At 66.8% G+C, this 47,655-nt stretch carries 51 protein-coding genes, 1 tRNA gene and 6 pseudogenes; 22 read left to right on the top strand and 36 right to left on the bottom strand.

The window, feature by feature from the left end; all coding sequences use genetic code 11:
- Positions 1-221: 221 nt before the first annotated feature.
- From AC07F3_RS40150 to AC07F3_RS40140, 3 genes and pseudogenes are all read right to left on the bottom strand, one after another.
- Positions 222-436: pseudogene (locus tag AC07F3_RS40150) on the bottom strand (helix-turn-helix domain-containing protein); the annotation flags it as partial.
- 55 nt (positions 437-491) lie between these two features.
- Positions 492-1,214, bottom strand: coding sequence for a hypothetical protein (locus AC07F3_RS40145; protein WP_479119895.1), 723 nt, complete (start codon positions 1,212-1,214; stop codon positions 492-494).
- A 572-nt stretch (positions 1,215-1,786) separates the two neighbouring features.
- Positions 1,787-2,179, bottom strand: a complete 393-nt coding sequence (locus tag AC07F3_RS40140; protein ID WP_479119894.1) for a hypothetical protein — start codon at positions 2,177-2,179, stop codon at positions 1,787-1,789.
- 310 nt (positions 2,180-2,489) lie between these two features.
- Between AC07F3_RS40140 and AC07F3_RS40135 the strand changes: the two genes are divergently transcribed.
- Complete coding sequence (locus AC07F3_RS40135; protein ID WP_479119893.1) at positions 2,490-2,909, top strand: hypothetical protein; 420 nt, start codon at positions 2,490-2,492, stop codon at positions 2,907-2,909.
- An 80-nt stretch (positions 2,910-2,989) separates the two neighbouring features.
- On the opposite strand, the gene AC07F3_RS40130 is transcribed toward AC07F3_RS40135, so the two are convergent.
- The 5 genes from AC07F3_RS40130 to AC07F3_RS40110 all read right to left on the bottom strand — a co-directional run bounded on the left by AC07F3_RS40130 (position 2,990) and on the right by AC07F3_RS40110 (position 6,105).
- On the bottom strand, positions 2,990-3,598 hold the full coding sequence (locus AC07F3_RS40130; protein ID WP_479119892.1) for a Fic family protein: 609 nt from the start codon (positions 3,596-3,598) through the stop codon (positions 2,990-2,992).
- A complete protein-coding gene (locus tag AC07F3_RS40125) occupies positions 3,585-4,307 on the bottom strand; it encodes a hypothetical protein (RefSeq protein ID WP_479119890.1) in 723 nt (240 codons plus the stop codon). Before AC07F3_RS40125 ends, AC07F3_RS40130 begins: the two co-directional genes overlap by 14 nt.
- Before the next feature lie 139 nt (positions 4,308-4,446).
- The gene (locus AC07F3_RS40120; protein WP_479119889.1) at positions 4,447-4,647 is read right to left on the bottom strand and encodes a hypothetical protein; all 201 of its coding nucleotides are present in this window, start codon (positions 4,645-4,647) and stop codon (positions 4,447-4,449) included.
- 111 nt (positions 4,648-4,758) lie between these two features.
- Positions 4,759-5,382, bottom strand: coding sequence for a DUF7691 family protein (locus tag AC07F3_RS40115; protein ID WP_479119888.1), 624 nt, complete (start codon positions 5,380-5,382; stop codon positions 4,759-4,761).
- 258 nt (positions 5,383-5,640) lie between these two features.
- Complete coding sequence (locus AC07F3_RS40110) at positions 5,641-6,105, bottom strand: hypothetical protein (RefSeq protein WP_479119887.1); 465 nt, start codon at positions 6,103-6,105, stop codon at positions 5,641-5,643.
- A gap of 778 nt (positions 6,106-6,883) precedes the next feature.
- On the opposite strand from AC07F3_RS40110, the gene AC07F3_RS40105 reads away from it, so the two are divergent.
- Entirely contained in the window at positions 6,884-7,480 is a 597-nt protein-coding gene (locus tag AC07F3_RS40105) for a YrhB domain-containing protein (protein WP_479119886.1), read from the top strand.
- A 124-nt stretch (positions 7,481-7,604) separates the two neighbouring features.
- Here AC07F3_RS40105 and AC07F3_RS40100 read toward each other — a convergent pair whose 3' ends face one another.
- From AC07F3_RS40100 to AC07F3_RS40070, 7 genes and pseudogenes are all read right to left on the bottom strand, one after another.
- Positions 7,605-7,736 carry a hypothetical protein gene (locus AC07F3_RS40100; RefSeq protein WP_479119885.1) on the bottom strand — a complete coding sequence of 44 codons (132 nt, stop codon included), beginning with the start codon at positions 7,734-7,736 and terminating at the stop codon, positions 7,605-7,607.
- Positions 7,737-7,819: 83 nt separating this feature from the next.
- Entirely contained in the window at positions 7,820-8,269 is a 450-nt protein-coding gene (locus AC07F3_RS40095; RefSeq protein WP_479119884.1) for a hypothetical protein, read from the bottom strand.
- Positions 8,256-8,498, bottom strand: a complete 243-nt coding sequence (locus AC07F3_RS40090; RefSeq protein ID WP_479119882.1) for a hypothetical protein — start codon at positions 8,496-8,498, stop codon at positions 8,256-8,258. The genes AC07F3_RS40095 and AC07F3_RS40090 overlap by 14 nt, the downstream gene beginning before the upstream one ends.
- 308 nt (positions 8,499-8,806) lie before the next feature.
- Positions 8,807-9,337: a hypothetical protein gene (locus AC07F3_RS40085; protein WP_479119881.1), complete on the bottom strand. Its 531-nt coding sequence runs from the start codon at positions 9,335-9,337 to the stop codon at positions 8,807-8,809.
- Between the two features lie 792 nt (positions 9,338-10,129).
- Positions 10,130-10,996 (bottom strand): DNA polymerase Y family protein, encoded by an 867-nt coding sequence (locus AC07F3_RS40080; RefSeq protein WP_479119879.1) that lies wholly within the window; start codon positions 10,994-10,996, stop codon positions 10,130-10,132.
- A gap of 5 nt (positions 10,997-11,001) precedes the next feature.
- A pseudogene (locus AC07F3_RS40075) lies at positions 11,002-12,727 on the bottom strand (helix-hairpin-helix domain-containing protein); the annotation flags it as partial.
- Positions 12,625-13,404 (bottom strand): hypothetical protein, encoded by a 780-nt coding sequence (locus AC07F3_RS40070; RefSeq protein ID WP_479119898.1) that lies wholly within the window; start codon positions 13,402-13,404, stop codon positions 12,625-12,627. The pseudogene AC07F3_RS40075 and the gene AC07F3_RS40070, both read right to left, overlap by 103 nt.
- A 7-nt stretch (positions 13,405-13,411) precedes the next feature.
- Here AC07F3_RS40070 and AC07F3_RS40065 point away from each other — a divergent pair, with 7 nt between their 5' ends.
- On the top strand, positions 13,412-13,762 hold the full coding sequence (locus tag AC07F3_RS40065) for a hypothetical protein (RefSeq protein WP_479119878.1): 351 nt from the start codon (positions 13,412-13,414) through the stop codon (positions 13,760-13,762).
- Between the two features lie 124 nt (positions 13,763-13,886).
- Here AC07F3_RS40065 and AC07F3_RS40060 read toward each other — a convergent pair whose 3' ends face one another.
- Complete coding sequence (locus AC07F3_RS40060) at positions 13,887-14,597, bottom strand: hypothetical protein (RefSeq protein ID WP_479119876.1); 711 nt, start codon at positions 14,595-14,597, stop codon at positions 13,887-13,889.
- Between AC07F3_RS40060 and AC07F3_RS40055 the strand changes: the two are divergent.
- Both AC07F3_RS40055 and AC07F3_RS40050 read left to right on the top strand, forming a co-directional pair.
- Positions 14,596-15,030 (top strand): annotated as a pseudogene (locus AC07F3_RS40055) (GNAT family N-acetyltransferase); the annotation flags it as partial. The gene AC07F3_RS40060 and the pseudogene AC07F3_RS40055 sit on opposite strands and share 2 nt — an antisense overlap.
- A gap of 55 nt (positions 15,031-15,085) precedes the next feature.
- A pseudogene (locus AC07F3_RS40050) lies at positions 15,086-15,160 on the top strand (GNAT family N-acetyltransferase); the annotation flags it as partial.
- A gap of 404 nt (positions 15,161-15,564) precedes the next feature.
- Here the strand turns inward: AC07F3_RS40050 and AC07F3_RS40045 are convergent.
- A complete protein-coding gene (locus AC07F3_RS40045) occupies positions 15,565-16,275 on the bottom strand; it encodes a hypothetical protein (protein ID WP_479119897.1) in 711 nt (236 codons plus the stop codon).
- 31 nt (positions 16,276-16,306) lie between these two features.
- Between AC07F3_RS40045 and AC07F3_RS40040 the strand changes: the two genes are divergently transcribed.
- Positions 16,307-16,477, top strand: coding sequence for a hypothetical protein (locus AC07F3_RS40040; RefSeq protein ID WP_479119875.1), 171 nt, complete (start codon positions 16,307-16,309; stop codon positions 16,475-16,477).
- A 128-nt stretch (positions 16,478-16,605) separates the two neighbouring features.
- Here the strand turns inward: AC07F3_RS40040 and AC07F3_RS40035 are convergent, their stop codons facing one another.
- Positions 16,606-16,881 (bottom strand): hypothetical protein, encoded by a 276-nt coding sequence (locus AC07F3_RS40035; protein ID WP_479119874.1) that lies wholly within the window; start codon positions 16,879-16,881, stop codon positions 16,606-16,608.
- A gap of 273 nt (positions 16,882-17,154) precedes the next feature.
- Between AC07F3_RS40035 and AC07F3_RS40030 the strand changes: the two genes are divergently transcribed.
- A complete protein-coding gene (locus AC07F3_RS40030; protein ID WP_479119873.1) occupies positions 17,155-17,634 on the top strand; it encodes a hypothetical protein in 480 nt (159 codons plus the stop codon).
- Positions 17,635-17,849: 215 nt separating this feature from the next.
- Here the strand turns inward: AC07F3_RS40030 and AC07F3_RS40025 are convergent, their stop codons facing one another.
- Positions 17,850-18,515 carry a hypothetical protein gene (locus AC07F3_RS40025; protein WP_479119872.1) on the bottom strand — a complete coding sequence of 222 codons (666 nt, stop codon included), beginning with the start codon at positions 18,513-18,515 and terminating at the stop codon, positions 17,850-17,852.
- A 101-nt stretch (positions 18,516-18,616) separates the two neighbouring features.
- Here AC07F3_RS40025 and AC07F3_RS40020 point away from each other — a divergent pair, with 101 nt between their 5' ends.
- Positions 18,617-19,057: a hypothetical protein gene (locus AC07F3_RS40020; protein ID WP_479119870.1), complete on the top strand. Its 441-nt coding sequence runs from the start codon at positions 18,617-18,619 to the stop codon at positions 19,055-19,057.
- Between the two features lie 219 nt (positions 19,058-19,276).
- Positions 19,277-20,165: pseudogene (locus tag AC07F3_RS40015) on the top strand (IS982 family transposase).
- Positions 20,166-20,177: 12 nt separating this feature from the next.
- Here AC07F3_RS40015 and AC07F3_RS40010 read toward each other — a convergent pair.
- A complete protein-coding gene (locus tag AC07F3_RS40010) occupies positions 20,178-20,582 on the bottom strand; it encodes an Imm32 family immunity protein (RefSeq protein ID WP_479119869.1) in 405 nt (134 codons plus the stop codon).
- A 367-nt stretch (positions 20,583-20,949) separates the two neighbouring features.
- Between AC07F3_RS40010 and AC07F3_RS40005 the strand changes: the two genes are divergently transcribed.
- Both AC07F3_RS40005 and AC07F3_RS40000 read left to right on the top strand, forming a co-directional pair.
- Positions 20,950-21,023: transfer RNA gene (locus AC07F3_RS40005), tRNA-Met, on the top strand.
- A 456-nt stretch (positions 21,024-21,479) separates the two neighbouring features.
- A complete protein-coding gene (locus AC07F3_RS40000) occupies positions 21,480-22,055 on the top strand; it encodes a DUF6461 domain-containing protein (RefSeq protein WP_479119868.1) in 576 nt (191 codons plus the stop codon).
- A gap of 66 nt (positions 22,056-22,121) precedes the next feature.
- Here the strand turns inward: AC07F3_RS40000 and AC07F3_RS39995 are convergent, their stop codons facing one another.
- On the bottom strand, positions 22,122-26,504 hold the full coding sequence (locus tag AC07F3_RS39995; RefSeq protein ID WP_479119866.1) for a golvesin C-terminal-like domain-containing protein: 4,383 nt from the start codon (positions 26,502-26,504) through the stop codon (positions 22,122-22,124).
- Between the two features lie 793 nt (positions 26,505-27,297).
- On the opposite strand from AC07F3_RS39995, the gene AC07F3_RS39990 reads away from it, so the two are divergent.
- Positions 27,298-27,804, top strand: a complete 507-nt coding sequence (locus AC07F3_RS39990) for a hypothetical protein (RefSeq protein ID WP_479119865.1) — start codon at positions 27,298-27,300, stop codon at positions 27,802-27,804.
- A 246-nt stretch (positions 27,805-28,050) separates the two neighbouring features.
- On the opposite strand, the gene AC07F3_RS39985 is transcribed toward AC07F3_RS39990, so the two are convergent.
- On the bottom strand, positions 28,051-28,365 hold the full coding sequence (locus tag AC07F3_RS39985) for a hypothetical protein (protein ID WP_479119863.1): 315 nt from the start codon (positions 28,363-28,365) through the stop codon (positions 28,051-28,053).
- 35 nt (positions 28,366-28,400) lie between these two features.
- Here AC07F3_RS39985 and AC07F3_RS39980 point away from each other — a divergent pair, with 35 nt between their 5' ends.
- The 6 genes from AC07F3_RS39980 to AC07F3_RS39955 all read left to right on the top strand — a co-directional run bounded on the left by AC07F3_RS39980 (position 28,401) and on the right by AC07F3_RS39955 (position 33,669).
- Positions 28,401-28,643 carry a hypothetical protein gene (locus tag AC07F3_RS39980; protein WP_479119862.1) on the top strand — a complete coding sequence of 81 codons (243 nt, stop codon included), beginning with the start codon at positions 28,401-28,403 and terminating at the stop codon, positions 28,641-28,643.
- Positions 28,644-29,346: 703 nt separating this feature from the next.
- Positions 29,347-29,604 carry a DUF6221 family protein gene (locus tag AC07F3_RS39975; RefSeq protein WP_479119860.1) on the top strand — a complete coding sequence of 86 codons (258 nt, stop codon included), beginning with the start codon at positions 29,347-29,349 and terminating at the stop codon, positions 29,602-29,604.
- 591 nt (positions 29,605-30,195) lie between these two features.
- Positions 30,196-30,696 carry a helix-turn-helix domain-containing protein gene (locus AC07F3_RS39970; protein ID WP_479119896.1) on the top strand — a complete coding sequence of 167 codons (501 nt, stop codon included), beginning with the start codon at positions 30,196-30,198 and terminating at the stop codon, positions 30,694-30,696.
- Positions 30,697-30,944: 248 nt separating this feature from the next.
- Complete coding sequence (locus AC07F3_RS39965; protein ID WP_479119859.1) at positions 30,945-31,781, top strand: alpha/beta hydrolase; 837 nt, start codon at positions 30,945-30,947, stop codon at positions 31,779-31,781.
- Between the two features lie 477 nt (positions 31,782-32,258).
- Entirely contained in the window at positions 32,259-32,654 is a 396-nt protein-coding gene (locus AC07F3_RS39960) for a hypothetical protein (RefSeq protein ID WP_479119857.1), read from the top strand.
- A gap of 400 nt (positions 32,655-33,054) precedes the next feature.
- Positions 33,055-33,669 carry a hypothetical protein gene (locus AC07F3_RS39955; protein WP_479119856.1) on the top strand — a complete coding sequence of 205 codons (615 nt, stop codon included), beginning with the start codon at positions 33,055-33,057 and terminating at the stop codon, positions 33,667-33,669.
- A 700-nt stretch (positions 33,670-34,369) separates the two neighbouring features.
- Here AC07F3_RS39955 and AC07F3_RS39950 read toward each other — a convergent pair.
- The 3 genes from AC07F3_RS39950 to AC07F3_RS39940 form a co-directional block, all read right to left on the bottom strand.
- Positions 34,370-34,819 (bottom strand): hypothetical protein, encoded by a 450-nt coding sequence (locus AC07F3_RS39950; protein ID WP_479119855.1) that lies wholly within the window; start codon positions 34,817-34,819, stop codon positions 34,370-34,372.
- Positions 34,820-35,072: 253 nt separating this feature from the next.
- Positions 35,073-35,438 carry a hypothetical protein gene (locus AC07F3_RS39945; protein ID WP_479119854.1) on the bottom strand — a complete coding sequence of 122 codons (366 nt, stop codon included), beginning with the start codon at positions 35,436-35,438 and terminating at the stop codon, positions 35,073-35,075.
- Positions 35,435-35,698: a hypothetical protein gene (locus AC07F3_RS39940; RefSeq protein ID WP_479119852.1), complete on the bottom strand. Its 264-nt coding sequence runs from the start codon at positions 35,696-35,698 to the stop codon at positions 35,435-35,437. The genes AC07F3_RS39945 and AC07F3_RS39940 overlap by 4 nt, the downstream gene beginning before the upstream one ends.
- A 694-nt stretch (positions 35,699-36,392) precedes the next feature.
- Here AC07F3_RS39940 and AC07F3_RS39935 point away from each other — a divergent pair.
- Complete coding sequence (locus AC07F3_RS39935; protein ID WP_479119850.1) at positions 36,393-36,848, top strand: prealbumin-like fold domain-containing protein; 456 nt, start codon at positions 36,393-36,395, stop codon at positions 36,846-36,848.
- Positions 36,849-37,345: 497 nt separating this feature from the next.
- Entirely contained in the window at positions 37,346-37,645 is a 300-nt protein-coding gene (locus AC07F3_RS39930; RefSeq protein WP_479119848.1) for a hypothetical protein, read from the top strand.
- Positions 37,646-37,647: 2 nt separating this feature from the next.
- On the opposite strand, the pseudogene AC07F3_RS39925 reads toward AC07F3_RS39930, so the two are convergent.
- Positions 37,648-37,791 (bottom strand): annotated as a pseudogene (locus AC07F3_RS39925) (IS701 family transposase); the annotation flags it as partial.
- Positions 37,792-38,021: 230 nt separating this feature from the next.
- Between AC07F3_RS39925 and AC07F3_RS39920 the strand changes: the two are divergent.
- The gene (locus tag AC07F3_RS39920) at positions 38,022-38,339 is read left to right on the top strand and encodes a hypothetical protein (RefSeq protein WP_479119847.1); all 318 of its coding nucleotides are present in this window, start codon (positions 38,022-38,024) and stop codon (positions 38,337-38,339) included.
- Between the two features lie 490 nt (positions 38,340-38,829).
- On the opposite strand, the gene AC07F3_RS39915 is transcribed toward AC07F3_RS39920, so the two are convergent.
- The 8 genes from AC07F3_RS39915 to AC07F3_RS39880 form a co-directional block, all read right to left on the bottom strand.
- Entirely contained in the window at positions 38,830-40,305 is a 1,476-nt protein-coding gene (locus AC07F3_RS39915; protein WP_479119845.1) for an outer membrane protein assembly factor BamB family protein, read from the bottom strand.
- Between the two features lie 227 nt (positions 40,306-40,532).
- Positions 40,533-40,775: a hypothetical protein gene (locus AC07F3_RS39910; RefSeq protein ID WP_479119843.1), complete on the bottom strand. Its 243-nt coding sequence runs from the start codon at positions 40,773-40,775 to the stop codon at positions 40,533-40,535.
- Between the two features lie 815 nt (positions 40,776-41,590).
- Positions 41,591-42,184, bottom strand: a complete 594-nt coding sequence (locus tag AC07F3_RS39905; protein ID WP_479119841.1) for a DUF4291 domain-containing protein — start codon at positions 42,182-42,184, stop codon at positions 41,591-41,593.
- Between the two features lie 108 nt (positions 42,185-42,292).
- Positions 42,293-43,036, bottom strand: a complete 744-nt coding sequence (locus tag AC07F3_RS39900) for a hypothetical protein (RefSeq protein WP_479119840.1) — start codon at positions 43,034-43,036, stop codon at positions 42,293-42,295.
- A gap of 222 nt (positions 43,037-43,258) precedes the next feature.
- A complete protein-coding gene (locus AC07F3_RS39895) occupies positions 43,259-43,507 on the bottom strand; it encodes a hypothetical protein (protein ID WP_479119838.1) in 249 nt (82 codons plus the stop codon).
- A 348-nt stretch (positions 43,508-43,855) separates the two neighbouring features.
- Entirely contained in the window at positions 43,856-43,978 is a 123-nt protein-coding gene (locus AC07F3_RS39890; protein WP_479119837.1) for a hypothetical protein, read from the bottom strand.
- A gap of 77 nt (positions 43,979-44,055) precedes the next feature.
- The gene (locus AC07F3_RS39885) at positions 44,056-44,424 is read right to left on the bottom strand and encodes a hypothetical protein (protein WP_479119835.1); all 369 of its coding nucleotides are present in this window, start codon (positions 44,422-44,424) and stop codon (positions 44,056-44,058) included.
- A gap of 48 nt (positions 44,425-44,472) precedes the next feature.
- Complete coding sequence (locus AC07F3_RS39880; RefSeq protein ID WP_479119834.1) at positions 44,473-44,679, bottom strand: hypothetical protein; 207 nt, start codon at positions 44,677-44,679, stop codon at positions 44,473-44,475.
- Between the two features lie 848 nt (positions 44,680-45,527).
- Here AC07F3_RS39880 and AC07F3_RS39875 point away from each other — a divergent pair.
- Positions 45,528-45,812 (top strand): hypothetical protein, encoded by a 285-nt coding sequence (locus AC07F3_RS39875; RefSeq protein ID WP_479119832.1) that lies wholly within the window; start codon positions 45,528-45,530, stop codon positions 45,810-45,812.
- 87 nt (positions 45,813-45,899) lie between these two features.
- Here the strand turns inward: AC07F3_RS39875 and AC07F3_RS39870 are convergent, their stop codons facing one another.
- Positions 45,900-46,082, bottom strand: a complete 183-nt coding sequence (locus AC07F3_RS39870) for a hypothetical protein (RefSeq protein ID WP_479119831.1) — start codon at positions 46,080-46,082, stop codon at positions 45,900-45,902.
- Between the two features lie 518 nt (positions 46,083-46,600).
- Positions 46,601-46,903 carry a hypothetical protein gene (locus AC07F3_RS39865; RefSeq protein ID WP_479119829.1) on the bottom strand — a complete coding sequence of 101 codons (303 nt, stop codon included), beginning with the start codon at positions 46,901-46,903 and terminating at the stop codon, positions 46,601-46,603.
- Between the last annotated feature and the right edge of the window lie 752 nt (positions 46,904-47,655).

The raw sequence follows: 47,655 nt of genomic DNA, 5'->3' as shown, positions 1-47,655 counted from the left end.
AGACGGCCACCGCCCCCTGGTCCCCGGTTCTCCCGGATCTTGAAGTCCATCGCACCCCTTGAGCTGGGGTGTTGCGACGACCACTAGAACGGAAGATTTTCTTGGGGGGCTTCTGCGTGTCCTGAATACCCGCTTCTCGCTGATGACGGGACCAATGGGCGGGCCAGGGAGTGGATACCTAACGAGCTCGTGCACGGTAGGCGGTGAGGTGTCCGGCTGTTGAGTGGACCGAGCTGTCGCATCGTCAAGTTGGTGCGCCAGTAGGCAACGACAAGCAGGGTTCGGTCCTGCAGGGGCAGGCTCCGGGGGCGTCCCTGCAGCGGCCGTCCGCGCCCTCACACCGCACTGCGACTACCAACTTCTTGAAGCCACGGGGGATCAGGCCGGTGAACGGGGTTATCCACGTCGGCTGCGTAGCCGTGATCACAGCAGTCACGGCTGGACTGTTCCAAACACCACCCCTCGCTGTTGGAGAAGGGTGCGCGCACGGGTCACGGTGCCAAGGCGTTGGCCACCCGGGTTAGGTGACCGGATGACAGCGCGAAGAGGTTGGCAGGGTTTCGGAAGGAATACTCGCCATCGTTGACGGAGAAGTCGGACCCGGCTGTCGTCCAGCGCGCCGGGCCGGGTGCCCCTTGATCATCCAGGAGAACAGCGGCGAGGGAACTGGGGTCTTCCACACCGGTGCTGGCGCGTAGCGCGTTCGCTAGGCGGTCAACGGAATCGCCGGGTACCGCGTCGTCCCCGAACGCCGGGAACAGGAGCAGCAGGCGGGTGTGCGGATCAGTGGTGCTGCCGCCGGGTAGCGCGTTGTCCGCGGCCGCAACGAGCTCGGGCCAGGACAGTCCCGGCCCCATGAAGTGCCCGTCGTCGCGGGCGAGGAGCTCAGCCTGGTCCCAGTCGGGGTGGTGGAGGAGGTAGTCGGTGCCAGCATCGTCCGTGAGCGTGCGGTAGACCACGTGGAGACGGTGCCCATGGGCGAGGGGGACCGTGAAGGTCGGCCACTCGGCCCGTTCCCACAGCCGCCGCTGGAAGTCGCCGGCTGCATCGTAATCCGCGCCGAACAGCAGTTCTTCGGCCTCTTCGCTCTGGGCACACGAGTAGAGGTGTCCCAGCCAGAACAGGGGCTCATCCAGCAGCCCCGTCTGGTGCGTGAGGGGCCCACCGTCGTAACCGGGTATCCGGGCAGGATGGAGATCGGCACTGTTCGTCACGCTGGACATAATGCCGCCCCGGCTCCGTGCCCTTAAAGCCGGGCGGCAGTCGATCTTTGAGGGACAGTCCTTAGGATGGCCCCTGCGGGGTCAACAACCTTCAAAGTCGAAGGACTTCAGCTCCCCCAGCGGGACTGTCCTGAGCGGACGCCGACCAGGGACTTCCGATGGTGTGGTGGTGGCTTTACGCCCGCACCCGTGTGCCCGAACATCGCGGACCCGCGCCGTACGTACTGGCGGCCACCGTGGTGCCCGGCACCAACGCGGCGGCCGCCGGGAGGCGAGGTAGGCGAGCGACTGTGCTGTGCTGAGACGCTCGGGCAGAGGTGGTCAACGACCTTAACCCGCATGGGCGTTAGCGAGTTGTCTGCCCGTGGATGATCTCTCAGTTCCGGCGATGGGTACGTACTCGATGCTCCGCGCGAGCCGTTGATCACGTTGGTGGAGGCGCGGGAGGTGGTGCGGCTGCTGATGCATTTCGCTGAAGTCGCCGACGGGAACTCGGAAGAGGAGCTCAACGCCTTCGCGCCGGCCACCGACATCGCCGAGCCACTGCCCTCGGAGCGAGCGGTTCACAGGTCGTAGAACTCTGTGTCGGCAAGCGCCTCGGGCAGGGACCGAGTCATGATGATGTAGGCAGGGCCGTACGGGGTTGCGGAGCGGAGCGCTTCGAACTGGTCGAGGTCATGGTTGCAGAACCGGCGGAGCAGCGCGTTCATCTGCTCGAACTCGCCATCTGAGAGCCTGCCGCCGTCGTCCGCTTCGTTGGTCACGGCCGTCCAGTACGCGAACCACTCGGCCTCTTGCCGGGCGCGCGCCCCTTTCACCGACCCGTGAAGCTCTGGCAGTTTCAGGCTCGCCGGGGGTGCCAGCCACCGTTCTGCGCGGCCCTGCGCGTCGGAGTCTGCATTCCAGCGGGAGTGGGCCAGCAATCGGGCGCGCAATGGTTCGGGCAGGCCCCGCAACGACCCCGCTTCTGGCGCGGGCGGGTCTTCCAGCCCGCCAGATGCCGCACGGCTTTGGTGTCGTGCCGTTCCTGGGCGCGCGGGTCGGCCCGGTCAGGCCGGCGAGGAGGTCGCCGATCGCCACCTTTCCGAGCAGTTCGCCAGGCACGTCCTCGTGGACGGGGTAGCCCGAGCAGCGCCCGCTGCTCGGAGCCGTACCCGTCGAGCAGGGCCGGCACCCGCTCCGCCGGGTTGGGGAACATCAGCCGCATCTCAGGTGTCCCTAGCCGATGTGTAGCCTGTGGATCCGTTCAAACGGGATGGAGCCGCAGTGGATGTCGGCGGAGGTCATGGTGCGATCCAGCTCCCAGAAGGGTCCTGGTGGGACTGGGACGTCGTCGCCTGGGACGGCGGAGAGCTCAGGCTTGCGGCTGGCCACGACCTGGCCTACCACCATGGCCTGGAACTGGTCTTCGGCGATCCACTTTTCGTCAGCTGCCCGTCCGGGTTTCACGATCCGGCCTTCCGGCCTCCGTCGCCCGACGAGCTCCGGAAAGTCACTCGTCAGCTCGGCGGGAAGCCGCCCATAGTGGTGGCCTTCGAGGCCGACGCTGGCGGGGAGGAGCCGGTCTCGTGCCTCATTGCCGCAGAACGGCTCGACGTCGTCCAGGAAAACGTTCTGCGGTACTGGCGCGAAGACGCAGGCCCCGATCAGCGCTTCGCTCCCTGGGTGCGGCCACCCGGCCAGTAGGCCTCAAGCCACGCTTTCGAACACGGTGAGCTCGTGAATAGCCGTGCCTGGCGGCAGGCCGATGCCCTCGCCCGAACGCTTCAGCGTCGGCGGCGGTTGAGCACCCCGATGAGAGTGGCAAGGTCGGCGGCACCGGCCGGGTCATCCGCGTAGCGGGTGGTCTGTAGGGGGTCGACCTCAGGAAGGACGATGTCCTCCCGCGCCAGGACATAGACCAAGGTCAACAGTGCGGAGCGGGCATTGCCATCGGCGAAGGGGTGGAAGAACGCCACGTCGAGGTAGGCGCGGGCCGCGCGGGCCGCCAGCGGGATGTCCGGATCGGTCGTCTCGTTCAGGCAGGAATCAAAGTCGGCCTGCGTGTGAGGAGTCAGACCGTAGCGCTCACGGCCGGCCTTCGCATAGGCGTCGCTCCTGCGGAACGGTGCCCCTGTTGCAGCGAGGACTTCGTGTTGCCAACGGGCCAGCAGGGCGAAGTTCAGCGGGGTCTGGCGTGCGGCGTCCTCCCGGGCCATGGTGTACGCGGCGAGCAGACGCTCAGCGCGAATCGGGTCGCGCCGACGCACCGGTCCCTCGCACCAGGACCGGAACCCGTCGCGGCCGGCCGGGACCCGTTGCAGAGCCGGTGAATGCCGCCAGTCGACCTCGCGGCGCACGCGCAGCCAGACCGAGAGGCTGTCAGTAGCGGTCATGGAGCTTCTCCAGCGCTTCCCACTCGCGGTGGTCCCGGTATGGGGCGTGGCCAGTGAGGCCGACGGCGAGGTCCTCGCCGACCGACTCGATCAGACTCCGCTCCGGGTGGACCCAGCTCTTGAACCGGCCGCCGATCGCGCGCTCCACCGCTCGCGCGGCTTCGGCCCCGTCCATGCCGGTGCTTTGGAGGAACCAGCCCAGGACGATCGAGGTCTGGCCGCGCCAGGCGTTGTCCGCGCCCGAGTCCATGGTGTGAGTCACGAGCCGGATGCAGGCCCGTTCCAGGTGCCAGCTGCGGTCCTCGGACGAGGCGTCCGGCAGCGGCGCCAGTTCGGCGAAGCGCTGGGCCGTCCGCTCCAGCCACTCCCGCCACTCCAGCAGCGCGGCCACGACCCGGTCCGCGGTCTCGTCGGGGGTCGTCACCGAGCTCGGCCCGCCGGTCCAATTGCCGATGGGCCCGCTGTCGTAGTGGTACCAGTTCCATCCCCAGGCCCAGGTGCCATATCGCTCCCGGATGATCGCGTTCACCTGGCTCTCGCACCAGCGTTCTCCCTGCCACCAACCGGCCATACCGGAGAGCACAGGTGGCACCCACTCGCGGACCAGCGAGCGGAGGTGCTCCTCCTCGTCCTCGTCCCAGGCGAACGAGTGGCGGGCAGGGTCGGACTCATCCCAGTTCCGAATGCCCTCGTAGGTGATGGGGGGCACGCGGTTGTCGGGGAAGGGCAGGGTGTCACGGTTGTACGTCAGGGCTGGTCACTCTTCCTGTCCGATGTGATCGACCGATCAGTCTCGGCTCAATGCCCCTGGGAACGCTAACGGTTTTCGGACCACGTCGGCTTCTCCGTCATGCCGCTGCTGCCTTGTCGTCGTCGCCGAGCACGTTGACGTCGACATCCAGGCGGGCGTCGTAGGCGTCGGGGGTGATGCCGAGTTCGTGGGTGGAGAACTCGCCGAACCGCTTGATGTGCTCGGTCAGGCTGCCGAGGAGTTCGTGCAGTTGACGGGCTCGGAACTTTTGGTCGGGGTGCTGGTTGAAGGCGTTCACGATGGCCTGGTAGGCGGTGTTCGTCTCGGCCGGTTCGGGTTCGCCTCCGGACGGTGCGAAGTAGCGATCAGTACCATGATCGAGCGATCACGAACCGGAGTGCACCGCCTCTCAGGAGCGGAAGCCGATGACGCCGAGGCCTGGTGGTGTGGTTGCTGCGTGGCGCATCCAGGTGAGGCAGTCGGTGACGGCTTCCAGGACGTCGGGATCCAGCGGCAGTGTCTCGCCCGAGGCGTCGATGGCTTGCTTGGCGGCTTCGAACTGGGCCAGGGCCCGGGTGATCTGGCCGGGCGTCCATTCGCCATAGCCCGGGGTCGAGGCGGCGGGCAGAGGAGCGGGCAGACTGCCGTAACTGAAGTCCTCGACGGACACGGCCGTGATGCCGAAGGCGCGCAGGCCCTGGTCGACCGTGGAGAGCCAGTCGCCCCGATGCGGCGGGAAGCTGCTGTTGTCCAGAAACGACCCGGTCAACGAACACAACCGCTTGTACGCGTACCCGTACTGGAAGGCCACCTCCTGGTCACCGCTGAAGGGCCCACCCTGGATGACGGCCCGCAGCGCCTCGGACGCCGTGGGAGCACCGAAATAGATCGCGTCACTGAAGTACTCGTCGTCGTGGGCAAGTTCGTTCCCATAGGTGCTCACGATCGTCTCCAGCAACTGATCGTCACGGCTGCCGATCAGGGCGCGGGTGGCTGCGACATCGAGCAGACAGACACTCAAGGAAGAACTCATAGGAGGAACCTACGGGAAGCCACTGACAATGCGGTGGGCGCCAGCTGGCCGCCTTGCCCGCGCACGCTGTGGGGGCCCGGGATGAGGAACAAGCGGACCCGAAGGCTGCACTGATTGAACGCCCCGGCCTGCGGGTGGTGAACGAACTCCAGAGTCGGCGATCGTCCTCACGCAATGGGTGCCAGAACCTCGTTTTCCCCCATGCAGCCAGCCCCTCGGAGCGCCTCACCGGAAGACGACGGGTAGCGGGTCCTCACGTCATGGCACCGGCCATAGTTGGAGCAGATACTCCTCCGTGCCTTCATACGGGGCACCTTCGGTCGGGGACGCTGCAGATGTGGCTGCTCGGCCTGCTGCCTCGCGGCCCCGGTAGGACAGGCGGGCGTGGTGATCCCCGGTGGGGACGACGGTCTCCCATGCACCCCTCGTACGCTCGGATATGACCAGGTGCCCCGTCGGCAAGGCCATCCGTAGGTCGACTTGGCCCTCCCAGGCCTGAGGGAGGGGAGGCTGCGCTGTCCAGGTTTCGATACGCAGCTTGACCTTTGTCCGGGACTGGGCGCAGGCGACCAGGATTTCGTAGCCGTTGCCCGCGGCGACCTGTGCGCGTGCGCGCGGGATGAGGGTGTCATCATCGTGGGCGTCGCAGTCGGCGTCGTAGAGATCGAATCCGCCGTAGTCGGGCATCACGAGGATTTCGTATGCGGTCCGTCGCTGCGCCATCTCTCTCCTCTGATGCCCGCAATAGTGCGTAGTACGGGGAAGTGCTCGGGCCGGGAACCCCCATGGAGCCTGCGGCCCGGTTCTACCGTGAGCGCGGCTGATGCCGAGGCGCATCAGGATGGACGACTGTGGTTGGGGGGAGGCGTCGGGTGCGATCTCAGCGTGCTGGTCGAGGAATTCGTCGAGCAGTACGGCTCCCGACCCGTCCAGTACCGCGATCTGTACGCGACTGGGCCCCGGCCGCTGTCTGTTCACGGCCGGGGCGCAGGTGGTGCTCGGGTGGTCAGCCCCAGATCGAGTCCGCACGGGCAGTCTGGGCGAAGTCCCACCGGGTGTCGCTGTCGTTCTTCATACGCATCCCCTCCCTCATCGTTCGGCCTTGACCATGGCCGACGCCGGTTCAGCACGGCAACATATTTTGCGGGCGCCAGGTGTCGGCCGCTCAGCTGTTGGCGCGGACTGCGAGACGTGCATGAGCAGCCACACCGTTCCCCGTGGACAGCCGTCTCCGGCGTGCCAGAGCTGATGAGTTCGTCGATCTGGACGAGTTCCTGGCGCAGGAGTCTTGTGTTCGCCCGGCTCAATGGCCCCGGCACGAGCACGCCGACGTAGGCGGCCTGGCTTTGTCCACGAGAAGGGGTTCTCGCTCAGGTTCTGTGATGAGGTCACGTGAGTGCTCGTCGGGTACCCCATCGCTCGGAGAATCAGCAGCGCCTTTTGACGCCGTTCACCTGCGTCCACTTCGGTCTACCAAGACGTGAAGCCAGCAGGAATCTTGATGGAAGCCACCCGGGCCGTACGAGATGCTGACAAAGTGATTGAACGAGATTTAGCGGTTCAGATCGTTGAGGAAGAGCTGGAACGCGACTACCAGCGAGAACTGTCGCTTGGGCTTGTCCCGATACGCATGGCTGTGTCGCATGTTGAGCAGCATGAGCTGGTATGGATCATTTTTTGGACATCTGAGGAGTACCTGCGCACCCGAAACCCACACTTCGCGCTGGCTGGGAATGGGCCGTACCTTGTTGACCGCGTCGACGGAAGCCTGCATCAGATCTGTGTCGTCTCCGCCGTGACGGACGCGTGGGAGGCGGACTACCGAGTCCGCATTCGAAGGCAGGTCACGCGGACCGCATTGGACGACCTGCACGATGAGGTCCGGGGGGTGGCAGGCGCTCGTGGGAGGGTCCATGCCATGCACACCCTGCGCCAACGAGTGCCAGTGCTCTCCCACGCTCAAATCATCGAATACGTGACCGCCTTGCAACACGGCGACGCTCCGGCGCACCTTGTAGACGTCGCCTACAGGGAGCTGGTACCGCCTCCCGACCCGTTCTTGTCCGTGGTGACCATCCGCGGAGCCGCGAATCGTTGAGGTGCTGACAGCAGCAGCTGTCCTCACGAAGCGAGGAGAACTCGCCTACGCATTCTCTGAACTAGCGATCTTGGTCTGTGGAGGGGGTCCGCTGGGAGGGGATCCCGAGTTCGACAGTGCGGCGTTACCTTCGGCCGATCTGGGTGAGCTTGTCGTTGGCACCTGCGAGGCTGATCTGGAGGCCTTCGACCTCGCTGAGCCAGCCCTCGCGTCGTGCCTCGTCGATGCAGGCGAGGATGTAGTCGCGGATCTCCACGACTCGGGGACGTTGCGCGGGGTCGGGCCAGTGCACCGGGCAGCGCAGGCAAGCTTCTCTGAACTATCGGTGGCGGGTGCGGATTACGTCTCGTCGGGGCCGATTACGGCGTTCAGCGCGCGCAGGGCGTCATCGTATTGGCCACGGCCAAACTGGAACGGACCGAATGCCGCGTAGTCGCGGGCCTTGCGGTGCGGTTGCTCAAAGGCGTCCCAGGTCACGAAGTCGGCTGTCGCGGTGATGCGGGACATGAGCGGCCAGCAGTCCCACACACCGCATGCACAACCGAGAACGGGTGTCTTCGGCCCCATCGCGTGGGTGGACCGTCCGAGGAAGTGATCTTGCATCGGGTCGAGCCGGAAGGACTCTGGAATCAGACCGCCGTAGGCGTCACCTGCGGGCTGCATCCCGGCCGCGATCTCGAACCCGTCGATCAGCTCGGTGAGTAGTGCTCCGTCGATGCAGGGGACGATCACGAGCGGGCCGCCGTCGCCACGGTGCCGGCACTCGAACCGGATGTCATTGTTGGTCATCCAGTGATTGTGTCAGCGAAGCCGTTCCCTCCACCTGGGTGGGTTGAGCTGGGGCTATGCGTGGCATGCCGAGGTCGATCGCCGTACCGCCGGAAGTTTGTCGGTTCATGTGAACGAGCTTGTCTTCGGCGCCAGCCGGGCTGACCCGGAGCCCTTCGACTTCTCCGAGCCAGCCCTCGCGCTCGGCCTCGGCGATGCGGGCGACGAGGTTGTCGCGGACCTCCTCCAACCGGCCGCGCTGGGCCGGGTCCGGCCGGAGAAGCGAGCAACGAACGCAAGCGTGTTCATGAACACAAGGGGTTGAAGAGGCGCGACCGCAGGTGCCGATGGAGACCTTGCGCTTCTCGAAGTGTGCGAGGAAAGAGTCCCATTCCTCCTCGGTCGGCGTCCGATACTCTTCGCTGGGTCGGCTGGCCCGGCGGCGGGCGATGAAGGCGCGGTGGGCCTCGATGGTCTCGGCCGGGTAGATCGCTGATGTGGAGTCGGGTATTGGAACTCTCGGAATGCCTCGTGCGCGGTGCCCATCGGCGGAGTCAGTCAGCTGTGTTGGGTGGCCGCGTGGCGCATGGTGTCGTTCGTGAAGACCGCGGTGGATCGGCGGATCCGTTCGAGGAACTGGGTCAGGGTTGGGGCCGTTGGCTCGAAGTCGTCGAACCATGACGCTGTGCTCGATCGGTGAACCTGCCCGCCCTGATCGAGAGCGAAGAGGATGCCTCCGCCATCGCTGCCAAACACAATGCCGGTGTGGTGGTCGGTCAGGCGGACTGGTCCGTGTTCGGTGAGGTGGTCGAGCACCAGGTCGGGTGAGTGGATGAAGTATCCGTGGTCGATGTCGGGCAGCTGCAGCTTGGCGATCGAGGAGTAGAAGGTGACCAGGTCGGCGGGGACGGCAGCGTCTTCCAGCCGTGCGGCCATGGCTCGGATTTGGTCGTCGGCCACGAGGACGCCGTTGTCGCCCAGTGGGTAGCCGTAGGCGGTCTCGAAGAGGGTGAGTATCTGGTCGAGCATGGTGCTGATCTCGCGTTGCCAGACGGCGAGCCCGTCGGCCGAGAGGTCTGGGGTGGTCATCGAGTGTCCTGCCCTGTGTAGTGTGCGGGTGCGTCGGTCAGCCTGTCGGGACGGCGGCTGATCTCGGCTGCGTAGGCGCCCGGTGCCGATCCCCGAGGTACATTGCAGGTTGCGGTCAGAAGTCGGCTTGGAGGCGGTGGGGATCGCGGCCTCGGGTCTGTCCCGGCCGCGCGGTGTGAGTGAACAGCAGGAACGCCCGGGCCCCGCTGTGGAAGACGACACCGACCCCGGGGTGGGTGGCGGGTGCCGCCGACCGCTGCCGGTAGCCGTACACGGAGGCGATCTCGGGGCTCGCGGTGCGGGTGAGAACGGCGGCCAGATAAGCCTCGGCGCGGGCCGGGGTGGCTTTGCCTTCGATGAACAGGGCGGGCAGGTCGACCGGTTCGGCAAGGGGGCCGGTGGTGGATTCGGCGGAGCCGTCGGGTCTGGCACCGACCGGCCCGGCACCCGTGATTTGGGCCCACAGGCGGCTACCCGTCGCGAATCGATCAGTACACCGGACGGCGGGGCATCGGTGTCCTGCCAGAGCGTGGCCGTGGCCACCTCCGGACCGTGGACGGGCAGCATGTCGAGGCAGAACTGCCGGAAGCGATCGGGTTCCACGGCTTCTCCTAGCGTGTGGTGCGGCGGTGTGCAGGGCGGGATGTGGGCGTGGGGGCCCGGCCAGGGCGGCAGGCTGGATCACGCGGGCACCGAACTTGCGGCGCGCGGCATCGGCGACCTGCTCGATGGTGCGCCGTTTGTCGTCGCCAGAGTCCAGGAGCAGCTGCTGGTGGGCGTGTTCGGCGCCTGTCAGGCCCTCGCCGCGCAGCGACAGTCCGTCACCCGCGCCCGTTCCAGGCCCAGGGATCGCAAGAGATCGCGGGCCGTGCGCGCCAGCGCCGCGCTGTGGGCCGTCGGCTCGCTCAGGGCGCGCGTGCGGGTGGTGGAGGGCTGGTCGGCATAGCGGACGGTGAGAGTAAGCGCCCGGCACACCTCGTGGGTGCTGCGCAGGCGCAGACCCAGCTGCTCGGCCAGGGCGAGCAGCGCACGTTCGGGCTGACCCGGATCCAGTTCGTCGGACGCGAACAGGTGGCTGACGGAGGTGGAGCGGACAAGGGTCTCACGCTGAACGGGCCGTTCGTCGATGCCGCGGGCGCGGGCGTGGAGCTCGCGGGCGGGGCTCGCGCCGAGGATGCGGGCGAGGGTGGCAGGCGGGGTGTCGGCGAGTTCGCCGACGGTATGGATGCCGAACGTTTTCAGTGTGCGCGCCGTGGCCGGTCCGACGCCGGGAAGGAGCGCGGTGGGCTGGGGGCGCAGGAACGCTTCGACACGGTCGGGGTTGGGGTCGATGACGGCGATGCGGCCGGGCGCGCTGACCGCGGCCGCCATCGAGGCGATCATCACCGAGTTCCCGCCGCCGATCGTGGTGGCTACCCCGTGCAGAGCGAGCGCGCGGAGCGCGATGACCTGCGCGGCCTCGTAGGGGGTGCGGTCGAGGTAGCGCAGGGCGCCGGTCAGGTCGAGGTCGATGATCCCGTCCTGGGGACGGGCGTGGTAGCGCGGGGCGGAGTCCTCCACCAGCCGCACCAGCTCCCCGAACAGCACATCCCCATCCCCGCGTTGGTGGAGGTCGTGGAAGACCACGCGCATGATGCACCGAGGCCGGTTGTGATCCACGGCGCTCACCCCGCCGAGCCCTGGCTGGTGTGACCGAGCGCCTTCAGGTCGGCGGACCGGGTTCCCGCCGACTGAAGATCGGCGTACGGATGCAGCCTCGCTCCAGCAGCTCCGTTGACCAGAGTCCGCTGCCCGTCACCGCGTACCCGCTCCCGCTCCTGCTCCTGGGTTTCGCTCGGGCGCTGGGCGGGTGTGGGCTGCGGTGCCGAGGCGCCGATCAGGGCGAGGACGGCGTCGAGACCGTTGTCACGGCGCTCCGCGGCGAGCTCGTCCAGGTCCCACACCCGTGCACCGACCACGGTGCGTCGCGGCCCCCGCCGCTCGACCGTGCCCTGAACCAGAAGGAGTCCGGAGTGGAAGATGGTGTGCGCACATGCGGCGTGGCTGTCTTCGAAGAAGGCGATGTCCACCAGACCGGTGCCGTCTTCCAGGGTCACGAAGATGACGCGCTTGCCCGACGCGATGGGCGGCGTCTGCGTCGAGGCGCGGACCCCGGCGACCAGGACGCGCTGCCCGGCATGCAGGTGGGCCAGGCGCCGGGAGGGGACCGCGCCGAGCTCGGACAGCAGCCGGTGGTGATAGCCCATCAGATGCCGCGAGACATCCATCGACAACACCTCCAGCTCGGCACCGAGCTGCTCGCGGCCGGTCATCTCGGGCAGTCCGCTCGCGCCCTGGGCCAGCGGGCTGGTGTCCAGGGGGAGCCGTCCGGTGCTGGGGCGGGCGCGGGTCTGGCGGTGCAGGTCGGTGATCTGCAGCAGCAGGTCACGCCGGGTGGCTTGACCGGCGATGCTTGTGAGGGCGCCGATCTGGGCGAGGCGTTCGGCGGTGGGCTGGGAGGGCCGGGCCCGCTGCCACAGGTCCGTCAGTGAACCGTACGGCTGGTCGGCCACGATCCGCTGGGCCTCCTCCGCATGGATGCCCTTGACCGCCGACAGCGCCAAGCGCACCCCGAGCCGTCCATCGGGGCCGGGTTCGACGCGGTAGCTGGTGTCCGAGTGGTTGATGTCCACCGGGAGCACGGGCACATCGTGGCGACGGGCATCGGCGAGGATCACCCGGGCCGGCCACATTCCCGGATCGTGCTCCAGCAGCCCCGCGTACAGGGCTGCCGGGTGGTGCGCCTTGAGCCAGGCCGACTGCAGCGCGGGCACGGCGAAGGCGACGGCGTGCGCCCGGCAGAAGCCATACGCACCAAACGATTCGACCACCGACCAGACTTCGGCCAGCACGGCGGGGGAGTAGCCCCGGGCTCCGGCCTCCTGCTCGAACCACTCCTTCAACCGCGGCAGACGCTCCGAGTCGGCAAGAGCACGCCGGAACACTTCGGCCAGCGCCCCGGACGCACCCGGTCAGGATGGCGACCATGTCGATGATCTGTTCGTGCCAGATGGTCACGCCGTAGGTGTCGGCGAGCACCGGCTCCAGGTCCGGGTGTGGATAGAAGGGGGCTGCGCCGTGGCGGGCGGTGATGTAGAGGGCGGGCATTCCGCCGGCCGCGGGCCCGGGGCGGAACAGGCTGATGTCGGCGATCACGTCTTGCGGGTTGCGGGGCTGCAGTCTTCCGAGGAGGTCTTGCTGGCCGGGGGATTCGAGCTGGAACATGCCGACGGTGTCGCTGTTCTGGATCATCTTGAAGGCCCAGAAGTCGTCCAGCGGTACCTGGGTCGGGTCGTCGAGGTCGATGGTCTGGCCGCTGGTGCGGTGGATCTCGGCGACGGCGTGCGCCATCTCGGCGGACCGATCCGACGTTCGCGATGTGCCGTGCGCTGGCGGGCGGAGCGGATCTGGCCTCGTTCGTGGGAGACGCGTTCGATGTGCGGGCGGTGGTGGCCGGCATCCGACCCGAGATCAAGCGCGGGTTCCGCCTGGAAGCTGTCCCGTGGGGAAACTTCCCCCACGGGGACGATGCCCGGGAGGCCGTTCACCTGCTGCACGTCGGCGACAGGCCCGCTCGCCGCACGACGGGCCTGCTGGGCGGCCTGTGTGCCAACGACAGCCGGGCGGCTGCCGCCCTTGCCGTACCGTTCCTGATCCCCATCGCCACAGATGTCCACCACCCACGCCGCGCCGACGCCCTCGACGTACTCTCCGCCCCGGCCCGCGCCCGGCACTTCGGCGTCGCCTCCCGCGACGAACTCCTTCTCCACCGAACCGACCCGCGGCGCCACGCACCCGACGACTACGACTACTACGACGACGACGGCGTCGAGGTGACCGGCTATCCCGCAGGCTGGTCGGTAGCCGCAGCCCGAGCCGCGATCACCACAGAAACGCCGGTGCTCCTGACCCTTCTCGACGACCCCGACCCCGCCGTCCGCATCAACGCCTCCTACGCTCTGGCCACCGCAGCCGACCCCGAGCGCACCGTCCGAACAGCCTTCGCCACCAGGCTTGTCACGGAGCACGGACGCCATGGTCAGCGCCGCCCTGCTCCCCGCAACCGCCGAGACCACCCGGGCCGATGCGCAGCCGTCGATCGCCTCGTGGATCCGCGAGCGGTGGCAGGACCGGACACAGGCCCCCGAAGTCCGCCTCGCCGCAGCGATCGGCTGGCTCTGCCTCACCGACGAGCCCTGCTCCGAGGACCTCCGCCACACTTTTGACGTCCTCGCCACCGTCGAACGGGCGCAGGCCATGGAGGCCCTGCCGTGGATGGCCGCCGCCGCAGGATCCGGTGAACCGGGACTTCTGCGCTGCGTTCGCCGCATGCTCCACCCCGAGGAGCCCGAACCGTACGACGACCCCTGGGCCTTCCCGCTCTGAGTGACGAGTGACCGATCACGGCCCCTGGCTGCCTCGCGCTGTGCATCGAAGTTGTCCATCGGTGCCAGGTACGGATTACCCGGGCTCGATCGGCTTCCCCACTTGCTTGACCTTGCCGGGCGTCTCAGTACTGCTCGGCCACTTGCTCGGCGATCGAGAACTCGGCTCCGCACTCGCCGCAAGTCCCCTCGCCGAACAGGTAGGTGAGGGCGAGCGTGACGGTCTCGACCCCGGCCTCGGTGGCCGCGTCATAGAGCACGCGCGCAGGCCCCGACAGGTGGTCCGGCTCGGCGGCGCGAAGCGGCAAGCCCTCCGGATCGCCGGGCTCCCAATCGCCGACGGCGGAGAAGTAGCCGGCTTCACCGATGGAAACGAACACCCCCATCTCGCATTCGGGGCAGAACAGGTCAATCGTCCTGTCAGCCAAGCTCTCCAAAGCCACGGACCATACGGGGACGCCGTCAAGGGCCATGGCGGTCTGTAGCAGATAGACGTAGAGGGCGGGCTCCGCAGGTCGGCGGATCCGGTCATAGGCCAGCGTCCGCAGTTGCTCGATCGGGGCACCGTGTTGACCACGGGTCTCGTCGTCGGCGTCAGCGGCGATCGCTCCGGCCAGGATCAGGGCATTGTCGGCGTGCGCGTCCGCTCCGCTTCCCAGATCAGCAAGCAGAGCGAGGGCGGCGAAGCTCGCTGAGTAGACACTGCCCTGATGGCACAACCGTGACCACAGGTCTCTCCAGACCTCGTCGTTACGCTCGCGGCCAAGTCGTTCGAACAGTACTGGGACGTCCTCAGCCGTGCCGTACGCGTGCTCCAACTGCGACCAATCTGTCATGTGGGCATCCAACCAGCCGTCCCTCACCAGCTCGCAGCAGGGCAGGGGTGCCGCCCCCAGCACCGACGTGGGGAACTCAGGTGAGCAGGTCTGGCCAACAGCGGAGCACTTGCGGCGGGGACGGCACGCAGTTCGTGAGACGGTTGCTTGTCTGGCAGAGGGCGCGCCGGGCAGCGAGGTTGTACTGGAGACGAGTCGTCTGGTTCTCAGGCCGTGGTGGGTGGCCGAGGCTGCTGTCCAGCGTGAGCTGTGGACCGAGCGTGATCCGCGGGTGCCGCTGCACCGCCGGGTCGACGCGGAGGGACATCCCACGGTCGCCGAGCTCGAGGATTCGATTCGCACCCACCGGTCGAGCGGGTTGCTGGCGGTCGAGCGGAAGGCCTCTGGTGACGTCATTGGCTACTGCGAGCTGGTCGACAACGAGCGCGGTTCGGCAGGGGAGCCGGAAGTGGCCTTCGAACTGCTCCGTCGTGTGTGGGGTCAGGGGTATGCGGTATGCGACCGAGGGCTCGCTGGCGGTTCTGGACTGGGCGAGAACGTATGGGTACACACGTGTGTGGGCCACCGTCTGGGACTGGAATACCGCCTCTCGCCGTGTGCTGGCCAAGATCGGGTTCACCGAGACCGAGCGGAAGGAAGTGGACCCGGGGTACGGGACCACACTGTTCGCCATGCGACAGCTCTTCAGCGCGGTCAACCGCGACCTGCACGGCGAGGCGGTGGAGTGGGACGCGTCCACCCATCTCCTGGCGGCCGCGGTGGATCACCTGGCGGTGGCCAACTGGATGACGGCGACGATTAATTCGGGCGAGGACGCGGATCCGCTGGAGTACCCCGAGGCCGTGCCGCGGCCGGCCGTGCCGGGGGCCCCGGCTGGGGAGCTCGCCCCCCAGCCACGGCCACGCCTCAGCCGAGCCCGGAGGAATTGGCCCGCTTCTTCGGGTAACGCACGGTGCGCCGCGATGGCTCAGAAGCCCATCCCCAAGGAGATGCCTCCCGGGACGCCGACGACAAAGGCGGCGGCATGCACGCCCAGGAATGTCGCGCAAAGGGACCGCTCCGCCGCATCCCGCGGGGCCTTCGCCCGGTACGGAAACGGAACCTCGACCCGCGTGCACCAGAACAGGGACGCGATTCCAAGTCGCCGGAGCCCTTTCCAGAAGGCGAACGCTCCGATGGCGACCACGATGAGACCCAGGTGCCCGAGCTGCACAACACTGCCGAGTCCCGTGGCGTGCGTGATGGCTCCGCCCACGAGGACCGAGCCCGAACACAGGGCGAACGCGACGGGAGCGATCATGGGCAACACGGGACCACGCGGCTTGGCCGACAGGACGTAGACCAGGAACCCGCAGAGCAGAAATATTCCGGTTATCAACCCGAAGAGGGTCAGCGGGACATTTCCCGTGCACGGGGCACCCATTCTGGTACCGCAATTCTTGCCCGTGACACCCCATTCGGTCATGCCTTCAGTGGCGAGCGAAAAAGCCGCCCAGACCGAAGCTGCAAGGACAAACAGGGTCAAGCGGGTACCGAGAGAGCCCCCCGAACCCCTTTGCGCATCCAGCCCCCCATCCGAAACCACGGGGTTATTCGACTTACCTGCATGCGACCCCATACCCCACCCCGCACGGTTGATCCAGATATAGATTTCCCGCGGCACAAACAGGTGGATCATACCAGGAGCCATCGGGTGAAATGAGGCAGACATGAGTGACGACGACATCAAGAAAATCAGAGAGGACCTGTCTCAGCAACTCTCTGTCGAGGGCTTCGGAGCGGCCTGGGACAAAAAGAAGGATGCCGCCGAAGAGGCCGAGAAGAAGAGAAGGCAGGCAAGATCCTTGACGACTTCGACCGGTACAAGCCGACTGAGCTGACCGGCCAGAAGTCCGAGGCGAACATTGCGACGTAGGAGATCAACGGCCTGAACGCGGCCTCCAACACCTTGGAGTTCGCGTGGAGCGCCTTCAAGATCGAGTTCAAGCCACTCATGACGTTCGGCGCCCTAGGCGAGCAGATAGATCCAATAACCTTGCGGTACCAGGAAGACCAATTGCAGATAGAAGAACGGGCCTGACAGGAATCGGCGCGCGGCCATCCTCTCAGCCCTTCCCGCCACCATCGACCGAGATGGTTTGCGACGGTCATAGAGGATGTCGAGCAAGTCCCCGCGTTCGGCGCTCGGCGCATCGAGTAGATCCGTGCAGTGCTCTAGTTCGGTGCCGGACTGCGTCACGTACTTGACACGCAGGGTGCCCGCATCCGAACTCCACGTCGCCATGACGCATTCACCTTTGACTCGCACACCTTGGGCTACGAGCCTTTTACTGCGCCGTAGCGGAATCACGTCAAAGAGCAAGAAAGGAACGAGTGGGATTAAAAGAATCCCGCTTATGATCATGAAGATGTACACAACCGAATCTCTTTCGCATTAACCCGCCCGAATACGCTGGCACACATTCTACAACAGACGTAGAACCCATAAGCGAACGGCGGAAAACACGGAGGTCTCCATCTGGCCGACGATCCCACCCTGCGAGTCTCCGACTACGGGGTGCACGACCTGTGGGACTGGCCTCGGCTCTGGTTCAGCAAGGGCGACGGCGACGCCGTCAAGCAGAAGATCAACGGGCTCAGCATCGGTCTGGATTACGTAAAGATAGCCCTTGCCGGCGTCGCATTGGGCATCACCTCCATCAAGTTGGATCTCACCGGATTCAAGGTCGACGAAAAAGGCATAAGTATTGCAGGTGTCACTCGGAAAGAGTGGCCCTGGCTCAAAGAAGGTGGAAACTTCTGGGAGTTCCTGAGAGGCGAGAAAGGGCGTGCCGAGGACCAGGAGAAGAAGGAAAGGCCGAACGGGAAAAGCAGGCTTCCGAAACTCTCCTCAAGGACGTCGGTAGGGCGCACAGGCGGATCGACAAGCTCGAGAGAACCGCAGGGAGTCAGCGCCGCAGGGTGGAGACGGTTGCTGCAGGGCCCAACGCCTCCTCCGGGAACCCCAAGAACATCAGGGCTGCGGCTCAGCAGATAAAGGAGCTCGAGAACCGTCTCAACACCCTCATGTCGGCGCTTGGATAAGCATTTCCCGGCATCCCCGGAACGCTAACAATGGGAAAAGTCATGTCGCTCGTTCAATCGCTCGCCAGAGCCTCAGGCTCTGCTGAGGGATTGGACTAGCGACATGTCTTCCTCCGATCCTGGCCCTACTGCAGGGATCCGCAGTGATGGAGGAGGTTTCTGCGGGCTTCAGTGCCCGACCAGCTCTCGTTCGAGATCCGCGACCTGCCGGTTCAAGGCCTGAACGTTCTGGCCGACCGCCCGCGTGTCCTGCTGCACCCTTTCTCGGGCCCGCGCGGCCGCGGTCTCCACGGCCTTCGCCTCGTCCCGCATCCGCTGTGCCCGCTGGATATCCGGCCGAGCGTTGTAATAGGCGACACGAAATGCCGCGACGTCCTCTCTTGCTTTCCTCACCTTTTCGGCATCGCGGGGGTCGAGCCTTGCCTTGTTGACGCTTTCCTGGGCGGTCCGACCCGCAGTCTCAAGGTTTCCGTGAACCTTGGAGGCGCGCTTGTCAGCAGCGTCCTGCTTCCGCTTTTCATCCCGCGCGTGGGGCCAGGTCCACTTCTGCTTTCCGCCGAATACGATGCCTTTTTCGTCCACCTTCAGGAGCGCGCCGCCGACCTTCACCGGGGTGAAACCCAGAGCTATGGCGCCGAGGCCGACCTTGAGACCTTCCACGCTGGAACTCAGGGCGCTAATGGTGTTGGCCCAGCCGTTCACCGTCAGTCCGAGCCCATTGACGGCAAAGCTGACATCGTTGATCTTCTTGTTGTAAGTGCTGTGCTCTTTCTCAGTATCCTCAAACTTCTTGACGAAGTAGTCGGGTACCAGGAGGCCCGGGTCGATGGCCATTTCTCCACCCCATCAGTTCGGCTTGGATTCGACTCTTGATCTTGTTCTGCCGTGCGTGGTACTTTGCTTCGACTTTGTGATCTTCGAAACGTGGGGGTTCCGTGCCCGGATGGATCTACCAGAATTCTCTGTGGATTCTGTATGCGTTCATCATGCTGCTTCCGACTGCGATTTACGTGATCCCATTCGGTGCGTACCCGCTCCTGGTGGAGCGTCGGCTCCGAAAGAAGGGCGTGACTGTTCCCGCCACGTGCACCGGTGCCTCCTGGGACGAGGGCCGGGTGCTGGAATTCTTCTCCTTCGCGACCGTGGCTGGAGATCGGTCGTCGTACCGAAGCCCTTTGGCCGACGGGCGCATGTCACGCGACGGGGAAGAAGTGCGCATAATTTATGACCCCAAGGCGCCGCACAGTAGGGCGCGCACGGAAATGGAGCTGTTCGGTGGCAGGTCCCAGGCTCGCGGTGATCTGTGGCGCGGAATCATGCTGTTGGCGGTGATCAACGTGATGCTCCTGCCTTTTGCTGTCCTGTACCTCATCTGATCCGCCGCTCGCGTCGTGAGCGCCGATGTGATGAGCCTCAGCCGAAAAAGCGAGCGAGTTCGGCGGCCGACGGGGCGGCTCGGAGGACTCCACGGCCGGGAGCGTCTCCGCCGGCTGCGGGGGACCCGGCCGCGGCACAGCCTCCGGCGGGGCAGCCCTTAGACGAGTAGATCCGAAGTTCCGCCCCCGGCAAGGGGCGAAGGTGTCCAAGATCAGTTTGTGACGACCGACCTGAACACCCGCTTGGCCGCACTGTATGTGAAGATCGACGACGAGATCGGGGGAACGCGTTGGATGGGGCGACCCCCGCTGCTCAGCGACTCCGAACTCGTCTGCCTGGCCGTGGCCCAGGCGTTGCTGGGCTACCACTCCGAGGCTCGCTGGCTGCGCTATGCGAACAAGCACCTGTCCGCCATGTTCCCCTACCTGCCGCAGCGGGCGGGCTACAACAAGCACCTGCGGACGGCATTGCCCCTAGTGAAGCGCATGATCCGGGAGTTGGCCATGGACAGCGACTTCTGGTTCGACAACCACTGGATTACCGACTCGACGCCGGTACCGTGCGGCATGTCACGCTCAACCGTCCAGCGGTCCAACCTCACAAGTTGGGCCGGCTACGGCTACTGCGCCTCTCACTCCCGATTCTTCTGGGGCCTGCGCCTCTACCTGGTCTGCACGCCGACCGGCATGCCGATCATGTGGGCGCTGGCCAACCCGAAGATCGGCGAGCGCGAGGTCCTGGCTGCGATGCTGGAGGTCGACGCCCACCTGGTCGCTGACCGCGAGGGCATCCTGCTGATCTCCAACAAGGGCTTCGCCTCGAAGACGTTCGAGAAAGACCTGGCGCAGCTCAGCATCGAGTTGCTGCGTCCCTCGCTCAAGCATGTAGCGCTACGGCGAACCGATGCTCACGAAGGTCCGCCAGTTGATCGAGTCGGTCAACGACACACTCAAAGGGCAGCTCGACCTGGAACAACACGGCGTGCGGGCCTTCGAGGGCGTCGCGGTCCGGGTCGCCCAACGCATCCTGGCGATGGCCGCAGGCATCTGGCACAACAATGCCATCGGCGCACCGGTCAACCGCTCGCTAATCGCCTATGACCATTGATCGCCGTGTTGCTCATCGAGTGGGAGGACCTTCACCCGGGATGCCAACTACCAAGGGCATGGATTCCTCAACGAGGTAGGGATGCCCGGGAAAGTGGTCGATGTGGCGGTGGCCGCCGCCGTCCACAGTGGCCATGGCAGTGGTCGTGGCATACAGATTGTCCGCGAAGAGGGCCCTGGCGACGGGATCGCCGCTGATCACAAGGATCTGACGCTGGGAGTCGAGATGGATCAACACCCCAGGCCCGGGAGCCTCCCTGACTTCGACCCCCGCCAAGGTCTCGCTGCCTAGCACAGTCGCAGACATGGAGCTGATGAATCCTGCGCCCTGGGCCACCGCGCCTGCCAAGTGGGCCAGTTCTATCGCCGAACCAGTGAGTTCCACTTCGCCGAAGATGGGGTCGGACACGAGAATCATGGGCGTCGCTCCTGCAAGGGTCGGGACGGGACCGGGAAGATCACCCACCCTACGTAGCGGCCAGCAAAGCCGTGAGGCGTGATCACATACATCGGATCTACGCATCTAGCGGGAAACACGGACCAGCCACCCGTCCGCAGACCCGCCGACCGCTCTACGGGAGGAGCACGTCACCCAGCTGTCGCCGTCCGGTGTGCCCAGGGTTGACGATCCGCGTACGGCCACGATGCCGCCGCTCTGACAGGACGGTGGCCATCCGGGCGGTCCCGTGTTCCATCGCACGTTGCACGGGACCGCCGCCTGTCCGTCTTCGAGGAGCAGATGGTCGGCCCGGCCCCTGCCGGTGGCGTAGGGTTGTGTTCACCGACGCGGGGTGGAGCAGCTCGGTAGCTCGCTGGGCTCATAACCCAGAGGTCGCAGGTTCAAATCCTGTCCCCGCTACTTCTACGGCCCCCTGACTCCACGTCAGGGGGCCGTACGCGTACGTGGCCCGGCTATTACGTGGCCGTGACATCCCACATGTCGTCCGGAGCACCTTGACCAGCAATGAAAACGGCACGACGGAGGCTCCCCGGCGGCCCCCTAGGCAGCGGACGCTACAAGTAGCGCAACAACGTCGAACGCGCGTATGCCACCTCAAGGGCCCCCGTGCTGTCGCCGCACGCTACGAGAATCGTGCCCACATCTACCTCGGCACCGTCACCCTCGCAATCCTCACCATCTGCCTTCGCACGTGATCCAAGCGGCAGCACTTCGGCCGTCGCGGACCTTGTTCGTCTCGCGCCCGCATTGCGCTACCAGTTCAACGACACAGGCGGGCCGGAAGCCTGCGCGCCGGTCGGGTATCGTCACTGCGCGCGCTAATAAGCAGTGTGTGAGGCCTGGCGAGGAGGGGCGATGACCGGCGACGGTGTGCAGTGGATCCCGGACGTGTTCGACACGTACTGCTTGGCACTCGCCCGAGGCATCACCGTCTCCGAACTTGTCCGGCGGATGGGGGCGGACATCGCTGCCGTCCGGCACGGCGTCACGGGTGGGGACGCCTTCTCGCTGGCGATGCGGGAGGGCCCCGTAGCACTCCTCGGCACAAGCGGGGGATGGGCCTTCTCCCTGGAGCACTGGAGCGATCAGGCGGCCGACAACGGCGTTCTCGGCCGTCTGTCCACGGGCACGCAAGCGGTGCTGCTGCTCAATGGCGGAACCGGGCCGTTGAGGCTCGCCTACGCGGACAACGGGTCAGTCGTGGCCGACTTCGAGCCCGGCGTGCCCGCGGCGGAGATAGGCACTTCGGCTGCCGACCACTTGGTGGCCAGCGCCCGGGACGCGGGACTTTTCGAAACAGATGGAGGCCCCGCTCTGGGGGATGGCGACGAGGAGCTGTGGATGCTCCGGTTCGCGGAAGAGGCCCTTGGACTTACCCTGTCTCGCAATGAGTTGGAGCACGGCACCCTCGATGCCGTGCTCCTTCCCTGATGATCGGCGTCTGACACGGGTATCAGGGCAAACCCTTGATACCCCTTCGTTCAGGCCTTCAGCGTGTTACTTGCGTGTGCGGACCCAGCAGATCTGGGAGAGGTCCTTGCAGTCCTCGAATCCGGGCGTGCTGACGAAGAACTTGTCCTTGTCGAGCATGCGGTTCTTGGGCACGAAGAACAGTCCGATGCGGTTGGCCGCTCCGGAGTTCTCGTCGCCGGGGATACTGGCCCGGCCGCAGATCTCGTCCCAGGTGTTGACTCGGCTGTAGCTCGTGTCCTCCAGCAGTGTCCAGCCACCCCCGGCCAGCGGCGAGGCGTACAGCTGCGTGCACTGCTTGCCGTTGTCCACTGCCTGCGGAGGCATGCCGCCGCTCTGGTAGGTGGCGGCGAAGGGGTACTCGTCACAGCTCGACGTCGTTCCCGGCGGGTTGGAGGCGGGGTTTCCGACCCACTTGTCCGGACCGTCCTTGGGACAGATGACCTTCCGGTTGGCACTCTGGCGGGTCTTGTCCGCGAGGTAGTTCAACGGGGCGTTGTGGTCGCGGCTGCCCGGGTGGGACGGCAGATTCTGCATGAGGGTCCAGTAGAAGGCCGCGGCCGCCGGGTTCTGCTCCGAGTTCACGACGTACGTGGGTGTGTATTCGGGGAAGACGCAGCCGGGCGCGTTCCGGGTGCCCTTGGCTTCGCGGTCGCAGCGCACGGCCATCTCGTTGGACGTGTAGCTGGCGGTAGTGGTCTGCTTGCCCTCGATCTTGCCCGACAGCGTCCAGTCGAGTTTCATCCGGTCGTTGCCGGACGTCCCGGTCCAGGTCTGCTCCACCGTGGCCGTCGCCGTGTGGCTGTCGGCGGCGGTTGCCCACAGGTTGGGCGCGGACCAGGTGATCGCGCCTGTGGTGCAGTTCGGGCTGCACGACGGGGCGATGTCGACACTGACGGCGAGCATCTTGGGATCTGTCCTGTACGGCGTCAGTGAGATGGTCTGGGTGAACTTCTCGCTGTCGACGTTCAGATCGATCTCGTGCTGGTAGAGGTACGTCCACGACGCGAACAGAGTGTCGTTGACGATCTGCTGGACGTCGACGAGGCTTTGCATGCACCCCTTGGTCCGGGTGAAGAACCGGCCGGCCGAGTTGGCGGAGCAGAACGGTGTGCCGGATGCGGCGGCCGCCCTGGGTTGTGCCGCGAACCCCTTGGGCGGCGTGGTGGCGGGTCCGATGCAGATCTTGGTGTTCGGTTTGCCCTTGACCGGGGTGCAGTTCTTGGCTGCAGCGGCTTCTGGCGCGGCCGATCTGCCCTGGGGTGCGACAGCCGAGGACTTCACGGAGAAGGGGCTGCCCGGCAGAACGCTGACCGACTCCTGGTCCGCGGGCTCGGGAGCGCTGGGGTTGGGGTCGGGCAGCCGGATGTCGGGCACGGCGCCGGGAACATCGTAGGTGCCGGGTATGAACGCCACGGCGTCGAAGGCGATGTCCTGGTCGCCAGTGCCGTCGTCGGTGATGGACGACAGGCGGACCTCGGGGCTGCTGTTGAGCCGGAAGACCCCGAGGGGCACCCACCGGTTGGTGTTGCCTTCCTGGGAGATCACCCTGGTCTCGGTGCCGCGCGCCGTGTCGATCTCGTAGCGGGCCCGGGTGGTCTGGGCGCCGTGGTCGGGGATGTGGACCATGATCTTGGCTTGGCCCTTGAGGTCCACGTTCGGCTTCCACCTGCCGGTGACCTTCAGGCGCTGGCCCTTGGCGTCGTCCTGGCGGGTGTGGGTGAAGTAGAAGTGGCCGCCGAAGCCCGCGCCGAGCTGATGGGTGTCCACCTTGCCGGGGTACACCGTCTCAACGCTGTTCTGCCAGTAGTCGAGGGTGAAGGTGCCGTTGCTGTCCCAGTACTTGGGGCAGTTGGGGCGGATGGACGGCACGGTGGTGGGGACGTCGTCCACGATCACCGCGTTCGCGGGCAGTCCGGTATTGCCGCAGGCCGGCGGATAGGCAGTGCCGTCTGCTTCCTCGGCGTAGGTGGTGTTGAACCGAACGAGCTCGTTGCCGCAGCTGTAGGAGCAGTCCTTCTTCCACGTCACCGGCTTGTTCCACCAGCACTTGGAATCGTCCCGGCCGCACGGGCCGGAGGTGGCGTTGGCGTTGCTGGCGCTGTCGGAAATGCGGCTGGGGTCACAGGTGTTGGACGTGTCGCAGAACTGGTTCTCCGGCGGCTTCACATGCGCCCGGTTGTACTTGGCGCTTCCTTCGACCATGACCGCCTTGTCGGAGCCGTTCCACCAGGCGTTGCGGAATGCGGCAACCGTGGTACCGGGTGATTCCAGGTAGGCGGGCGGGTGAGCGGCAAACCCGAGGACCTTCTCGGGGTAGGGCCAGTTCTGGGGATGCGCCGCCGCCGAGGCATCGTCGCTTCCGTCGCCCTTCTCCATGAACGGCAGGCGTCCGGCGTCCCATTCGGGGTTGGCCGGGTTGTTGGCCCAGCCCAGTCCCCAGGCGCCGCCGTTGGCCGCGGCTTCGCTCTGGGGATGGAACCCGGAGTTGTAGGCCCACAGGGCGTAGAACCAGTTCTCCAGGTGCGCGGGGGCGCCGTCGTTGATGGTCAGGCCTGCGGCGCGGGTCTCGTTCCATTTGGTGGCGAGGATCTGAAGACCCGCCGCGATGTTGGCGGTGTAGTCCAGCGCGACCGCACGCTGCGTCTGGTAGGGCCAGGCGGCGCCGCCGTGCCCGTCCTCCTTGCCCGCCAGTCGCATGTGGTCGGTGACCTGCGTAATGCCGTAACCGCAGTCGGCCTTGGCCCAGTTGATGTCCCAGTCGTTGCTGGTGTCACCGTCGTAGAGGTTGATGCCGTAGAAGTTCCCGATCAGCGGGTTCCCGGTGACACCTGGGACCGCGCTGCGCGACGCTTGCCACATGTTGGACTCCTGCGCGGTCACTCCGAGGAGTACCTGTGCCGGCACCCTGCCGCCCCCGTCCAGTGTGGGTGCCGGAAAGAGGGTCTGCGGCTGGTAGGCCGGCATGCCCAGGTTCTTCCAGTTGGCAGGTCGTGAGACCTTCGCGTTCAGGTTGCCGACGATGGCCTGGTCAACGGCCCATTCCACCTGCCGCGGCTTGGGCTGCATCGCCTGGTTGAGCGGGTCGTTGCGCGGCACCGAGCATGTGCGGTTGTCGTCGACGGGTGTCTTGGACTGGTCTTCGCCGGACGCCAGGGCACTGCGCGAGGCCTTCCTCGCCCCTCCTCGCGGTGCGTTGAGTCTGGGGGACTGCGCCCGCCCCTCGCCGATGTGAGCGGAGGGCCGAGCGGCGGGGTCGACGGTGAAAGCCGCCTTTTTACGGGTACCAGGTACGTCCAAGGAGATGTTCACCGGGCGGGCCGCTCCGGTGTCCTGCGGCTGAATCCGTGAGTCCTTGCCGTCGGCCCACCGGGTATCGGTCACCACGCCTTCGCCCCGGGTGGTCACCACGGCGTCCTTGGAGGAACCGGGCAGCTGACGCACCGAGGCCGGAAGCGGAGCGGCAGCGAGGTGTGTCTGGCCTGTCACGTAGACCGTGCCGGCGCCGGCCGCCAGGCCTGTTCCGCCCGCGGGTCCTTCGGCCAGCACCGTGGGTTGTGGCGCGCTGAGTGCCGACCGTGGTTCCACCAGCGCTGCTACGCGCTTGACTCGGGTAGTGGCGCTCGGCTCGGCCGATTGCCTGTCCAGAAACACGATCGCGCCCTGCTTGTCGGCCGTCACCCGGTAGGGCACGCCGTTGGTGCGAGCCAGGGTCGAGGTCTGGCCTTGGGCGCCCACCGAGATCAGCTGGGTGCCGCGGGCTGCGGCGATCGTTCCCCGGGCCGCGGGAACGGCCGACGTCACTTGTCCCTTGACCGTGACCGGCGTGCTGAGTTTGCCAGTGGTGGCGTCCACCTGGACCAGGCGCGTCTCGCTCTTTTCCTGACCGCCGGACTGCGTGAACACCGCCGTCTCGCCGGTGCCGCATCCCGGGTTGTAGTACGACAGGGACGCCTGCAGATCGAGCTTGGTCACCTTGCCCGTGGCCAGCTCTACGACTGCGGTGAAGCCGCCCCGCGCCATCAACTGCGCGTCATTGGTGAAACTTCGCGGCGCGTAGACCACGACCGCACGGGTGCCGGAGCCGGTCACACATGCGTTGCCGAGCCACATGTCGGCATCGAAGCCCGGTTCCGACAGCGTGGCCGCCGTCTTCCAGGTGTATCCGTCCTTCTTCTCTGCCGTCAGTACGTGAAAGCCCGCCGCGTCCGCGGTCGTCGTCCACGCGCGGTCCTGGGACGACTTCCACGAGCCCCCCAGAACTGCGTCGCGCTGGGCGGCGGGTACGTCGACCGGTTCGGATGCGTTGGGTACGGAAACAGGGGGACCCGCAACAGGACCCTGGGCCCAGGCCGATGCCTGTATGAGCCCGGTGAGTGTCGCCCCGGCGGCCACAACCGCCAGCGACACGCTCACTCTTCGAGAGAACGCCACACTTCTTCCTTCGATGGTCGCGCAGGCTGAAGGAAGGCTTCACACATGACGGTACGCCGCAGGGCCAGGGCCTGTGGCCTGACCTTCGCCCAATGGGCAGGACATACAACCCCCGCATGAACACCAGTACGGGACGCCATGCGCGCCTCCCCCGCCGTACTTGCAGCCTGGAGGCTACCCGACGCGCTCACAGGAAACCAACAGGAACTACACGGACGCCAGGTCTTCGCCTCCAGTGACCTGGCCTCCCAACGCCCCCTGCATTGCCCGGTATTCGGCCCGCCCCGCTGACAGAGATCGCCTCTCGCACGCATCGACGTTTCCGATGCCATCCACCGATACACGTCCGCCCCGTGCTGCGGCGTCTGTTGGTTTCCTGTGAGGGCGTCCGGTACTGTCACGCCGCACATATGGTTCCGGGGGGAAACGCGCATGACACCTATTCACAGGTGCAGACCGACCGCATCTGCCGACCAAGCGGCGACCACGTGGCAGCACCCCCCCTCTGGACGGGACCACCCGCGAACCCCAGGGTGCCCGCTCGCCGTACGCTCCTGAATACCGTCGGCCAGGCATCGGACGTCGGCCGCCTGCTCGACCAGGCTTGCCCAGCCTGACAGCGCGGTAACACCTCGCTTGCCGGCACCTGCTCCGAGGCCGCCAACTCCTATACCCCGGGCTGTCGTTGGTGCAGCCCTGGAGCTGGCCTGTCCAGCCCCCCACCTGCCGTCGCGGAAATCCGTGCGGCCTAGATCCGAAAGAGGCAATCATGTCCACCACAGCCCCTCGGCGTCTCCGCTCGCGCGCCGGGCTGGCCCTGGCCAGTCTGTTCGCCGCCCTCATCTCCCTCATCGTGCTGCCGGGCACCGCGTGGGCCGCCTGCGGCCGTTACACCTGCGACGGCCACGACCCCAATGTCCAGACCTGGCAGAGCGGCCCCTACACCGCCTCGGGCCCGTACGACTTCGGCGGCGGTTTCTCCATAGAACTCCGCAAGGGCACCACCGACGGAGACCCCTACGCCTGGGCGAGGGCCCGCTTCCCCGGGGGCAGCAACGAGAACGAGTACACGATGTACGTCGAGCGCTGCCACCTCGACCACACCGTCTGCGAGATCCTCGGCCAGCGTCAGGCAGGCGGGTCCTGGACCACCGACTCCACTCCCAACTACTACCTCACCCGCTCCGCCATGTACTACGACCCCAGCGACCGCACCATCCGTGCCTGCCTCTACCACGGCGACTGGAACAGGCGCACCTGCACCGGCTGGGCATAGAGCCCAGCCAGGACGCCAGGCTCGGGCCTGCGCTGCCACCCGGCACGCGCAGGCCCGCCCCTGCGACCGGAAGACGGCGACTCCTGGCAGCTCGCGCCTCCCAGCCATTGTGGTAGGACATGCCCACCGAGCGGTTTCTGGCTCGAAGCGCGGGGTCCGTCCGGGGAGGCCCAGTTGCTCACCGTCGACGTGGACTCCCAGCGGTGCCATACGGCGCTGCTGAATCTCACCCGCCCTGGCCCCGGTTCAGTCCGGCACGTGATGAGGCCGACATGCAGTATCACGGCTGGCCGCGCACCAGCCGAGACTCGTCGCGGCGGCCAGCGGGTCGTCGGCGGCCGTGGCGGCGAGCTGGTGCCCGCTTCTGCGCGCCCTGTGATACGAGCGCCGCGCTGTCAAGAGGCAGCAACCCTCCCAACGCGCGGCCTCGGCGAGCTGTCCCACGTCGTTGCGCAGGGAGACGAGGCGCTCGAACAGGGCGATCCCGGCGACCGCCGCCGGGGCCGTGTCCCCTTCGAGGCGGGGAGTGAACGGGTAGAGCCGGTCGGGGCCGGGCCGCAACGTGGCAGTGCGCTCGGCGAGTTCGCTCAGCGGGAATGGGCATCGTTCTGTTCATTTTCGCGTTCCGATTCCGCACGGCAGGCACGGGCGTCCGGACCACCTCCATCGTTCTGGCGAGTGTGCAGATCGTGTTGGCGCTGGGCGGGACCGCCCGCGGCATCCAAGGCAGAATCTTTGCCCTGACCGGGGCAATTGTCATGGTGGTCCTTCTCAGCCAGCGCACCGCGGGCCAGTGGTTCAGGAGGCCTCGCACCCCGGCCGGACCCGCGGCGTACTGACTGTTGCCAGCCCGCCGGATGATGCGGGAAGAGGGCGTAGCCACGCATGTGACACTGACGGCCCTCCGTCGCGCCCACCTGCGTCAGCGTTCAACCGGCTGCAGCGCCTTTCTGCCCACCCCCGACGACAACAGGGAGGTCTACGTGGCCTCGATAGGGCATGTCTTGGAAAGTGCTGGTGCGCTGGGTGGGCCGTCCGGGATAGTCGCGGGCGGCCCTCCAGACGGTGAGGATCGGGACCGACAGTGCCGGCAGGTCACAGCCACACGTTGATCGCAGCGATGAGGACGATGGCCTCGAAGCGGCCCGCGAGCTTGCCGAACCGGGTGCCCACCGCTCGGTTCCGCCTCAGCCGGTTGATGTCGTAGAGACGTGACGTCGAATGTGTCGCCCTGGGCGTAGTGGTGCAGAAGACGCATCGTGCGGCTTTCGTATGAGTGCGTGTCTGTGATGGAACGCATGCTCATGCGGGGGCCGTCAGCCTGTCTGTTGGGCGACTCTCAACGTGAGCACGTACGTGAAGGCTCGCGACGTTCCTGGTGAACACGAACGTTGATCTCGACGGGCAGTCTGATGGCGCTTCGTGTGCGACGACACGGTGAACACGAAGCGCCATCGCCTACCAGCCCGCCCCCGTCTCGCCGCCGTCCTCATCTGGACAGCCGCTTGACGGTCGAGGCGCATTGCCCGCGAAGATGGACACATGGACGATCTTGTGAAGTTCCTCGTCGCTCGCATCATGGACGACAACCATGCCTATGCCTACGTAGCCGACACCCTGGGCGGCGAGGCTTTTCTGGACAGCCATCTGCCCATGCTCGACCTGATCGAGCAACTGGCGCACGACTACAAGTCCATGGCCCCCTCGGACTCCCGCTCGGCCGGCCTGGCGTACGCACTGCGAGTCCTTGCCCAGTCATACGCCGGCCACCCTGCCTACCGCCAGGAATGGCGCCCATAGCCGTTCAAGGAGCCAGGCCCGGTGCGACCCAGAAGTTAATATGTGCCGCGCCGACGGAGTGCAGAGCGGTCACCGATCCAGGGCCTATGGCACTTGCTTTCGCTCTGGATGAGGAAAGTCGCCAAACGGGTGCGCCGGAACAAGACGACTCACGCATGACAGCGGTGTGCGCCCGGTCCCGCACGCATCAGCCGAAGACTAAGTCTGCCCGGCCTGCTCTCGCCGGACGGTGACATGCCGTCGGCAGATCTCCATCAGTCCCCAGAAGGATTCGGCGTTCACACGGCACACACTGCCAGGTGCCGCTGACAGGCGTGGAGATCACTTCCGCGAAGGCCAGGTCGATTGAGCTGCTGCCAACGCCGGACCGTCGGTTACTTGGCAACTCGGCAGGTCAGTGCCGCGCCACCGGCCATCCATTTTGCGACAGGACAGACACGGCTTTGCTGGCGACCGGCGCCGCGCACCGGTTGACTGCGGTGGAGGGGGACGCCTCTGGGATGAGCGTCCGGTTTTTCGTCGAGGAGAGCGCGGCCTCCCCGCTCCTCGCGTCGCTGCCCGAGGTGATCGTGCTGCGTCGCCGAACCCGGTCTGGAGTGGCTCCCGCTCAGCGCCGGTCTCCTTGCGGCCGAGATCGCCGACCCGAGCGACGGGTCGCGGGCGATGGCGTCCAGGCTGCTTGGCCTGCTGTTCATCAAGGCGCTGCGCGCCTGGTCCGACGCCCATGGGGCCAGCGGCAGCCCGGGGTCGCTGACCGCCGCGCTCGACCGGTCCCTCGGGCCCGCCCTGTGGGCCATCCACCGCCACCCCGAGCAGCTCTGGACGGTGGAGGAGCTGGCCGGGCTCGCCTCGCTGTCCCGGGCCGCGTTCGCGGCCCGCTTCACCCACCTGGCCGGCGATCCGCGCGCCCGCTACCTGGCCCGGCTCCGACTGGCCCGCGCCGCCGTCCGGATCGCCACTGCCGCCGAACCGGTGGGAGCGATCGGCAAGGCTCTGGGGTACGAGCCGGAGGCGGCTTCCTCTCGTGCCTTCGCCCGCGAGTACGGCACTGCCCCCGGTGACCGGCGCGCCAACCGAAACGGATGGCCCTAGCCTTGATGAGGGAGCCGGTGGCACCACCACGGCCTCCGCTCTCCGTCCGGGCGCGCCGAAAGGCCCGGACGAGCGGTTGGGCGAAAAATGGAAGCGCGGCGATCATTCCGCTCCCTCCACGACCGGAATAGCGTTTTCCGTATCGGTGGAAGGCCGCCGACGAGCCGCGGCACAGAGACGCGCGGCGGAACACCGAACCGGCAGGCAGCGGGCCCATCCCCTCGGCCGGAGAGATCAGAGTGAGACTCATGGAACGAGAAGCGGCCACGGACACCGTCGTCCTCATCCACGGCCTCTGGATGACCCCTCTGTCGTGGGAAAACTGGGTCACCCGCTACGAGCAGCGTGGCCTCAAGGTGATCACCCCCGGCTACCCCGGCATCCAGCCCGGCACCGCCGGGGTCCAGGCCCTGCGCGACGACCCCTCCCCGCTGGCGGGCCTGGGCGTGACCGAGGTCTTCGACCACCTCAAGCACGTCATCGGCGGCCTGGACACGAAGCCGATCATCATGGGGCACTCGTTCGGCGGCGCCTTCGTCCAGCTCCTCCTCGACGCCGGGTACGGCTCGGCCGGCGTGTCCATCAACGGCGCGGCCGTGAAGGGAATCAAGTCCCTCCCGTTCAGCGAGATCAAGGCGACCTTCCCCGTCCTGAAGAACCCGGCCAACAAGAGCCGCGCGGTACCGATCACCGAGAAGGAATTTCACTACGCCTTCACCAACAACCTCAGCGAGGAGGAGTCGAAGGCCGTCTACGACCGCTACTCGGTCCCCGTCTCGGGCCGCATCCTCTTTCAGGGCGGATTCGCGAACTTCACCCCGAGCGCGACGACGACCTACGACTTCGCCAACAACGACCGCGCCCCGCTGCTGTTCATCTCCGGCGGCAACGACAACATCCTGCCGCCCTCTGTCCAGCGCGAGAACTACGAGAAGAACGCCAAGCGCTCGAAGGCGATCACCGCCTACAAGCTCTTCGACGGCCGCAGCCACTACACCTGCGGCGAACCCGGCTGGGAAGCCGTGGCCGACCTCGCCCTCGACTGGGCCCTCTCGCCCACCCCCGGCGACCTCGACCAGCCCTAACCTCCTGCCTACCCCACCGCATCGCCGTACCGGTCGCGGCCGATCCGCGCCCGGACGCTCTCGGTCGACCGGCAGGCATGCCCAGCATCGAAGCGCGAGGCATGATGTCGATCCCTCCGCTCCAGGTCCGCGTCCAGGCAGCCGCGCTATGGGCCGCCTTCGGCTTACCCCTCCCGCTGCGGCGACTGACGGCCGCACCGCCGGTATGGCGCGATGACCAGGAACTCGCTCTGGACGCCCAGTTGTTCCTCCGGCTGACGCGGATCGCCGGATGCAGACTCGTCGTGAACGGTGATGTGAACGTGGCTTTGTTCATGAACGGACAGCAGATGTTCACCACTTCGGGAGGCACCGCTGTCTGGCACTGTTCAACTGTGGCAGCAGCATTCGTGCTTCAGCATCCGCGGGCGCCGCGCCGGCCACTGACGCCTTCTGCCGTCGAACACGGCTGCGTGAGCAAGGTGCGATCCTGCATGTATGAACCATCTGGGCGACGCACACCTCCGCACCTGGACGCTGCGTTTTATGGCACTCCTCGCAGCCGACACGCGTGATCAGCTTGCCTGGCTGGGCGAGCGCGAGCTGGAGACGAAGGACATTGTTGAAGAGGTGGAGCTTCTCTGCCGCGTTTCCGAGGAACTCGCGGAGCGCGGAGCCTTCGAGCCCAAGGATCTGCACGGTCTTCGGGCCATCGGCCGTCGCCTCGGCGAGATCGATGCCGCCTGCCGCGTCGGCCTCTGGACCAACGCCCTGGCCACGGATCCGGCGTGGGACGACATCCGTCCTCTCGCCCGCCAATTTCTCCTGACGACGCTGGGCGACTGGCGTCAGCCACTGCCACGCCCCGTACGTCCGTACAGGGGCGAGCCTTGAGCTCATCCCGGCCGCCTGCGCGACTCTGACGCAGCCGACGCGCCGCACACACGAAGACGCGGAACGTCGTGGCGACGTTCTTCGGATGGACGTCGGCAGGTAGCCGCCGCATACCGCCTATCAGACCTCGGCAGCCGCATCTCAGACCGAGACTCAAGCAGCGGTCGAATACCTGGTGTGCTCTGCTGCCTCCCGAAGTGGTGAACATTTGCTGTCCGTTCCCGTTCTCATGAACAAAGCCACTTGACTGGTCGCAACGAAGTTACGAGCAGCTCTGCGCCTTGTGTCGGGCACCTTCGCCGTGCGGTGGGCCTACTCAGTCCGGTTGTGTGGGAGGACCGGGGCCCGCTGAGTAGAAGTGCTCAGGTGTGGGGGCCTGGTGCTGCCTAGCGTGGCGTTCATGACACAGAGCGGATCGCGGGTCGGGTACGGCATCAAGGCACTGGGCGTTGCAAGCATCGTCACTGCGGTGGTGATGGTGACGGCCGGCGGTGTGTGGGCGGTGGGTGCGGTGAGCGGCTTTTTCGGAGGGCGGACGTGGCCGCAGGCCAACCCTGTGAAGACGGCCGACCGGCTGCAGGATCACTCCCGCCTGGTGCGGGCCGTGGTTGACCTGCCCCAGATGCCTGTCGAGGACAACTACGTGGACACCGATGGTTGTTATGGGGGCGGGTGGACTCAGATCGACGTGGCGCAGGACAGGGTGGTCGGCGTCGGGCATCACTGGAAGATCCCGCGCCTCTCGCAGCAGACAGCACAAACCGTTATGGACCGTGTACGGGCCCGCTTCGCCTCAAAGGACTGGAAGCTGACCGACAACACCACGCGGCACGAAACCGACTGGACCGACCTCGGCTTCCGCATGGAAGACCCCGAGACCGGCGACATGCTCGACCTGGCCTGGAACAACCGGGGCAGCACACTCATCGTGGACGTCTACGCCCCGTGCGCCAAAGTCTCCGCCGACTTCTCCGGCAACGAACGAAACCCCGTGGCCACGCCGCGGGATCTGTGACCCGCCGCCGAGCGCTGCACAAGCGTTCAGCGGCGCCGGTCGAGCCGTGCCGGGAACTGCGATCAACAGATCATCCCACTTCGCAGGGGGGCGAGCCAGAACCCTTGGCCGGGCGACTGTCTTGCTACGCGGTGGCCCTGGCGCCAAGGAGAGGAGGGCGTCAGGACCGGTGAACACGAACCGCCCGCGGGGGAAGGGCGGGAGTCCCACGTGTCGTGCGGTCCAATGCCCAGCCAGGCTCGAGGTCCCGCCCCCGCCGCCGGGGGCCAGAAGCGGAACTCCGGCCCGTGCTTGGGCGGGCGCCCGCCCTGGAGGTCGTAGATGCGAGGGAGCTTGGGCAGGCGCGTCACTCGGTCGCTGCGGATCCGGCCGACCCGTTCTACGGGAAGGTCCCGTACTACCCAGGCCAGACGGATGACGCCGAAACCGATGTCTGGGTTCCCGGACTGCCCTGGCCGGTCGTGACGAGATGCTGGACCACGGCCCTCGGCTGGGTGGCGGTGACTGCGGTCGTGTCGTCCTCGGGCCCGAGCACGTGCAGAATCCCGGCTTGCCCCGGCGGAACCCAGAACGCCTACAACGACCCCAGCCGGCGCACCACGACGTGCGGATCCTCAGCAGGCTGATCTTGCGACGATCAACGGAACTACGGCTGATGGCTTGATCAGGAGATACGGGATCCCTGGTTCGTACTTGCTCGTCAGATGCACATCCAGCAGTAGAGACGATGTCCTCGCGCCATGGCCCGGCCAGCCAGATCAGCCGCCCGGGTGAGGAACTCGGCCAGGCCCTCCGGATCCGGGGGCGTCCAGAACACGTCCGAGGTGGCCCACTCGCGGGCGACCTCTCTCAGCAAGGACTGATCAGCACCGGCGAGTGCATCGCGCAGGGAATCGGTCAGCGTCAGGCACAGAAGCTCCCCCTCTTCAATGCTCGCGAGCAGGTGGCCATGCCGCGGGTCGGCCTGGACACTCTCGGCCGACCGGCCGGTGAGAGCCACTTCCGCAGGCAGCAGGTCAGTGGTCGGATCCATACCGTTGATGTCGAACCCGTCGTAACCCGTCGCGGTTGGTTGGCCGTCTTCACGGACCACAGCCCGCACTGCGTCGTCATCGTCGGCAGCAGCAAAGTACCCATAGATAACTCCCATGCCGCGATCTTGGCACCCAGCACTGACAAACGACGTCCGACGGGATTCCCCGCAGAGGAACCGCAGCCTTCCGAACCAGCGAGGCCTGCATGGTTCAGGGCCGAGTCTCTTCTGTGCCTGCTTCACCTGCTCCAGGGCCGACAGCCGTGACGGTGCTCCTACGCGCGTGACGTGTTGCCAGCGCACGGAGCCGCCACAAGGCGCCACCCAAGCGGTGGAAGGCCGGGCGACGCTCGCGCGCGGCCATGCCTGATCAGCTCGTCCAGGTCTTGATCTGAAGGGCAACTTCACGCACCGGGAGCCCGTCCCGGGCGGCCCGTGCCAAGGGGAGGACGGTGCCCAGGCCAGGACTCACCGAAAGCCCGCACGCCGACAGATAGGCCGCAGCAACCGTGGCCGCGAAAAGGAGGTTTCTCGCCTCCAGGCTGGGGTTTCTCGCCAGCTCGCACAGCAGCGCCGCTGCCTTGTGATGAGGCTCGGGGTAGACCTCGCGGTCCAGGACTTCCGCCCGGTGACGTGCTTCCGCCGCGACCGGGACGCCGTAGTCCACAACCAGGGGGTCGCCCGGAATCTGCTGCGCCACGGCCAAGATCCAGGCTAGATCGATGCGGAGATTCACGCGGCGTCCCTCGGAGCGCGCTTCTGCAGTCCTTTCGGCAGCCCGGGGTACCGGTCCTCACCAACCTCGGCCTCGAACTCCTCCGTGTAGGCGGCCAGGAAGGTCGCGGCGCCAGCCATGAAGGCGGCGCGTGACTGGTTCACATCGGCCTCGATCAGGTCTGCCACGTACCCCTGCAAGCTCAGACCCCGGCGCTTGGCCCGGTCCTCCGCGGCCGCTTTGATCTCTTCGTCCAACCGGATGTTCGTCTGCTTTCCCATACCGACACTCTAGCTATGTGCCGGTACCAGCGCATAGCAAATGAAGAGGGCGGCCAGGAACCCGGCCCCGGGGGCCGGTAACGGGCGGCTCCACTGCGCGACGGCCGGTGCTACCAACCCACGCCGCCGACAGGCCCTCCCGTCTTGACAGACCGGCCCGGGAACACCACGCCTCCCCGCCAGCGCTGACCAGCGGGACACGGGACTACCACCTCACGCTTGATCCCAACAGCCGCTTCAGAGGATCTGTACCTATCGGGCGCTCATCTGGACGCACATGCCGAGCAGAGCTGCCGGGCGGTCGCGCCCTGCGCCTCCTCGATCGCCGATGCCATTCGGCTCCACCCCCGAGGAGGAGCGGAGCAGCCTTGCGGCGATGACCGGAGCTGCCATCCGCCGCGGTGTACAGGCTGTCCAACCCCGCGGCGGATCCCACTGAAAACGGGCGGCGGCCGCCCGTACCGCTACCCAACGGTTCCCTGCGCCGCACACCATCATCATCCCTCCCTGAGGGAGCTCACGCGGCGGCCTCCCGCCCTGCGGGCAGTCAACGCCGAGCCCCTGGCCAGGTGTTGCCTGCGGCCCAGGTACCGTCAGGTCTCAGACCCGACCACATCCTGTGCGGGGCCCGATTGGTGGGAATGGAGGCGCGAGATGGGCTTGACCGACGAGGAAGGCCGCCGCCAATCTGATCGTGGTCATCGACCCGTTCAAACCCGCCGCCCTCCATCTGAAGAGGGTCGACCAGGCCAGCGAGAGGGCACCGCCCGGAGCAGTCATCACCATCGCAGGGGATAGCGTCCTGGACGGCGGGCACGTCCCCGGCAAGACAGTCGCCAAGGTGACGACCGGCGCGGACGGCACCGCCACGGCCCAGCTGAACGTCCTCCTCAAGGCAGGCACGGACTACTGGGCCACCGAGACCCAGGCCCCCGGCGGCTATGAACTCAATGCGACACCCCGCCAGTTCACCGCCACCCCGGGTGGACGAGTCGCCCTCACCCTCCAAGACACCAGGGCCCTTGCCGCCACGTCACCGTCCGGTACGCCGTCCCGGCCGCAGCCGCCAGCCCCCGCCCCTCAGGCTCAGCTCGCCCACACCGGCAGCGACACCACCCCATGGGCAGCCTGGCCGGAGGAGTCCTTCTGACCGGCGGCGCAGCCGCGGTATGGGCGACCCGACGCCGTCGGGAAGCATCCAACCCGACCACCTCCTGACGCCCCATCAGAGCAGGATCCGGCGATCCGTCGTGGCCGCCCGTTCACAGGGCCCCGACGTGCCCCAAGCATTGCGCGGTGCACGTGTCCCGAGCGAGCCCGGAAGAACCGCGAGAGCGCCGACGAGTGTCCGCCCGGCTCGGCTTCGATCCCGGGCGGTCGGGCCACCTCGCGGCCGGGTCTCTGATCTTGCGGGCGTGCAGCAGCTGCCGATGGCTGACACCCGAACCCCAGCGCACAGGAAATGGGGAACAATCATGAACATACGAAAGAGCAAGTTGGCCCTGGCCGTACTGTCCAGTGCGATGATTTGCGGCGCACTCGTCGCCGGGGACGGGCACCGCCAGTGCCGCAACCGGCCCCAACGTCTACGGTTTTGGCTACGCTCTCAAAGGGTCCTGGCCCATGACGTCCGCGGACCATGTCGCCATGGGCAGCATCAACGTCTACTGGTCCAATGCAACCGGCAAGAACTGCGCGGTCGCCCGTTCCAACACCTGGATCCCCGGCGTGAGCTTCATCATGGTCGAGATCAAGACCAGCAATATGGACTGGGACCAGTCCGCAAGAGACGGATTCAGTCAGAGCTATCACCAATACGCGGGACCCGTGTACATCTCCGCACGTGGCACGTGCGTCGACTTTGCGGGAAGGTTCGTCTACGGGATCGGCGAGAACGGCGACATCAAGTGGGCTGCAGGCAGCTACGAGAACAAGTACTGCGGCTAACACTCCTCGATCGTCCACCTGCGGCACGCTACTTTCACGAGGGTGGGCCGCGGCACCCGGTTCCCCGAGTAGCAGCGGCAGAAGGCGAGTTCACCGCTGTGCCGATTGCGGCGGACGAGCAGGTGGCGGTGGCCTGGCCGATCGTCGGCGCGCCCGACGCCGTGGGTTCCACTCGGGCGAATTGCCCCGCGATACGGCCTATCAACACCTCGAACGTGGCCTGCCGGCGGTCAGGATCTAAGCTGTGACCGCGGCCGCAGACTGATCTTCTGTCTTCACACACCGATGATCACTGGAGGTCGCACCCGTTCCTGGCCCCGCACCGACCCGCAAGGTCTCTTGCGGGCTGGGCGCCAACTCTGGAGTGATTCGGTCGATGGACATGTCCTCCCGGGAGATCCGTATCCCCCTCGAAGAACTCGTCGCAGTCCTGCAGGACCTGAACGAGTTCGTTGTGTCCCTCGACCGACTCGGATCCCGCCAAGCATCCGGAACCGCCGACGAGTACACCGTCGGAACATTCATCGCCGACTGGGATGTCGCCCGGCGGCTGGCCCATGCCCGCCACGTCATCAGCGTTGCTCTGGACGCGCAACTGAGCGAGGAAGACAACCTCGTGATCGACGCGCTGTGTGAGCAGGGCCGCTTCTACACGGACAACGTCGGCCACCCATCTCCCGATTCGTCCAGCTGATGCGGAACGAAATGCTCTTTGCATGTGGGTTTTGAGTGTGTTCGGCAACGTGCTCAGGGGCGCAGGGGTTGGCAACGAGGTGCACTTCTCGTTCTAGCAGTCTGAGGTCTAGGCCACGTGAGGCTGATCGATTCCCGCCCCACAAAACCGCGCCAGCAAGGTGAGTCAGGTCCGCCATCTCGCTGGCAGCCTCCGGCGCGGCCTCGCGTGTGGAGTACTCGGCCGTCCGCGGACTCGGTCGCTGGGTGAGCAAGCTTGTGCTGCGTTGGGATACCCACTCAGAGGGCGATAGGCGCATCTTTACGGTAGTTGGATGCCAAGCATCCGATAACCGTTGAGCGATAGACCTGCGGTTTTTACTCGATCTCGTCGAGCACGGCCCCATCGAGCCCGGACTGCTGCGACCGCACTGCCGATATGCCGAAACAGCCGGGCTCGGTGACGCCGTCACAGCATTATCAACTACCGCATGAGCGCACCTATCGACCTCTCAGGAGGGGCCGAGGACGCAGAAGAGGTAGTGGGGGCCGTTGATGGTGTCGTTGGATTTGTCCATCAGCCGATCGCCTATGTAGAGCCTGCCGCCCTTGTCGTACAGCAGGTCCTCGCCGCGGACAAGGAAGGATCCCAATACCGAGTTGAGGAGCTTGTCGTTGTTGGGCAGCTCCATGAGGACGGTCTGCTTCAGCGTGGTGTTGTCGATGCTCACCACCGCGCCGTGTCCGCCCGGGCGTGGCGTGCGCAGGACGATGGCGTTGTTGCCGTCCATGCGGATGGGGAAGAACCGGCCTGAGTCCCCGGCGTCGGCACGGCCTGGTACGGGCTTGCCGGTGGCGAGGTCGAAAGCCACGAACTCGTTGGTCTGGCCGAGGACATCGGTGGAGGCGTTGGCGTGGTCGGCCGTGGGCAGGAACAGTTTACCGCCGCCGACGAGGGGGCCCAGGCAGGTCCCCACCTCCATTTCGCAGTCGATGGCGTACTTCTCGTCGGGGATCGTGATGTGGGCAAGTTCCTTGCCGGTCTTCTCGTCGACGGAGTAGACGTCGGAGATCTTGGCGCCGGAGCCCTCGCCGGGAGAGCCACCGACGACCAGGGGCCGGGAGGACAGCACGTGCATGTCCCGGAAGGCCGGGTCCACCGTGTAGGTGGACAGAGGCTGTCCGGTCGCGGGGTCCAGCGTCTGGACCGAGAGGGAGGGCCGTGTGTAGTCGCCGCACCGGCGCACGGCGACCAGCGCCGGGCCCCCAGCGTAGCCGTCGTCCTGGCAGTTGTCGGCGTTGGCCGTCGGCTTCCATAGTTGCTTGCCCGTGGCTATGTCCCAGGCGACGCCTCCGTCGTTTCCGCCGTCGGCGGCAGCGGTGCCGCCGCTGATGGCGATCTCCTCGGCAAAAAGCTTGCGGTCACCGCTGCCGTCGGCGGAAGCACCGAGCACGGGTGTGCTGGCATGCCAGAGCACCGTGCCTGTGGTGATGTTGAAGGCCTCGATCTCGGAGCAGGTTCCGACGCCCTCGAAGGTAGAACTCTTCTCGTCGTCGTACGCGATCACAGTGACGCCGTCCACAGTGCTCTGCAAAGTCGTGGCACACACCTGGGTGGGAAGGGGGAGCTTCCAGAGCTGAGCGCCACTTGACCGGTCGTAACCGGTGACGTCCTTGAAACCGGTCTTGGCGTACACCTTGTCGGTGAGCCACTCGCCGGGGACACGGTCCGCATGGTTCTGGCCCTTGGGCGCGAGCTGGTTGAAGAGCATCTTGGCGGAGGGCGGGGCGGCCTGCTCGCCGTGGTCGCCGCCTTTGCCACCGCTGCTCGCATCGGCCGCCGCCTGACTGCTGCGGCCCGGCCACAGGTACACGGTGCCGCACCCGAGCACCAGAGCGGATCCCGCGATGATGGCGGCCACCCCCGGCCACAGCCGGGCGCGCCGCGAGCCAGGGCGAAGAACGTTCGTCGGCGGGGTGCTGGGCATCGCAGGGACGGGTGCCCCGTACCTCTGCGGGACGGTCGGGATCGGCACAGGGGCGGGACTGAAGTCTGCAGGGGGCGGGCCGAATCCCTGTGGAGCGTCGGACGGGGGCTGCGGTGGCTGGTGCACGGCGGGGCTACCTCAAGGGAAGGCGGGTCGGGGCGGGCTGGCTGAGGGGCCGGCTGGGGAGGCCATCCTGGACGGCCCGATGCCGGTTTCGGCGGCAGGTTTCACGACCTGAGGTCGCTGATGATGTGGAGCAGGACCCAGATGGCCCATGCCAGGGGAGCGCGGCTGCCAGGAAGCCAGCCCGCCACCGCATCGGTTTCTCGGGGGCGAGTTGAGGGCGGGCCGGGCTGTCCGGGCAGGGGCGCGGGCAGCTTGTTGATCTGGGCGAGAGCGATGCGGCTGATGACGAGAGTGCCGGGAGTGAACAGGACCAGGGACAGGGGCGACCACCAGCCCTGCCACAACGTCCGGCTGGTCCACCTCGCGGTAGACCGCGGTGCCGCAGGGCCGGCAGAAGGGACCGCTCACGCTCGAGAACCGCATCCACGGCAACACGCCCCGATGCCCACGAAACGTCGTGTACGCGGCCGGGAGCGCACCGCAGAACCGGCAGCTCAACGAGGCGCCGCCGTGGGATGAGCCCACGGGCCGGCGCCGAAGACGGGCTGCGTGAAAGAGCCGGCGGGCCGCGGACCGGGATCCGGATGTGCGGGCTGCGACACCATCGGGTGGACCACAGGGCAGGCGGGGTGCTGGGGGCGTGGCACAGCAAGCGCTCCTCGATTGGTGGGGGAGAGGCTCATGCTCCGGAAGGGGGCCGTGCAGACGCGTGACTGGAGGGCTGCTGATCACAGCACACGTCGGAAGCACGGCGGCCCACTTTTTGTCATGAACGCCACGTTAGGCAACTCCAGCCCTGCCCATCTGAGTACCGGTACTCAATAGACGCCGAGCCGATCTCCCGTGACGGGCGATCGATGACTCGTGCTGCCAACCGCCGCGCGGGTTCCCTGCCGAGCACGTCAACGATCACGAAGCCGAGGGAGAAACCCACCACGTCGACGGGCTCACCGCTTACGGCGCCCGCCGCCACGACCTGACCGGCGAGAAGGTCGACCGTGAGCGGCGCCGGGCCGAGCGGCGTGCGGCCACTGCTCGCGAAGCCGGTGGGACGACAGTGCTGCGCTCGGTGAAGCAGTCCGTCATAGGGCCGAAGTTGGTCGCGCCGTCGGTGCCGGTGCCGTGCACCATAAGAGACCGTCTCAATGGGCGACCATGTTCATCGGTGCAGGTGGTCCAGGAGTCCGTCCGGCACGGGATAGGGGCGTTCCGGCGGCAGGAGTTGCTGAGCGGCATCCAGGTGCCCGTTCCGTATACGGGCATGGACTTCGTGTGCGAGCGTGGTGTTGTCGGTGATGGAGACCATCCACTCGTCCGCGTAGCGGTGTGCGGCTTCACCGGCGAGTCCGAGCTGCAGCGAGCGGTGGGGAAGCGGCTGCAGGTGCAGATCGCGCTCGGGGTCCCATTGGACCCGGGCTGGGGCCCGTTTCAATTGCCGCTTCCAGGTGGCGCGGTCGGGGTGCAGCCCGTTCTCGCAGTGGGCGAGGCAGGCGTGTTCCAGTGCCCACTCGAATCCGTCGCGGGTGATTTCGATGGCGAGGATGGTTTCCTGGCCCTCCTTGGCGCCCCACCCGCAGCGATACATCATCCACAGGAAAGAGGGCTTGATCCATGTCATCCGGTCCCGCTGCCAGGCGGCAGGGAAGCGGGAGTCCCGCGCCGCGGGCAGGCCGATCTCGGGTGTGTATGCCTGGTAAACGGTGACCGTGGAGGCGGTGTACCGGGCGCGGATCTGGTGTTTGGGTTCTGCCACGCCGACCAGCGTGGCGGCACCGTCCCGCACACGCCATCGAATTACTGGGGCACCCTCTTGATGAAGATGATGACCTCGGCGCCTCTACGGGGTCGTTGCCGCTGAGGATCACGGTGTCGCTCTGATCGTGGTGCTGCCATCCGTCCAGGACTGCCGCACTTGACGGTGGCCAGCTTCTTCGCGAGACCAGACGAGCGTGCGGCGGCGGGGGTTCTTGTGGGCCCAGCTGTCGTAGGCCCTGACGGCCACGGTGTCCGACAGGCGCCACCGAGAGGACCTCCACGAGGCTTCGGGTACCTCCACCAGGCCGTCGAGGAGTTCGATGGCCGAGGCGGCAAGAGTGTCCATGGGCCATGGCTTCCATGTCGCGACGGCGTCGGTCAGAGCATGCGATTCGATCAGATGCCGCAGCGACGGGGCGAGAGGGAGGTAGGGGCTGCCTCCGTCGACGTCGGTGCCCACACTGCCGTTGGTGTGGATCAAGTCCCGGCATGGCTTCGACACACGCTCGCCGGTCCACTCGAAGTACCAGCCCCCTCTTTGAGGGTCCGGCCATGCTGCCGTCTGCAGACCGAGGTGGTCGTACTCCCATCGGTGGGCGGTCTCGTACCGCTCCCCGCCTGCAACCCAGCTATGGCGTATGTCGTAGCGCAGACCTCCGAACCTCTGCTCGAATCCTTCGAGCCTGATGATGAGTTCCATGGGGGCGGGGACGGGCTTCCCCGTGGGGTTGCGCACGCGCCAGAGCTCTATCGGCAGCCCGAACCGCGTGGGGCATTCACGACGGCCTGTGCGACGCAGAAGGTCCTGTGCGCGCGCCGAGAGCTTGGATGGATCCTCCAGGATGTGCATCCTGAACTTCTTTTCCCAAGGAAGGTGTGGGGCCGTCAGGCGGACACGTTACCGGCCGTCAGCACGGTCCCTACGGCTTGACTTCTCCACGGGGGATCGGTCGGGGCCCGATAGGCAGACTGTTACGTCGGCAAGGGGAGCTGGGCGGGCTGGGTCAGCGGCGGCGTAGCGTGCTGATCCAGGCGGGTACGGCCATGGCGGCGAAGACGAACATGCCGCCCATCACTCGGAGGGGTGCGCGGACGGACGGGTACTGGGTCCCCAGGACGACTCCGGGGCGCGGGTCCAGAAGTCTTCGACGAGGTCGCGGTGTTGGTAGACGATGTCGCGGCGCAGTCGGCTTTCGGTGATCAGTCTGGTCGCGGTGAGTTTGCCGGGGGCCGAGTACAGTGCGGTGCCGGTCAGCAGTCGATCTGCGGCGGCTTGGATGGCGGAGCGTTCAGCCGCGCGGTCACGGGGTTTGCGATCCACAGCACCCTCCCTCCGAACCAGCCCCGACAGGATAGTTGGCGCCCTGTCTCCGGCCTCCTGGCCGTCGATGGTAGTCCCCACCCGGCGCGCGGTATCGCCGCCGGGGACGCCATTCATAGCGGTGGGATCTTCGCCGCGTTCCAGGAGGACGGGCACGAGGACGGCCCCCTTCAGGCCCTGGAATGCCCGTTCGTGGGGCGCCTGTTGTGGCAGCGCCGCTGGACGCCGGGACGGGCATCGCCCCGACTATCCGCTGAGGAACCACCTGTCCGGTTCCGCCCGAGTTCTTGGCGATCACCCGCTCTGCGGGTGCAGGGGTGGCTGTGGAGGGTGACGCGGTGGACTTCCCTACCTGCCGCGGAACTTGGCGAGCAGCGCGAACGAGATGAAGACCGTCCAGAAGGTGATGGTGGCGAACAGGGGGTGACGACGAGGAAGGCGGGCCCTTCGGCGGTCGCGGTCACCGCGCACGAAGTTGCGCTCTACGGCCTGCGACCGCGGAGGGAAGACTGTCGTACCCCTTGGTCGTGCCACCCCGCTGCTGCATCTCAGAGCATCCGCTCCGCCGTCGCCGACCGTGCGCGCAGAGCCTCGGCCTCCTCGCGCTGCCCCCAAGCGGCCAGGATCTGGGCGCGGTACTCCATCGCGTACCCGTCGCCCAGTTCCTCGGCGCGCATGAACGCTTGTACGGCGCGCGCCAGGTCGCCGCAGCTCCGAAAGGCCACGCCCAGGGCGGAGATCGGGAACGCCTCGCCCTGCGAGAGGATCACCGGGGCCCAGCGCTCGACACCGGCCGCATCGCCACGGTCGAGCGCCTGCTTGACCAGGCCCAGCATGGCGTCCGGGTCGCCGAGCGCTGCGGCCTTCTCCCAGACCACCTGCGCGCGGTTGCCGTCCCCGCCTGCCGCGTGCAACATCCCCAGGTTGTAGCCGCCCACCACGTTCCCGGCTTCCCATGCCCGGCCCTACCAGTGCAGCGCACCGTTCCGGTCGCCCTTCACGTGCAGGGCCGCCGCCAGGTTCCCCATCGCGACGTCGTCGCCCATCTCTGCTCCAGCCGTCAGCTCGACCAGTTCCTCGTCCGGCGGCAGCTCAATCTCGTGGGCGGCCGACAGTCGGACCGACACCACCTCGTCATCCGGCTCCGACCGCCGACGGAACCACCAACCCATCAGTAACCCTCCCCGTAGCGAAACCGCACCGACCCCGGCATACGGACAAGCGAACATCCGTCACTCGGCGATCATGCCAGCTCCGATAGGGCTGCCAGCCGCCGAATCGGCGAACTGGACCCTGGAGAACGCCCGCCGGACACCCGGGAAAGCAGCCCGGCACATCGTGGGGAAGCTCGCCGAGGGGGGCTACCGCCCAGACGCCGGCAAGGAAACAGACATTACCGAGGTGACCGTCCTGCTGACCGCGCCGCCCTCCCCGACGGCGGCCGCCGCATCAGCCTGCACCTCGCCGACCAGGACCACCGGGCCCTCCTCCTGTCCCACCAGAGCGGCCACGCCCCCCAAGACGAGGACCTGCTGCGCCAGGTGATCGGTGGGGGAGTGGTGTCCTGTGGCACCGACACCGACCAGGAGGACGGCGGCCGCCGACGCTGGGCCCTGATCGATCTCGCGGATGAGGTCCCACACCAACGTCACCGACCATTCGCGGCGGTAACCGGCCGCCGCGCATCCCTGGTTCGGGTGCCTGTCCCAGGACTCGAACCAGAGGTGACTGTGCAGGTGAACACCTCGTCGCCGGGGCAGAGCGCGGGCTGGTTCAGGGGGCCCGGGCGGGCTTCGGCCGGGGCGATCGGCTCGTCGACAAGGAGGCCAGGAAGGGGCGAGGCCGCTGCCCGTGCTGAACTCCGGCTCTGTTCACGAGCCTTGACCTACGACCCCACCGGCACCACGCCCCGCCGCGGGGCGCCTGAAGTCCCGCCCGCCCGAACGGTCAGGAAGCCCACCAGGTTGGATGGCTGCATGGTGAGACAGAAGCGAGAGAAGAAGACGCGGCCCCCTTCGGCATGCCGAAGGGCATCGTCCTGCACGCTATGCCGGAAGGCTGGCGCCACAGTGTCCTCACCGTGGACGGCGGGATGTACTGCGGTCGCCTCACCGGCGTTCCGGTCAACGCCGACCCGGCTGTGGCCCGGGCTGCCGCGGCTGCCATGGTGGTGGGGCTCGCGCACGACTTCCACGAAGCGCGCGTCGACGTGTCCTGGGACCCGCCCCGGGAGACCGGGTCCTGGACCGCCCAGGTCACCGTCGCCGCGTCCCCACCGAACACCTTTGGTCGAACCACAAGCTGAGTTCGGGGCGGTCCAGGACGGCTGCGGCGCCGTGATCACACCGGCCGCGCTGTGATCGTTTCACTGCGGCGGTTGGGCAGGAGGGCGTCATCCGCCCTCCTCTGCGTCGGCGAGCCGGCGACGCCACCACAGGTCGCAGCGCCACTGTCGCTGATGGGCGAAGGGGTCGGGCAGGGTGCGCTCGAGGTACGCGGCATCCAGAAAGGCCACGTGGCGTTTCAGCTCCACGCGGGGTGGGGCAGGCAGCTCGTGCAGGACCTGTTCCAGCATGTCGCGTGCATGCCGGACGTCGTCGAAGGAACAACCGCGGCATGAGCAACTCGCGTAGCGCGGGTAGAGAGCGCCACGTCCCCGCGGTGCCAGGAACTCTTGATACCGCTGCAACGCGCGTTGAGTGACACCGGGGAAGATGTAGTAGTCGCCGGAACGCCACTCCACCCGATGTATCGCAAGGCTGGTAGGGGCAGAGAGCCCGCGGATCCGGTCCGGGGACAGGTCCTCCCAGACCCGAGGGCCACATTGTTCGGCGCGCAAAGCGCCCGGCCGTCTACGCGGCATCGGCCTTTCGGTATGTATGCATGGAAGCCATCATGCCAGCCTCCATGCCTGTGCCACCGCCGGTGTGCGCCGACGCCACTGGGGCGGCTGAATTTCCAGCCGCGGCCCGCGGTCGTCGTTCTCGGGTGCGGTCGGCTGCCGGGTGCCTGGGGCCGTCGGCCGGTGGGCGTCGAAGGCTGGGGATGCAGGGCGTAGGTTCACGATCTCGCTGTGCTGCCAGGGCGGTTGTTCTACGATCCCGTGCTCGCCAGGCGTGAGGCAACGAGCGCCACGAAGTGCTGGAGAACGGCGAAGGGCAGCGTCTGCGTTGCGTCGAAGTAGACCTCTGCCGGTTTCTCCTCCTCGAGCGCGTAGACAAGCACCGTCACGGCTGTCGGCCCTTGAGCAGGTGAGGCAGGCATAGAAGAGGCTCGGCCCGGAACCATGCGGGCCTCGCTGAGCTCGAAATGTGTCATGCGGTCCTCGCCAGCACCCGTCTCGGTGATGAGGGCGCAGAACAGATCACCGTCATAATCCCAGGTCAGCAAAGACATGGCGGCTATGCTGCCATACATACGGCCGCGGGGGGCCCGAGTTTCCATCGTGCTGACCTGCCTCGGCCGGTGGGGGACGCAGCTGCGGGGCATCCCCACCACACGACAGCGGTACCGTGCCGTGACACGAAAGGCAAAGATCTATGGCTGCCGCAGGGGTGATTATATTCCTTGGTGGGTTCGTCCTGTTCGCGCTCATTACAGGAATCGCATTCTCGTTCCTCAAAAGAGAGGATGGCCGTCGAGGTTGTGCACTGGGCGCACTCATCGCCGGAAGCATCCTGCTCATCCCCACGCTCATTATCGGGGTCCCAGTTATGGGCAAGTTGTTCTGGGAAAAGTGACAGGCGGGGGTGTGTCAATTGACCGCCGCCCTCGACACCCTGCAAGGCCTCGGAATCCGCCGCGTTCCACCCCGCATCCGCCGACGACAGTGCCCAACAGCGCAGCCGCCCACGTCGCCATCGACCTTCAGGCACGCGCCGAGGCCCCCCGCGTCAGCCTGCGCCTCGGGAACCGAGGCCACCGGACAGACCATCGACCGCATCCGCCACGGCGGCGCCGACATCGTGCTCGCAGGGCACCGACGTCATCACGTCCGAAGTCATGGCCACTAGGGCCTGTGTGCTGTCGTGATCAACTGTTGGGTTCTGCCCTGTTCGCGGGGTGGAGTCCGGTAGGACTGTTGTCGTGACGCGTAGGCAACTCACCAATGCTCAGTGGAAGTTCATCGAGCCGTATCTGCCGATCGG

It is taken from the genome of Streptomyces sp. NPDC045846 (genome assembly GCF_056431605.1).
This window is presented reverse-complemented; position numbering and strand designations above follow the sequence as displayed.

Coding starts and splice junctions, on each gene's coding strand:
- AC07F3_RS40130 (WP_479119892.1), bottom strand. CDS start 3,598: ATGACCGCTACTGACAGCCTCTCGGTCTGGCTGCGCGTGCGCCGCGAG.
- AC07F3_RS40115 (WP_479119888.1), bottom strand. CDS start 5,382: ATGAGTTCTTCCTTGAGTGTCTGTCTGCTCGATGTCGCAGCCACCCGC.
- AC07F3_RS40110 (WP_479119887.1), bottom strand. CDS start 6,105: ATGGCGCAGCGACGGACCGCATACGAAATCCTCGTGATGCCCGACTAC.
- AC07F3_RS40105 (WP_479119886.1), top strand. CDS start 6,884: ATGGAAGCCACCCGGGCCGTACGAGATGCTGACAAAGTGATTGAACGA.
- AC07F3_RS40095 (WP_479119884.1), bottom strand. CDS start 8,269: ATGACCAACAATGACATCCGGTTCGAGTGCCGGCACCGTGGCGACGGC.
- AC07F3_RS40085 (WP_479119881.1), bottom strand. CDS start 9,337: ATGACCACCCCAGACCTCTCGGCCGACGGGCTCGCCGTCTGGCAACGC.
- AC07F3_RS40065 (WP_479119878.1), top strand. CDS start 13,412: ATGGTCAGCGCCGCCCTGCTCCCCGCAACCGCCGAGACCACCCGGGCC.
- AC07F3_RS40060 (WP_479119876.1), bottom strand. CDS start 14,597: ATGACAGATTGGTCGCAGTTGGAGCACGCGTACGGCACGGCTGAGGAC.
- AC07F3_RS40045 (WP_479119897.1), bottom strand. CDS start 16,275: ATGATCCACCTGTTTGTGCCGCGGGAAATCTATATCTGGATCAACCGT.
- AC07F3_RS40040 (WP_479119875.1), top strand. CDS start 16,307: ATGAGTGACGACGACATCAAGAAAATCAGAGAGGACCTGTCTCAGCAA.
- AC07F3_RS40035 (WP_479119874.1), bottom strand. CDS start 16,881: ATGGCGACGTGGAGTTCGGATGCGGGCACCCTGCGTGTCAAGTACGTG.
- AC07F3_RS40025 (WP_479119872.1), bottom strand. CDS start 18,515: ATGGCCATCGACCCGGGCCTCCTGGTACCCGACTACTTCGTCAAGAAG.
- AC07F3_RS40010 (WP_479119869.1), bottom strand. CDS start 20,582: ATGATTCTCGTGTCCGACCCCATCTTCGGCGAAGTGGAACTCACTGGT.
- AC07F3_RS40000 (WP_479119868.1), top strand. CDS start 21,480: ATGACCGGCGACGGTGTGCAGTGGATCCCGGACGTGTTCGACACGTAC.
- AC07F3_RS39990 (WP_479119865.1), top strand. CDS start 27,298: ATGTCCACCACAGCCCCTCGGCGTCTCCGCTCGCGCGCCGGGCTGGCC.
- AC07F3_RS39980 (WP_479119862.1), top strand. CDS start 28,401: ATGGGCATCGTTCTGTTCATTTTCGCGTTCCGATTCCGCACGGCAGGC.
- AC07F3_RS39975 (WP_479119860.1), top strand. CDS start 29,347: ATGGACGATCTTGTGAAGTTCCTCGTCGCTCGCATCATGGACGACAAC.
- AC07F3_RS39965 (WP_479119859.1), top strand. CDS start 30,945: ATGGAACGAGAAGCGGCCACGGACACCGTCGTCCTCATCCACGGCCTC.
- AC07F3_RS39960 (WP_479119857.1), top strand. CDS start 32,259: ATGAACCATCTGGGCGACGCACACCTCCGCACCTGGACGCTGCGTTTT.
- AC07F3_RS39955 (WP_479119856.1), top strand. CDS start 33,055: ATGACACAGAGCGGATCGCGGGTCGGGTACGGCATCAAGGCACTGGGC.
- AC07F3_RS39950 (WP_479119855.1), bottom strand. CDS start 34,819: ATGGGAGTTATCTATGGGTACTTTGCTGCTGCCGACGATGACGACGCA.
- AC07F3_RS39940 (WP_479119852.1), bottom strand. CDS start 35,698: ATGGGAAAGCAGACGAACATCCGGTTGGACGAAGAGATCAAAGCGGCC.
- AC07F3_RS39930 (WP_479119848.1), top strand. CDS start 37,346: ATGGGCAGCATCAACGTCTACTGGTCCAATGCAACCGGCAAGAACTGC.
- AC07F3_RS39920 (WP_479119847.1), top strand. CDS start 38,022: ATGGACATGTCCTCCCGGGAGATCCGTATCCCCCTCGAAGAACTCGTC.
- AC07F3_RS39915 (WP_479119845.1), bottom strand. CDS start 40,305: ATGCCCAGCACCCCGCCGACGAACGTTCTTCGCCCTGGCTCGCGGCGC.
- AC07F3_RS39900 (WP_479119840.1), bottom strand. CDS start 43,036: ATGCACATCCTGGAGGATCCATCCAAGCTCTCGGCGCGCGCACAGGAC.
- AC07F3_RS39885 (WP_479119835.1), bottom strand. CDS start 44,424: ATGTTGCACGCGGCAGGCGGGGACGGCAACCGCGCGCAGGTGGTCTGG.
- AC07F3_RS39880 (WP_479119834.1), bottom strand. CDS start 44,679: ATGGGTTGGTGGTTCCGTCGGCGGTCGGAGCCGGATGACGAGGTGGTG.
- AC07F3_RS39875 (WP_479119832.1), top strand. CDS start 45,528: ATGCCGAAGGGCATCGTCCTGCACGCTATGCCGGAAGGCTGGCGCCAC.
- AC07F3_RS39870 (WP_479119831.1), bottom strand. CDS start 46,082: ATGCTGGAACAGGTCCTGCACGAGCTGCCTGCCCCACCCCGCGTGGAG.
- AC07F3_RS39865 (WP_479119829.1), bottom strand. CDS start 46,903: ATGTCTTTGCTGACCTGGGATTATGACGGTGATCTGTTCTGCGCCCTC.